37 protein-coding genes, 2 tRNA genes and 1 pseudogene are annotated in these 54,674 nt (G+C 43.3%); 29 read left to right on the forward strand and 11 right to left on the reverse strand.

Annotated features, from left to right (window positions below; all coding sequences use genetic code 11):
• Positions 1-339: 339 nt before the first annotated feature.
• The 6 genes from RDO37_RS06115 to RDO37_RS06140 form a co-directional block, all read right to left on the reverse strand.
• Positions 340-894, reverse strand: coding sequence for an ABC-type transport auxiliary lipoprotein family protein (locus tag RDO37_RS06115; RefSeq protein ID WP_308498454.1), 555 nt, complete (start codon positions 892-894; stop codon positions 340-342).
• Positions 895-986: 92 nt separating this feature from the next.
• A complete protein-coding gene (locus RDO37_RS06120) occupies positions 987-2,666 on the reverse strand; it encodes an MlaD family protein (RefSeq protein WP_308498455.1) in 1,680 nt (559 codons plus the stop codon).
• A 174-nt stretch (positions 2,667-2,840) separates the two neighbouring features.
• A complete protein-coding gene (locus RDO37_RS06125) occupies positions 2,841-4,502 on the reverse strand; it encodes a paraquat-inducible protein A (RefSeq protein WP_308498456.1) in 1,662 nt (553 codons plus the stop codon).
• A 541-nt stretch (positions 4,503-5,043) separates the two neighbouring features.
• Complete coding sequence (gene nrdG, locus RDO37_RS06130) at positions 5,044-5,571, reverse strand: anaerobic ribonucleoside-triphosphate reductase activating protein (protein WP_308498457.1); 528 nt, start codon at positions 5,569-5,571, stop codon at positions 5,044-5,046.
• Positions 5,572-5,749: 178 nt separating this feature from the next.
• A complete protein-coding gene (nrdD, locus tag RDO37_RS06135) occupies positions 5,750-5,914 on the reverse strand; it encodes an anaerobic ribonucleoside-triphosphate reductase (RefSeq protein WP_156907589.1) in 165 nt (54 codons plus the stop codon).
• A gap of 324 nt (positions 5,915-6,238) precedes the next feature.
• Positions 6,239-8,503, reverse strand: coding sequence for an anaerobic ribonucleoside triphosphate reductase (locus RDO37_RS06140; protein ID WP_308498458.1), 2,265 nt, complete (start codon positions 8,501-8,503; stop codon positions 6,239-6,241).
• A 747-nt stretch (positions 8,504-9,250) separates the two neighbouring features.
• On the opposite strand from RDO37_RS06140, the gene earP reads away from it, so the two are divergent.
• The 15 genes from earP to RDO37_RS06215 all read left to right on the forward strand — a co-directional run bounded on the left by earP (position 9,251) and on the right by RDO37_RS06215 (position 28,842).
• Entirely contained in the window at positions 9,251-10,507 is a 1,257-nt protein-coding gene (gene earP, locus RDO37_RS06145) for an elongation factor P maturation arginine rhamnosyltransferase EarP (protein WP_308498459.1), read from the forward strand.
• A 349-nt stretch (positions 10,508-10,856) separates the two neighbouring features.
• The gene (gene efp, locus RDO37_RS06150; protein WP_027939921.1) at positions 10,857-11,420 is read left to right on the forward strand and encodes an elongation factor P; all 564 of its coding nucleotides are present in this window, start codon (positions 10,857-10,859) and stop codon (positions 11,418-11,420) included.
• Between the two features lie 1,729 nt (positions 11,421-13,149).
• On the forward strand, positions 13,150-15,090 hold the full coding sequence (gene mnmG, locus RDO37_RS06155; protein ID WP_308498460.1) for a tRNA uridine-5-carboxymethylaminomethyl(34) synthesis enzyme MnmG: 1,941 nt from the start codon (positions 13,150-13,152) through the stop codon (positions 15,088-15,090).
• A 156-nt stretch (positions 15,091-15,246) separates the two neighbouring features.
• On the forward strand, positions 15,247-15,909 hold the full coding sequence (gene rsmG / locus RDO37_RS06160) for a 16S rRNA (guanine(527)-N(7))-methyltransferase RsmG (protein WP_052339009.1): 663 nt from the start codon (positions 15,247-15,249) through the stop codon (positions 15,907-15,909).
• 364 nt (positions 15,910-16,273) lie between these two features.
• Entirely contained in the window at positions 16,274-17,125 is an 852-nt protein-coding gene (locus RDO37_RS06165; protein ID WP_044121861.1) for a ParA family protein, read from the forward strand.
• A gap of 195 nt (positions 17,126-17,320) precedes the next feature.
• Entirely contained in the window at positions 17,321-18,694 is a 1,374-nt protein-coding gene (locus RDO37_RS06170) for a ParB/RepB/Spo0J family partition protein (protein ID WP_308498461.1), read from the forward strand.
• A gap of 331 nt (positions 18,695-19,025) precedes the next feature.
• Positions 19,026-19,832 carry an ATP synthase subunit I gene (locus RDO37_RS06175; protein WP_308498462.1) on the forward strand — a complete coding sequence of 269 codons (807 nt, stop codon included), beginning with the start codon at positions 19,026-19,028 and terminating at the stop codon, positions 19,830-19,832.
• Between the two features lie 2,188 nt (positions 19,833-22,020).
• On the forward strand, positions 22,021-22,977 hold the full coding sequence (gene atpB / locus RDO37_RS06180) for a F0F1 ATP synthase subunit A (protein ID WP_027939925.1): 957 nt from the start codon (positions 22,021-22,023) through the stop codon (positions 22,975-22,977).
• A gap of 279 nt (positions 22,978-23,256) precedes the next feature.
• A complete protein-coding gene (gene atpE / locus RDO37_RS06185; protein WP_027939926.1) occupies positions 23,257-23,478 on the forward strand; it encodes a F0F1 ATP synthase subunit C in 222 nt (73 codons plus the stop codon).
• A 33-nt stretch (positions 23,479-23,511) separates the two neighbouring features.
• Complete coding sequence (gene atpF, locus RDO37_RS06190) at positions 23,512-23,982, forward strand: F0F1 ATP synthase subunit B (protein WP_027939927.1); 471 nt, start codon at positions 23,512-23,514, stop codon at positions 23,980-23,982.
• Between the two features lie 17 nt (positions 23,983-23,999).
• Entirely contained in the window at positions 24,000-24,530 is a 531-nt protein-coding gene (locus RDO37_RS06195) for a F0F1 ATP synthase subunit delta (RefSeq protein ID WP_027939928.1), read from the forward strand.
• Positions 24,531-24,546: 16 nt separating this feature from the next.
• Positions 24,547-26,088 (forward strand): F0F1 ATP synthase subunit alpha, encoded by a 1,542-nt coding sequence (gene atpA, locus RDO37_RS06200; protein ID WP_027939929.1) that lies wholly within the window; start codon positions 24,547-24,549, stop codon positions 26,086-26,088.
• A gap of 11 nt (positions 26,089-26,099) precedes the next feature.
• Complete coding sequence (gene atpG / locus RDO37_RS06205; RefSeq protein WP_281710187.1) at positions 26,100-26,963, forward strand: F0F1 ATP synthase subunit gamma; 864 nt, start codon at positions 26,100-26,102, stop codon at positions 26,961-26,963.
• An 18-nt stretch (positions 26,964-26,981) separates the two neighbouring features.
• Entirely contained in the window at positions 26,982-28,397 is a 1,416-nt protein-coding gene (gene atpD, locus RDO37_RS06210; protein ID WP_281710188.1) for a F0F1 ATP synthase subunit beta, read from the forward strand.
• A 16-nt stretch (positions 28,398-28,413) separates the two neighbouring features.
• Positions 28,414-28,842, forward strand: a complete 429-nt coding sequence (locus RDO37_RS06215; RefSeq protein ID WP_281710189.1) for a F0F1 ATP synthase subunit epsilon — start codon at positions 28,414-28,416, stop codon at positions 28,840-28,842.
• Between the two features lie 69 nt (positions 28,843-28,911).
• Here the strand turns inward: RDO37_RS06215 and rsmD are convergent, their stop codons facing one another.
• Positions 28,912-29,484 carry a 16S rRNA (guanine(966)-N(2))-methyltransferase RsmD gene (gene rsmD, locus RDO37_RS06220; protein ID WP_027939933.1) on the reverse strand — a complete coding sequence of 191 codons (573 nt, stop codon included), beginning with the start codon at positions 29,482-29,484 and terminating at the stop codon, positions 28,912-28,914.
• A gap of 412 nt (positions 29,485-29,896) precedes the next feature.
• On the opposite strand from rsmD, the gene ftsY reads away from it, so the two are divergent.
• Together ftsY and RDO37_RS06230 are read left to right on the forward strand one after the other, a co-directional pair.
• Positions 29,897-31,981, forward strand: coding sequence for a signal recognition particle-docking protein FtsY (gene ftsY, locus RDO37_RS06225; RefSeq protein WP_308498463.1), 2,085 nt, complete (start codon positions 29,897-29,899; stop codon positions 31,979-31,981).
• A 537-nt stretch (positions 31,982-32,518) separates the two neighbouring features.
• The gene (locus RDO37_RS06230; protein ID WP_308498464.1) at positions 32,519-34,582 is read left to right on the forward strand and encodes a TonB-dependent receptor; all 2,064 of its coding nucleotides are present in this window, start codon (positions 32,519-32,521) and stop codon (positions 34,580-34,582) included.
• A 175-nt stretch (positions 34,583-34,757) separates the two neighbouring features.
• Here the strand turns inward: RDO37_RS06230 and RDO37_RS06235 are convergent, their stop codons facing one another.
• From RDO37_RS06235 to RDO37_RS06245, 3 genes are all read right to left on the reverse strand, one after another.
• Positions 34,758-35,588, reverse strand: a complete 831-nt coding sequence (locus RDO37_RS06235; protein ID WP_308498465.1) for an energy transducer TonB — start codon at positions 35,586-35,588, stop codon at positions 34,758-34,760.
• The gene (locus tag RDO37_RS06240; protein ID WP_308498466.1) at positions 35,589-36,089 is read right to left on the reverse strand and encodes a biopolymer transporter ExbD; all 501 of its coding nucleotides are present in this window, start codon (positions 36,087-36,089) and stop codon (positions 35,589-35,591) included. It lies immediately after the preceding gene.
• Between the two features lie 97 nt (positions 36,090-36,186).
• A complete protein-coding gene (locus RDO37_RS06245; RefSeq protein WP_052339034.1) occupies positions 36,187-36,726 on the reverse strand; it encodes a MotA/TolQ/ExbB proton channel family protein in 540 nt (179 codons plus the stop codon).
• Between the two features lie 559 nt (positions 36,727-37,285).
• Here RDO37_RS06245 and RDO37_RS06250 point away from each other — a divergent pair.
• From RDO37_RS06250 to rpoH, 6 genes and pseudogenes are all read left to right on the forward strand, one after another.
• Positions 37,286-38,020: a glycosyl hydrolase family 28-related protein gene (locus tag RDO37_RS06250; protein ID WP_308498467.1), complete on the forward strand. Its 735-nt coding sequence runs from the start codon at positions 37,286-37,288 to the stop codon at positions 38,018-38,020.
• A gap of 848 nt (positions 38,021-38,868) precedes the next feature.
• Positions 38,869-40,458: a cytochrome ubiquinol oxidase subunit I gene (locus RDO37_RS06255; RefSeq protein ID WP_308498468.1), complete on the forward strand. Its 1,590-nt coding sequence runs from the start codon at positions 38,869-38,871 to the stop codon at positions 40,456-40,458.
• A gap of 14 nt (positions 40,459-40,472) precedes the next feature.
• The gene (gene cydB / locus RDO37_RS06260; RefSeq protein ID WP_308498469.1) at positions 40,473-41,618 is read left to right on the forward strand and encodes a cytochrome d ubiquinol oxidase subunit II; all 1,146 of its coding nucleotides are present in this window, start codon (positions 40,473-40,475) and stop codon (positions 41,616-41,618) included.
• A 231-nt stretch (positions 41,619-41,849) separates the two neighbouring features.
• The gene (gene cydD / locus RDO37_RS06265; RefSeq protein WP_308498470.1) at positions 41,850-43,763 is read left to right on the forward strand and encodes a thiol reductant ABC exporter subunit CydD; all 1,914 of its coding nucleotides are present in this window, start codon (positions 41,850-41,852) and stop codon (positions 43,761-43,763) included.
• Positions 43,763-45,592: an ATP-binding cassette domain-containing protein gene (locus RDO37_RS06270; protein ID WP_308498471.1), complete on the forward strand. Its 1,830-nt coding sequence runs from the start codon at positions 43,763-43,765 to the stop codon at positions 45,590-45,592. The genes cydD and RDO37_RS06270 overlap by 1 nt, the downstream gene beginning before the upstream one ends.
• Positions 45,593-46,760: 1,168 nt before the next feature.
• Positions 46,761-47,582 (forward strand): annotated as a pseudogene (gene rpoH / locus RDO37_RS06275) (RNA polymerase sigma factor RpoH); the annotation flags it as partial.
• A 605-nt stretch (positions 47,583-48,187) separates the two neighbouring features.
• Here the strand turns inward: rpoH and RDO37_RS06280 are convergent.
• Entirely contained in the window at positions 48,188-49,408 is a 1,221-nt protein-coding gene (locus tag RDO37_RS06280; protein ID WP_281710221.1) for a hypothetical protein, read from the reverse strand.
• A 449-nt stretch (positions 49,409-49,857) separates the two neighbouring features.
• Between RDO37_RS06280 and RDO37_RS06285 the strand changes: the two genes are divergently transcribed.
• The 6 genes from RDO37_RS06285 (at position 49,858) to RDO37_RS06310 (ending at position 54,672) form a co-directional block, all read left to right on the forward strand.
• Positions 49,858-50,436, forward strand: a complete 579-nt coding sequence (locus tag RDO37_RS06285; protein ID WP_052339036.1) for a PTS sugar transporter subunit IIA — start codon at positions 49,858-49,860, stop codon at positions 50,434-50,436.
• Between the two features lie 554 nt (positions 50,437-50,990).
• Entirely contained in the window at positions 50,991-51,878 is an 888-nt protein-coding gene (gene rapZ, locus RDO37_RS06290; protein WP_044122263.1) for an RNase adapter RapZ, read from the forward strand.
• 133 nt (positions 51,879-52,011) lie between these two features.
• Positions 52,012-53,046 (forward strand): DNA (cytosine-5-)-methyltransferase, encoded by a 1,035-nt coding sequence (gene dcm / locus RDO37_RS06295; protein WP_308498472.1) that lies wholly within the window; start codon positions 52,012-52,014, stop codon positions 53,044-53,046.
• 1 nt (position 53,047) lies between these two features.
• Complete coding sequence (locus tag RDO37_RS06300) at positions 53,048-54,271, forward strand: type II restriction endonuclease (RefSeq protein WP_308498473.1); 1,224 nt, start codon at positions 53,048-53,050, stop codon at positions 54,269-54,271.
• 224 nt (positions 54,272-54,495) lie between these two features.
• Positions 54,496-54,571 (forward strand) — tRNA-Asn (locus RDO37_RS06305).
• A gap of 28 nt (positions 54,572-54,599) precedes the next feature.
• A tRNA-Asn gene (locus tag RDO37_RS06310) sits at positions 54,600-54,672 on the forward strand.
• Positions 54,673-54,674 lie beyond the last annotated feature (2 nt).

Raw genomic sequence — 54,674 nt, forward strand, 5'->3', positions numbered from 1 at the left:
ATCAGTGTGGTTTTGTTAAATCCTAGCAATTGCATGTTTCCTTAAAATTCGATAAACATGCGGTTTATAATATGTATGCTAGCTTTTAAATTTAACCCCCGTAAAATCGACCAAGTACTGGCTGCAGATAAGCTCATCGTGCTACGAAGAGCTGGGCATGAAAGAGTGTGGTTTTAGCTAGTGAGATCTTTAGATGCGATGATGCTTAGGAAGGATTTAATGCGCTCGATGAGGGGTGGCTTTTATTAGTTGTTGCCTATTAGTCCTATTAGTAAGTGTGACTGTTAGGTAGGCTTGCGAGCGCATTGAAGTGGGGTACAGAATGTAGTTTTGCGATAACTACTTTAGATTAAGCTTACGCATCTCATCTATAAGGTAGTTAACGCTCTTGATGTAATTAGCCTTTAAAGCTGTTACTAATGGGCCGTAACCATCTGCACTAATATCACTCTCAGATGAGTGAGAGCCTGTATAGATAACTTGATCGTTCTTAGGATCGATAATTTGCAAAGAGACACTTACGATACTTTTGCCATCAATAGTGCCTTGAAACTTTGGTACATAAAGCTTGTATTGGTAGTTCACAAACTTCTTATTTAATGAGGCCTTACTTAACTCATCAATAAAGATCACTCTTAGCTCATTGTCGAGATCCGCACTATAGCGATGATTCTTCGCAGGACGCAGTGATACGTCAGATATCTGCAGTACCACACCACCCTGATCAAGCACTGGAGCTAAATGCAGGCTCACATTGAGAGTAGATAAGTATGACTCAGGCTGCACATCCTGGGTTAAGGTATAGCGCTCAAAATTCACATCAGAGACATTGCCACAGGCAGTTAGCACAGTGCTTAAAAATGCACTAGTGAGTACAAGATTCAGTTTCTTCATAACGGGTTATAAGCCCCTTCTACTACCAATTGCTAAGAAGAAAGAGCTCTCTCCTTTTAACTTGTTAAGATAACACGATCCTATTTTAGGCACTACTTCTTTGGTGCGGTTGGAATAGGGTCATTTGGAGAGCCAAAGATAAGAGCCTTTGGACTCTGACCTGCCTCACTTACCACAGGTGAAATGTCTTGCAAGATCTGCTCAATGTTATGGAGGTTATGCTCAATAGACTTATAAAGATCAGTATCTGGACCATAGCCCTTTACTGACTTATTTAAATTCTCAAATGCCTCTGAGAGCTTCTCAATAACATTGGTACGCTTAACTGCAGTATTACTCTCAGTAAATGCATCCATAGCACCTGCAAAGGCCTTTAAGCTATTTTGCAGCTCGGTAGAGAAGCCAGCTACATCAAACTCATTGAGCTTCTCCATAAGCTGGTTGAGCTGATTATCAAGAGACTGCGATGGCTTGATAGGAATAACATTAATGCCTCTGTATGTCAGAAGTCCGTTCTTGCGCTCTACATACTGCATCTTCTTAAGATGGTCAGGCACAGTACACTTTTCCTTACCATTGGAGCTTAATTCAATCTGATTGTTAGCTATGATGAGATTGGCAGAACCGACGCCCGCACACAAATTATTTTTCTTGAGCAAGCCGTTTAAAGCCTCAGTAACATGATGACGGTTTAAAGAGTCGCTATCGATAGCGATCATTACAGGCAAGGCCTTAGCAGTAAAGACTTCTGAGTTATCATCAAACCATGGTGATTTAACAACCTCACCTACCTTCACTCCACGATAGTAAATCAATGAGCCTTGTTTAATGTTGTAAATTGAGTTCTCGAGCATCACAACGTACAAAAGTGAGCCGCCTAATGCTGAGATACGAGCATCCTCTCTCTTGTTATAAAGAGTAAAGACTGTATCGTTAGGAACTCTGACAGACTCTGATTGATTATCGATGAAGTTATCAAAAGAGATGCCGCCAGTTACTAAATTATCAATTGACTCAGTACGTACAGAAGCACCCGCAGGACTGAGCTCAAACTCAACGCCGGAGCTAATCCAGAACTTGGTATTGTGGTTAACTAAGGCATCATATGGCTCACGAATGAATGCACGGTAATGAATGCGCTGGCTATCAACATCGAGCTTACTTTCAGTAACAACACCGACATTAAAGCCTCTAAAGGAAACATTATCGCCTGATGAAATACGGAGTGGATCTTTAGAGAATAAAGAAACCAAAATGCCATTCTCTCCATCTTGTCTAACTGGAGGATCATCTAAGGCAACGAACTCAGAGGCATATTCAGCTGACTCTCCAATACTAAGCTGAATATATGCACCAGATAAAATTGTATCTAAGCCTGAAATACCAGCACTTTCAACACGAGGCTTAACGACCCAAAAGTCAGTATCTTTGCGCAAGAGGTCATCAGTGTTCTTATCCATCTGCACAGTCAAAATGGTCTTTTTGTAGTCAGGTGAGAGCACTACATCAGTCACCATACCTACGTTTACAGAACGCATCTTAACTAGAGTTTTACCCTCTTCAATACCAGATGCACTATTGGTTGTGATCTGAATAACTGGGCCCATATTGAGCATATGATTCCACAGCAGCAATGCCATTAGGATCATGGCAATAGCAGGCACAACCCAGACTAGAGAGATCTTCTTGCTCTTGTGCTCAATAGCTGAGCCTTTGCTCCCAACTTCCTGAGCCACTGCATTTTTCACAATGTTTTTCTGCGGTGTTGTCATAATCCTAATTAAGCGCTGATCCTCGATAACTTATCGAAGAGCTACAAGCGCCTACCTCCACCTAAAATCGGTTAAGAAAGTTATTCTTTTTTAAAGTAGCATCAGTCTTTAGAACATGCTGCACTGTGCAAGTCACAAAGTACTAGTTGCAGTGTTTCAATAAGACTTACTATGTTATTTGGTTTTAGCAGTTGTGATGCTCTCATCAGCTTTATCATCGCGTATAGCGATGGTAGCGCTGTTATGAGTACTCTTTGAGTTTGTAATTACATCAGAGCTGTCTCTGCTTGCACAATTGTTTTCTTTTGGTACAGAGTTATCGTTTGCTGATGCTGTTGTATTGCCATCTTGTAGCTTGTCTTTAGCACTCTCAAGATCTATAGATGCTTTTCTTGCATCTAAGCTTTGCTCAACTTGAGCTTCAGACTCATCAACAGCTACTTGGGATTGAGATTTCTCTGCAGCTTTAGCGTTAGATTTTTCAACTGCGTCTTGATAGGCCTTAGCTACATTTTCAATGCGAACTGGGCCTACTAGTGCTGCAGCAATTTCCTCTGCACGCTGCTCATATGTTTCCATATTGATCTTGGAGGTTTCATCTGTTTTATCGTCCTCCTCTTCAATATTGACCACGAGCTCGCCGTCTTTGTTAATAATGGAATCGCGATTTTTAGCAAGCGCAATATCCCATAACATACGCTCATCATATTCTTCTGCAGCTAGCATGGTCACTAATACGGTAAAGCAGAAGAACACTACTGCAATACCTGGACTGATAGTAAGCACACTCATGCGCACTACAGTAGCCATGATAATAACTACAAAGACGTCAATCATCGACCAACGTCCGATAAAAAGAATGATTCTGTACAGCTTGTTATAACGAGAAGGATAGCCTTTAAAGCCATACTTAGTGATATATAACAAGAGCAAGATACATAAGATCTTGGCAATTGGGATGCAGATAGAGGCAATCAAGATCACGCTTGCAACAAAGTATGAGCCCATGCCCCATAAAGAGATCACGCCATCAAGAATGTCTGAACCAACATTGGATCCCAAATAGTTGGTGAACATGATTGGATAGACATTACTAGGGATATATAAGATCACGGCTGCAATGAGTAGGGCAGCTGTCTTTTGATACATCATGACGGAGCGATTGTCATTAGAGTGTCCACAACGTGGGCATGTGTGCTCTCCACGATACAGATACTTATCATCAGCACATGAGATCTTACTTGACTCTAGCTCTTGATCAAGCTTATTTGACTTACGCCCTTTACGCTTATATACCATGCCACAGTGACGACACATAATCAGACCTTGATCAATGCCACGCATACCAACAGTAGCGTTACGCAGCTCTTCATCATGAGGTCTAATTAAGTTCCAGATCTTATAAGGACTGCCGTGGCTGTAGCACCAAACCATTAATACGGAAAAAACAATGGCAGAGGTGAAACCGGGGTGAAAGCTAATATCAGCTAAAGATACGAGCTTAATTAAACTCACCATAACACCTAATAAGAACACATCCACCATACAAAAGCGGTGGCAGAAAGTATAGGTATTAGCAATGAAGCGGTTAACTTTGAGCCCAAAGAACACTATACCTATAACTATCAAGTGCATGATAAGTGGGCAGCAAAAAGTAAAGAGCAAAAAGATTGCGACTAACAAAGACCAATTCTTATGCAGCACAAACACAATGGATGTAAGCGACATCGACTGTGAAATGCCCAAAGAGCTAATGGTCATGAATGGAAGCGTCACTGAGGTAAACAGCATAATGACAGATGCAATGGATACCACAGCTAAATTGTACAAAGACACGCGCGAGCCTGAACGCAATTCGCTCTTACATTGCGGACAAATGCAAGTAACTCCTTTTTTATAAGGAGGCACCTGAACCACTAGGTCACAGGCACGGCATAGCAGTTTTGACTTGTCTCTTTGCATCTTTGAAGCTCAGCAATAAGGACTCTTAAGACTCTGGAAAGCTTGCCCTACAGATCCCATGTATATAGGCACTAAAACCATAAAACAGCCATTATTCTACACAAAGAACAATCTACTCAACCAAAAATGTAATAAGTGACAGCTACACGAGAAAAAAAAGCCTATAACGCAATGCTGCAAAGAGCAGTTTAAAACGTGCATACACCATGAAATATCCTTAAAAACAATCATACCCAGATGCTTGAGCGCATCGACAATTGTCCTAAAAGGTGGAGCTGAGATGAGATGAGATGAGATGAGATGAGATGAGATGAGACAAGCTCCCAAAACTGCTCATTACTTAAGGAGCTCGAGGAGGGACTGCCCAAGGTTGTCTGATGCTATGTAGGTGCTCTTTGGGCAGGATGTTTATTCTTTAGACAAAGCCCTCAGCAAGCACCACCTGGCCTTCTTTAAGGCTCTTTTGAACATCAATGATGCGCTGATTAGTTGAGCCTCTAAAGTCGATATCCATAGATTGCTTAGACTCTACAAAAGGACCATCTACTAGTACATCTAAGAGCTCTAAGAGAGGCATATGTGACTTATCGGCAATGAGCTTATCGTAGGTATAGCCAGTATAGGTCCATAAAGAATAGCCTTCGCTTTTTAGTACCTTAGCTAAAACACTTAATGGCTCAGCTTGTAAAAAAGGCTCACCACCTGAGAAGGTAATGCCTGAGATCAAAGGATTTTGTTTGATCTCTTTGTAGAAGACTTTGAGTTTTACCTCAATACCGCCTTCAAGAGGCTGAGACTGTGGATTGTGACAGCCCTTACAGTGAAAAGGGCAGCCTTGAGTAAAGATGGTGTAACGAATGCCAGGGCCATCAACGATTGATTCGGCAACAGCGCCGGCAATACGAATGGTGGTGTTTTCTAAAGCTTTAAGTTGCTCGTCCATACCATGCCCCCATAAAATGACATTCTTTACCCATGATAATACACCTGCCAAAATAAATAGAGCTAGCTATCTATTTTCATGAGCAGTGTATTTCATAGAACAAAAAGAGGCTTTTAGCTACAGCCTCATGCTGTGTTAAAAGCCCCTCTTGATGCTAAACCTTGTTGGTAAGTCTTGCTTATGATCCTAGGTGTAGATGCTTAACGCGGTCGTTTACCTCAGCACGCTTGGCATCATTAAATCGATCTAGTGACCCCACTAAATATCCAGTCACTCGACGAATGCGCTCAAACTTAACACCTTTGCCCACAACTCCGTTGCAAGGTTGCATTCTGTTAACCATAAAGACTCCTGTTAATTCTCGCTTGTATGAGCCCATCTTAAAGAGCGAGGCTCGGTTACGAGACGGTGTCACTGACCTTAATTAGGTGCGATGGCCTGACTCAGATTGTAATAGTAGATCGCTTTTTGACGAGAGGATCACTTGCTGCGATCACAAAGCTGAATTTGTAATGTAGTACGCGTTTGTATCTTTTGATACTTGCAAAAGCAAAGCTTAATTTAAAGCACCACTGTATCTGACAAGATAAGCTCCCTTACCAGATGTCTTTTATATTTTAAGGTGGTGCTTAAGCTTAGGCTTTATACCATGCGATAAGCTTTAGCTTTAGCCTCGGCAGATGCAGTCGACGCCTAACTTGCTCAGACGCTCGATGGTTACGCCCTCACCGTCTTTACGTCCGCACTTAGGGCAAACATCATTAATCACACCAACATAGCCACATACTGGGCAGCGATCTACAGGGTGATTAATAGAGCCGTAGCCTACGCCACAGTCCTTCATGTAAAGCACGACACGCTCAAAAGCATCGATGTTCTTGTTTAAGTCACCATCCATCTCAATGTAGGAGATAGCGCCAGCATTGCATAGCTCATGGAATGGGCCCTCAATGCGAATCTTATCTGCAGCTGAGATGTTATGGTAAACAGGCACATGGAAGCTGTTGGTGTAGTAAGAACGATCGGTAACCCCCTTAATCTCACCGTAAATCTTACGGTCGATCTTCACAAAGCGACCTGAGAGACCTTCAGCTGGGGTTGAGAATAAGGAGAAGTTAAGACCGGTCTTTTGGGTTTGCTTATCAGTAAGCTCACGCATGTGCTTGATGATATCGAGACCGAGCTTATAAGCTTGCTCACTTTCACCATGATGCTGGCCAACTAAAGCCACTAAGCACTCAGCTAAGCCGATAAAGCCTACAGATAAAGAGCCATTCTTAATTACATCACGGATCTTGTCATCCCAGTGGAGACGATAAGAGTCAATCCAAACGCCCTGGCCCATTAAGAATGGGTAGTTGTACACATGCTTATCAGCAATAATCTCAAAACGATCTAAGAGCTGCTCAAAGACCATGTTGACCATGCGATCTAAAGACTCATAGAACTTGCTAATTGAGCCATGAGCCTCAATAGCTAAGCGAGGCAGGTTAATGGTGGTGAAGGATAAGTTACCACGGCCAGGAATAACTTGCTTTGTCTTATCGTAGTCATTACCAAAGACACGAGTACGGCAGCCCATAACTGCAACTTCAGTCTCAGGATGACCCTCAACATAGTACTGAGCATTGTATGGAGCATCTAGAAATGAGAAGTTAGGGAACAGACGCTTGGCGCTAACCTTACAAGCTAAACGGAACAGATCGTAGTTTGGATCGCCTGGCTTGGTATTGATTCCATCTTTAACTTTGAAGATCTGTACAGGGAAAATAGGAGTCTCGCCACCACCAAGACCAGCATCAGTCACTAAGAGTACATTTCTCATGATCATGCGCTGTTCTGGAGTGGTGCCAGTACCATAATTAATGGATGAGAATGGCACTTGAGCGCCAGCACGGCTTTGCATGGAGTTGAGGTTATGGATAACTGCTTCCATAGCCTGATAAGTCTCACGATTAGTAAGCTTATGCGCCTCCTCCATGGTGTATTTGAGGTTGTCCTCAAGATCCTCACCTGAGTACTTAATACCAAGGAGCTTCTTGACCTGCTGAGCTAGCTCATCTTGAGATTCATCGCAAAGAGCTGAGCCGTTCTTTTTATAAACGCTATCTACAAGCTCTTTAAGATCATCTAAATCAAGCTCGTCATTGCGCAGCACGATTTGAATAACCTTGCGTAAGTGCTTGTTATAGGACTTAACTACATATGGGGCTAAGTCATACTCAAACATTGGAATAGACTGGCCGCCATGCATATCGTTTTGGTTAGACTGAACAGCAATACATGATAAAGCGGCAGCTGACTGAATGGACTGTGGCTCACGTAAGAAACCATGGCCAGTGGAGAAACCACGGCTAAATAAGTCTGCAAGATTGATCTGACAGCAGTTAATGGTCAGTAAATAGAAATCTAAATCGTGAATGTGGATAGAGCCATTAGAGTGAGCAATGGAGTGCTCTGGCTTAAGCACGTAACGCTTAACAAAGTCCTTAGAACCCTCGGAGCCAAAACGCAGCATTAAGCCCATTGGAGCATTAGCATCGATATTGGCATTCTCTCTTTTTAAGTCCATATCAGCACTGGACTTAGAGGTCAGGTCACGATAGATCTTGGTAAGATCCGCATTGTAGGTACGAACATTAGTGCGCTGCTGACGGTACAAGATAAAATTCTTGGCCTCATCAGACAGATTGCGCTTAATGAGCACACGCTCAATGACGTCTTGGGTATTCTCAACGGTAGGTACTACATCATCGCGATCTTCAATTTGTAAGACCACTTCTTCAGTAAGACTATCAATGAGGTCTTGATCAACTACATAGCCTTGCTCTTCACTATGAGCGGATATCATCGACTTTTTGATGGCATTAGCAATCTTATTACGATTAAAGGCTACCTTGCGTCCGTCGCGCTTTACGATATATCCGATCATACCTACCTCTACTTGACACTAAACAAAGAACCCCAAAGTAGATGCACTTATCTAATAAAAGAGCGTATCTATCCACTCATTACTTAGATAACAGCTTTACACATAAAGCCTCGAGCGATTCCCCACAGACCTATGCACATGGCACATGTTTCCCACTACGCTTAGCTCTATAAGCTCACAGTAGTGTTTTTCACTAAACAGTTCTGCAAGAAAGCTTGATTAAGCACTAACTTTTGCCTGCTAGCTCATGGTAATTGTTGGATTAACAAGCTAGGTTAAATCATTAGATCCTTTGCTCACCTAAGTGCTTGAACATAAAGTTCATGACGCTTAAGTGCTAAAAACAAGCCACCCCATCAGTCACAACAACCATAGGCAAAAAGCGCTTAAATATGCGCTTTTAACCAATAAAAACAGGGCAAACCAAACTATTTATTTTGCGCTAATTGCGATTTTTTTTCAATAGAAATCGCACTAGCGTAGGGTATCAGTTTTTGACTTGCTCTTAGCTAACTATGACTGCTGTTGGCAACACCGCTATCGTACTCTTAATCAGAGTAGAAACACTCACGTCTGCAATAACATTGTGTAATCAGCATATTTATGCGCTTTATTGAGAGACATAGCTGTATAAGAAAGCCTAGATGACGTAGCTTAGGCAGACTTAGTTGTTTTTAGTTAGGCTGTGGGGTGCGTGCTAAACTGTTGGCAGTTTCAGGTGAAGGAGCTTAATAAGTAGGTTTGCTTATGATTAGTCTTGATATCTTTTGCGATGTAATCGACAACTATGGCGATGCTGGTGTTTGTCTGCACTTAGCTCGCACTATGAGTCACAAGGACTTTAAGGTACGTCTGTTTTGTAACAACATGAGTGTCCTAGAGCGCATTTGCAATGAGCACGACTATGAAAATGAGAATCTGAGCTTTGAAAACTGGGAGCAGCCGCTTGAACACTATGAAGCCGCGATGTGTGTTATCAATGCTTTTGGCTGCCATTTTGACAAGCAAACCCACGAGACACTATTAAATAAACCACAAGCACTCATCATCCATCTAGAGTACCTCAGTGCCGAAGATTGGGTTGAAGATTGCCACTCGCTGCCATCCTTTGTTGATGGTCTCACCACTCACTACTTCTTCCCTGGTTTTACCTCTAAAACAGGCGGTTTAAACATTGATAAGGACTTAACAAATAAGTGTATTCCACATCTTGCTAAACTCTACACTAAACTTACTTGCCCACAAGGTTGCGATGAGGCAAAGACTAAGTCTTTAAGTAGTAATGAGCTATGCTCAAAGCTTAACGCCAACGCCGAAGCAACAAGGGTTATTTCCTTGTTTGGCTATGAGAACAAAGCTGTGGGAAACATTGTTAAGAGCCTATCAGATTGTGGGAAAAACACACTTATTAAGGTCTTTGAGGGCTTGTGTCTAGATAATATCAATGCCCTGTATCAGTGGGATCTTAAAGTTGGCCAAATAAAAGAGGTGGGAAACAATCTAAGTATTGAAGCTATAGCCATGGTGGGACATGATGAGTATGACGACATCCTCGTAAGCTCCGACTTTAACTTAGTTAGAGGCGAGGATAGCATTGTCAGAGCCATGCATACAGGTAATCCTTTCTTGTGGCATATCTATCCTCAAGATGAAGGGGCACATATCATCAAGCTAAAATCTTTCCTTGAACGTATGCGTACTATCCTCAAAGTAGAAATCCCAACTCTTGAGTCAGAACCAAATAAGCTAGAGTTACTCCATCACGGTCTTAAATTTATCGCCATTGACGCACATACAGCTGATGCCATGGTAGATGAGATTAGTCAGGTGATGATTGCCTACAATGAGGCTGAACCATGGCCAGAGAGCTTTGATTTTAATGGCTTTGTTGAGCGCAATGCCGCTGCTTTTTATAACCTAGCTGTTTATCTCAATGGTAGAACCAATCTTTCTCAATCATTATGTGAGTTCATTATGAGCAAAATTGGCTCTAAGCTCGCTTAAGAATGCCCTTTCTTCTCAAATTGCTTTGAAAAGGATTAGGCAAATAGGGTATAATAGAGGGCTGTCACATTAACCTGTGGTAAGTACAGGACTTTGGGTGACAATGATTTTTAGCGCTCATATAGGTCTTGAAGAGATCTTCATGAGGGCCAGTGCTCAGATCATTTAGATCTCTGTGCACGTACCGACTTTAATTATGGCGATGCAGTTTTACACTTAACTGAATTGCTCATATAGTCAGTTACAGCTCCGCTTTGGCGGTCAGAAACACAACCCTGCAGCCTAGTTTAAGGCTCAGGTAGTAAGCATCCGACTCTTGACGGGCGGATCTCAAGTAGGAAGTAATTTCATGAAGATTGCACAAGAAATTCGTGCCGGTAACGTAATCATGCTCAACGGCAACCCAATGGTTGTTCAGAAGACTGAGTACAACAAGTCAGGTCGTAACGCCGCTGTTGTTAAGATGAAGCTCAAGAGCTTACTCTCTGATGCCGGTACCGAGACCGTTTTCCGTGCTGATGACCGTATCGATGACGTTATCTTAGAGCGCAAGGACTGCACCTACTCTTACTTCAACGATCCACTCTACGTATTCATGGACGAAGAGTTCAACCAGTACGACATCGAGAAGGACAACTTAGGTGATGTTTTAAACTACCTCGTTGACGGTATGGAAGACGTTTGCCAGGTTACCTTCTACAATGGCAAGGCTATCTCTGTTGAGTTACCTATCACCATCGTTCGTGAGGTTGAGTACACCGAGCCTGCAGTTCGTGGCGATACCTCTGGTAAGGTTACCAAGCCTGCTCGTTTAGCTGGCACTGGTTACGAGCTCTCAGTTCCTGAGTTCGTAAACATCGGCGACCGTATCGAAATCGATACCCGCACCAACGAGTTCAAGAAGCGCGTTTAATTAACTCGTCTTCACTCAAGCGTCTTGTATGAGACGAAAAGATACCCTGCTAGTCAGGGTATTTTTTTGCCCGCTCCACAGCTAAATCACTTCAACTTCAAATCAAACTCAGCCCCACAGCAGCACCATCATACCAATGCTGTTAATTGCTCTTAGATAAAACAACATCTAAGCAAAGCCAATAAATCTCAGAATCCCACAAGCTAACGCGCACGAAAGCTCACGTTTTAAACAAGCTAATCACCATAATTTGCCACACAACATCTGCACATATACAAGGGGGCATAACCAGCACTCATGTTTGCCACTCTAACAAAGTTATGATGCTAGCTACTACTTACTTAAAAGTGACTGCTTTAAACCCAAGCTCTGAGATCGCAAGTGACAAGTTCAGGCTCCCTTACCATATTGAAAAGCGATCACAAGAGAGCGATCTCACAAAAGCAACAATACTTATGATCTGTGGGCAAGTTGTTGTAATTTTTGTGATCTCACATGTGGTTTTTGCTGTTAATCAACAGTGGATTGACAGTGGGATCTTGCCCTAGTGGGAAAGGCTCATCAGGAAAGTCAGCACTATCCCGATCATAACTCACAACAATTTAACATTTGAGATCGTTGATTTAATGCGGCTTTAGCGCACTTTTCCACTGTTTTGAGGCCTAATAAGAAGAAGAGATCTATCTAATACAAAGATCTATATTATTTATAGATCTTAATAGTGATCCCCAAAATCTGTGAGATCTTAAAATCCCTAATTGAGATCGTGGCACACAAACATAAGATCTCAACTCTGATCTTTTTAAGATCTTACGATCTTAATCTTTTAGCCCACGATCTTAGATCTGAGATCTTATCTTTAAGATCTTATTTCAATGCGTCGGCAGTAGATCGCAAAGTAGATCCTTTTACGATCTTAGTATTACCAATCTATCAAAATCTTGTTTAGCTTCTATAGCCTAAAGGCATTACTTAAGCTAAGGATCATCTTTGAGATCTTAGCTTTGGCTTGTGTAGTAACTCTAATTAAGATCTTATCTACTGCTTGATTAGTTAGCTTTTGAAGCAGTGAGTAGTGATTAATGCTGTCTAGCTTGTTTTTGTTTTCTGTGGTTTTGTTTTTGTCTTATAGATCTGCAGCTTTGATTGTTCAGATGAATTTTATTTGCTACTACTCATAAAAGTGTCATGAGGTTAGTTTGCTACTTGAGCTTCTTTAGCTTATTTGCTGCAATTAAGATCTGGCCATTTACGTGTGGGGGCGGCTAAAATTTTTAGGCTGCAAATGGCTTGAGCATGGGTGTGGAGTAGGGCTTGTTTTTTTATGTGGCCATTGGCTACTTGATTACTTTAGTTTAAGGCTAGGCACTACTTAGAGTACTTAAGTTGCCGCGAGCACTTAGGATCGCAATTGAAGGGAAAAAGTTTTTGCTGATAAGGGTGTTAAAAATCTCATTTGCAAGCTAAATATGCGTTAAAATAGCGCCCGCTCATTGCGTACTTGGACTTTTATAAGTCTATTGGTGATTTTAGATAGCGTAGGGTATTTAAGAACAATAGTTTTCATTGGTCTTAAGTAAGTGCGTACGAGCAATGGATTCGCTGTACGGGCCGTGAAATAGGTCGTGCTTAGATTGCGTTAGGCGACTTACCGAAAGGCGACATGATTTAAACCCAAAATTCTACTTGCAAGCATAAGCTTGTGGGTTCTTACTAAAATGAGGTTGCCATGTCTTTTAGAGAGTTTGATGTCATTGTTGTTGGCGCTGGCCATGCTGGTATTGAAGCTGCTGGTGCTGCAGCTCGTATGGGCTGCAAGACTTTGCTGTTAACTCACAATCTAGAAACTGTCGGTGAGATGTCCTGCAATCCTGCTTTCGGTGGTATTGGCAAGGGCCACTTACTGCGTGAAATTGATGCTATGGGTGGCATTTGCCCACAGGCTATTGATAGAGCAGGTATTCAGTTTAGAACCTTAAACTCATCTAAGGGCCCTGCTGTTAGAGCTACTCGTGCTCAAACCGATCGTCACCTGTATAAGGATGTAATGCGTAAGACCTTAGCCTCTTACCAAAACCTTACCTTATTCCAACAGCCATGTACTAAGCTGCTCTTTGATGGTGATACTTTATGCGGTGTTAATACTGCAGCTGATATTGAGTTTTATGCCAAGGCTGTCATCATCTGTGCCGGCACCTTCTTGAATGGACTTATCCACATTGGACTCAATCACTATCAAGGTGGTCGTGCAGGTGATCCTGCCTCTATTTCTTTAGCAGAGAACTTAAAGGAAATCGGTCTTAAGCAGGGTCGTTTAAAGACTGGTACTCCAGCTCGCTTAGTCGCAGATACCATCGACTACTCCAAAATGCAGCGCCAAGAGCCTGAGCATCCGCTACCAGTATTCTCTTTCATGGATGACAACTCGGTTCTGCCAGAGCAGGTATGCTGCCATATTACTCATACTAATGAGCGTACCCATGACATCATTCGCTCAGGTTTAGATCGTAGCCCGCTGTACTCAGGTGTAATTCAGTCAACTGGTCCTCGCTACTGTCCTTCTATTGAAGATAAAATTGTCCGCTACCCAGATCGTAGCGCTCACCAGATCTTTGTTGAGCCAGAGGGATTAACCTCACCTCTTATTTATCCGAACGGTATTTCCACTTCTCTTCCATACGATATTCAAGAGAAGTTCATTCACTCTATTGAGGGCTTTGAGAACGCTATTATTGCGCGTCCAGGCTATGCAATTGAGTATGACTTCTATGACCCACGTGAACTGTCAGTTACCATGCAGTCTAAGAAGGTCAAGGGTCTGTTCTTAGCAGGTCAGATTAATGGTACTACTGGCTATGAAGAGGCTGCAGCTCAAGGTCTTTTAGCTGGTATCAATGCCGCACTCTTTGTACAAGGTAAGGAGTCTTGGTTCCCATCCCGCAATACAGCCTACATGGGCGTAATGATGGATGACCTGTGCACCTTAGGCACTAAAGAGCCATACCGCATGTTCACTTCACGTGCTGAGTACCGTCTGATTTTACGTGAGGACAATGCAGATATTCGTCTCACCCCAACTGCACGTGATTTAGGCATCATCTCTGATGAGCGCTATAAGGCATTTGAAGAGAAGCAAACTCAGATCGAGCGTGAAAAGGCTCGTCTGCGTGAGACCTTAGTAAAGCCAAGTTCTCAGATGGGCCAGAGCATCAACAAGATCTTAAATAACGCCCTGTCCAAAGAGCAGACTTTAGAGGTGCTGCTGCGTCGACCTGAGTCTCGCTTAAAGCCACTGTTAGAGGCAGCAGGCTTAGAGCCAATTGCTACCTTGCCTCAAGCAGAAGAGCAAGTTGAGATTCAGGTGCGCTATCAAGGTTATCTTGAGCATGAGCTTGAGGAGATTAAAAAGCGCGAGCTTAATGAAAAGACTCTGCTACCGCAGAAGTTTGACTACAGAACTATCTCTTCTTTATCAAACGAGGTTGCCCAAAAGCTCAATGAGTTTATGCCAGAGACCTTAGGTATGGCCTCACGTATTTCAGGTGTAACACCAGCTGCGATCTCTATCTTGCTCGTACACTTAAAGAAGCTCGGTCTGTTAAATCGTCAGCCTGATCCATCCTTGATGGCTACTTCAGAGGCAGTATCTGGCGCTATTATTAAAGAGTAGCGCTTAAGTGATTATCTTGGTCATAGCAGCTAAAGAGCAGTAGATGTAGCTATCCGTAAGAGTATGGATCTGAACATACTCACGCTGCTATGGCCATGTATAACTAATTAGCACAACGCTTAATATCTCACTTTATCGTTTGTACAAGGAATGCATATGGCCTCTAAGGTTGCTCCGTTTAATTTTGATGACACCAAAAGCTATCTGATGTCCTTGTTTGGACAAACATCTTTAAGTATTACTGATGAGCAACTTGAAAAGCTCACCATCATCTTAGAGATGCTCAACACTTGGAACTCAGCCTTAAACTTAACTGCTATTCGCGATGTTAAGCAGATGGCCGTATTGCACATTCTCGATAGTGCGGTAGCTGCGCCTGTAGTTGCTTCAGTTGAGGGGGTTAAGCATGTTGCAGATGTGGGAACTGGTGCAGGCTTCCCTGGATTAGTTCTGGCTGTGCTTCATCCTGAGCTTAACTTTACCCTGATTGATTCTGTAGGTAAGAAGCTTTCATTTGTTCGTCAGGTATCAGCTCGCTTAAAGCTGAGCAATGTTGAGATGATCAACAAGCGCTGTGAGGAAATTGAGCATGAGCCTTTTGATTGCATCGTGAGCCGTGCTTTTGCTCCAATTGAGCGTATGGTGTCATGGTGTCTGCCATTGTTAAAAGACGATGGTCGTTTCGTGGCGATGAAGGCTAACTTAGAGCAAGAAGAACTCGATGCTATTCCTAGCTCAGTAGAGATTGAGCGTATTGAAGAGCTCCACGTTCCTGAGTGTGATGCTAAGCGTCAGGCTGTTGTGCTCAAGAAAGTTTAAGCAAACATTTAGTGCTAAAGGCTAGTAACGTTTAACGTGGGTGCTAGCTGCTTAATGACATCTTGCCCACTTCAGTCTTTGGTGCATAGCGTCCTTGTGTACAGATGCTTGGTTCTTTTACAAAAAAGATAGGCTAAAGTGCACTAGATTTGATTGATGCTTTACAAATGTTTACAAGCGTCATGAGTATCACAGTGCGAATCTTTTAGATGTGCTAAAGTAGTATGTTGGTATGCAAGTATGCCTGTAAGACTTTGTTTACAAGCAAGAGCATACTTAAAGAGAGTATCTAAGTGTGCTGGGGTTGCCTCATGCTTATGGCAGTCTCAAGCAAGAGTTAACTTATCCGATCTCAGGTAATAATATGGCTAAAATCATTGCTATCGCTAATCAGAAAGGCGGTGTCGGCAAGACTACAACTTGTGTGAACTTAGCTGCCTCTTTGGCTGCTATGGAAAAGGCCGTTTTGGTTATTGACTCTGATCCTCAGGGTAATGCCACTATGGCTAGTGGTATTGATAAGTTCAACTTAGAATGCTCTATTTGCAATGTGCTGCTTGATGATGTGGATATCCGCGAGGCTCTCATTACTCACACCTCGGGCGGTTTCCATTTAATTCCAGCTGACGAGGACTTAACCGAGGCTGAGGTTAAGCTTATTGATAAGTACATGCGTGAAGTTCGTTTAAAGAACGCCATTGCACTTATCAAGGATAATTACGATTACATCCTCATTGACTGCCCTCCATCTTTAAACCTCTTAACTGTAAATGCCATGTGTGCAGCTGACTGTATCTTAGTTCCGCTGCAGTGTGAGTACTTTGCACTTGAGGGCTTAACTCTGCTTATCGACACTGTAGATCAGCTCGCTCGCGTAGCTAACCCACACTTAAGAATCGAGGGTATTTTACGTACCATGTACGATCCTCGTAATCGTCTTGCTGTGGATGTGTCACGTGATTTAGAAGTAAGCTTTGGCGATCTCGTTTACAAGACTATCATTCACCGTAATGTGCGCTTAGCTGAGGCCCCAAGCTTCGGTAAGCCAGTTATCTACTATGACAAGTCTTCTAAGGGCGCTACAAACTACATTCAGCTCGCCTCAGAGATCGTAGAGAAAGATAAGCTTGAGTCTGAGCGTATTGCTGCTAAGGTACGTAAAGAGGCAGCAAAGGTTAAAAAGCCAGCTGCACGACCTGCAGTTAAGACAAAGTAGCTCTTAGTAGTTACTTTTGCCTGATATCACTTGCCCTTTTAAAAACGTCAATGGCTGAGCTTGCTACTTTTAGTTCATACATTGGCGTTATATTTTCTTAGCGCACCCCATGGCCTTACGAGTAGCTTATACATCGGCCGTGGAGATCAACATCTTGCTACTATCTTTGCTATTTCGTTGCTATTGGAGTCAAACATGGCCGGTTTGGGAAGAGGTTTAAGCGCCTTGCTCAGTCAGAGCGCTGAAAAGTCTGCTCGTAATTCTGATGGTAAATCCACAAGGGTAAATCGACTTCTTCAACGCTCCTTAGCTCATGCTCAAGGCCAAGATGAGTATGATGAGAGCGCTCCTAGTGCTTTAAATACTCAAAAGCACCTGCCTCAAGATGCAATCAAGAGCGCTACAGCACAAGAAGATCCATCAAATAGTTTTGAGAAAATGCATGAAGCTGCAAAAGAGAGCCTCAATGCGGCTGATGATATCGCTAAAGGATCAAAGAACAAGGCTAAAAAGTCTTTAAAGCAAGGCAAAGATAAGCACAAATCAAATCTTAAGAGTGAGCGTAAAGACAATAAGAACAATGATCCTGAGAAGGTAGGTAGCTTTGGCGTAGGTGCCTTCGGTGCTGAGGCAATAGCAGATACTATGGATGCTCAAGATGCTTCTTTGAGTACTACGAGCAGTAGAACTGATGAGAGTATGAATAATGTGGTTCATGATCTCTCCATTGATAAGCTGCGTCCATCTCAGTATCAGCCACGTACCCATTTTGATGAAAAGGCTATCTTAGAGTTATCTGAGTCGATTGCTACACACGGTTTATTAGAGCCTTTGTTAGTCAAGAAGATTGGTGACGACATCTACGAAATCATCTGCGGTGAACGTCGTTTTAGAGCTGCTAAAGAAGCTAAGCTTGAGTCAGTACCTTGCCTCATTCGTGATGTCACTGATGATAAGGGCTATGCTATTGCTCTCATTGAGAACTTACAGCGCGAAGATCTCAATCCTGTAGAAATGGCTATTGCTATCGATCAGATGATGCAAGAGTGCAATATGACACAAGATGATGTAGCTAAGGATATCGGTAAGTCTCGTTCTACCGTAGCTAATCTCTTGCGTGTACTTAAATTAGAGGATGAGCCTCTTGCTTGTCTGCGTGCCAACAAGATCGACCTAGGTCATGCCAAGCTGTTATTGTCTTTATCAGGTCGCCATCAGGTTGAGGCATGCCGTACTATTATCAAGAAAGCTCTGTCAGTGCGTGGTACAGAGGCTTACATTAAAGAGCTGCAGCAAAAACAAGACAAGAAAGACAAATCGTCTCATTCAGATAAAGAAAAATCCAAAAAATCAGAAGATCTGTATTTGGAGCTGTTAAGCAAGCTCGAAAAGAGCGTATCAGACAGGCTTGGTGGCTGTAAGGCTAAGTTTAAGCATCAGCATGATGGCAAAGGCTCTTTAGTTTTAAGCTATTCTTCACAAGATGAGCTGAGCAAGATCATTAAGGCTTTAGGTCTGAGTGTAGTAAGTTCTCAAGCTGGTGATGTGATCGCTACAGATGATAAGTAGCAAGATCAGCTAGTGCAGATAAGGAGTGTCTGCATATAGCTGTACTTTGCGTGAAAGCCTTATAGAATCAAGATTTTATCCACAAAATTTTGAAATCATATCCACAGAATTTCAAAAAAGTATTTACACAAAATTAAATACACTTTTAGGCAGTTTCTAAGATAAACTCGGAGTTATACTACGTGAGTCGCTCAGATCTTTTGCCTAGTTTTTTATGGCCAAAGATCAAGCTGATGGGACTATCTTTGTATATGTGATAGTGACTTTCAACTTACATAGGAGAGTGTGGAAGCTTGGGCTTTTAGCTGCATGAGTTAGCCACTAAAAAGATATGAGAGATTCAAATCTGTATAACAGTGACGAGAACACTGTAGATAATAACGAGCACAACAGCCACGATGTTGCTAAGTCTGTTTTACGTGAACAATTAGACAGTAGCAATCAACATCCAATCGATCTCAAGAGTGGTAATAAAGATAGATCATATGATGCCTACGACGATGTAGAGGCAGATGATCAGTTTGTCTCTAAGATCTCAGCACAAGAGGCTCTTGAACTTAGCAAAAAGCAGCATGGCTTACCTAAAATGATCCGCCTTTTACAGGTGCTCATCTTATGTATGTTTGGTTCTGCATTTGTGGGTTTTTACAAAGGCTACAATCTTATCAAGGGGCTTGAGTCTTATTATGCGGGCGCTCAAGAACCAATTGATTACGCTCAATCCTTAGCTGCTATTGCTGGTCCATTAGCAGATCAAGGTGCCTTAGGTTGTGCCCTGTGGTTTATGATCTCTTCTATATGTGGTGGCTTAGGCGTAATTATTCCTTTTGCGGTATATAACTTTATTGCACGTCGTGGCGAGCAGAGCCGTTTTCCAGGTACTGCAGGTGTGATGTACGATGCGATCAAGGCAGAGGTCTATAAGTACTCCATCATGGTTCTGATCTTAGGAGCTGTGTTTAAGTTCACTGATCTTAATGACATGATCACCATTGCTACATTTGTAATCATGATGTGCGTGCAATTAGTTCTTTCTAGCTATAGCTTAGGCTTTGCCTCACAGAAGGCTGCTCAAGAGACTTATAAGTCCAGTTCACAAGGTGCTGCAAACTCAAGTGGTGATGCAGCAATTAAGTAGCAAAACACTTAGATTACAGATCATAAAAAGCTCGATTGATGTACCGCCTCTTTAAGATCAAGATGTGGTACATGGGATCGAGCTTTTTTCATTATTGCCCGTACAAGCATTTGACTAATACCAATACACAAGCCACGGCCTTAAGTAACGATGATTTGCCGATGTATATGGTGATGCTAAAGCTGCCTCACTCAAGACTAAAACAAAGACCAAGACAAAGACTAAGACCAAGACAAAGATCAGAAGTGGTGGCAATAGCAAGAGCAAGAGCAAGAGCAAGAGTAGCAGCAAGCGCAGGGGGCGGTGCTTTGGCAAGATCGTAAGTGTGGCCATAAGATCTTGAGAGTGCTATGCGTGCTGGTCGTGGCGGTGCGCGATATTTTGAGATCGCTAAGATCGCCGTTAGATTCATCGAAGCTGAGATCCCTTTTAAGTATGGTTTGAGCGTGGCGAGCTTAAGATTTAAGTGGTGAGAGATCATTAGTATTTGGTGCGGGCGCTCTGAGTGCAATTAACAGTAAATGGATGTTTTGATGGTTTATGGTTGCTAAAGCAAAATTTAGCTGCATCAGGTCATGAGCTACGCTGGAGTGCTCCCTTTTTGTGGGGTACTTAAAAGTCAATTTAGATGAGTGACTGCAAAAAGTTGCGGTGCAGGGTGCTTAGTAATGCACCGAATCGATGCAAGAATATTTTGCAAAGAGTCTAGAGTAGGGTTAGATAAAAGGTGTAATGCGCATCTTTAGTATCTTGTCAAAATGAGTGGGATCTGTATGTATACAAGTTAGCGTTTGTCTTTTGATCTAGCGCACACACCGCTGTTGGTTATGTTTGACTATAAATGCGCTTATACATAGTAAAAAAGAGAGTTCTGCATGAACTTGTATACCAGTTTGACCTGGGAATCTTACCTATTTTGATTGCCTGAGTTGGCAGAGAATTACGTATGCTTTTGCGCTTATTGATAGGCCTTTAAGAGTTTTGTGTGACTAAGCTCTCAATGGTCGCGTGACAATGCGCACACTTTAGTTAACACGTGATGATAACTAGCTTTGTAACTTGATAATTTTTTCCATATGTATATGTCACAAGATTGTGATTTCAATTTCTCATTTGAAAACAATCAGAGTATATTATCAAGCTGATAAAGGAACTGCTAAGCTCTGTCTAGCGGGCTTTTCATGGCTTATTGTTCTGAATTTTGACCCTTACAGGTCTTTATTTTTAGCACGGTAATGCCATCGATTTGTATCTGAGTGCATTGCACTACAAATGCACATCAAAGCCAGCCTATTACAGACTTGTAACGCACTTTATCTCCCCATGATGAACATGTTTATCATGGTGTTTTAGTTGTGACTCAAGGGCACTTCACCACTAGTCTTCAACATTCGTGCTTGCGACTTTAAGTTTGTAGCTTTTATAAGTTGTCAAACCTAAGTCTGTGTAGCATGGGTCTTGTTGACTATGAGAGTCATGGCGCTTTTGAGGGCTTTATCCTTTTGGTCAATGACTATTAAGTCATTAGATCAGGCTTATGAAAACGGGAATACCCATTTGCATAAGCTTAGGGTTAGTTCTCGTTTTGAGAGCTGTTTAGTTCTTAAATGCGCCATGTCTTTTACATTGAAGAGTTCAGAGAGCAGCTAAAAATCTCTTAGATACGCTACTTGCGCTAACTTCCTTACATGTACTTGTATATGTAGGCAAGGTAGTTAAAAGCAGCCTCTAAGATAGCTTTAGCGTTTCTATACTTCAGAGGACAGCCTCGTAGTTTTTGGCAGCCTATTGAGATGTTATAAAGCTACGACGTACATGACCTCCTATCTTGCTAAAGATAAGATGGCAGGTATTGCTTGCTAACTTACCTTTCAAGAGGCCAGGTTTAGGCTAGGCGGTAAGTACTAACGATTGCTCTTTGAGCTTGTTGTTGCTTGCTTACCTGTAATAAATTTTGGCTTGGGATGGAATGATTTAAAAGGCTTGATGAGATGGCTTGCCATAACATCTGCATTTGAATCAAAACTCTGAGGACAAGCAGTAATTTAGTCATCGAGCGCAACTATGCTATGTAAGGCGAGCATTTTTAAATGCTGCTCATTTCAGGCCTAAATCCTGAGTGCGGTAATTTCTTAGTGTTGCTTTAAAGAGCGTTTTTGCAAGTTCATCCAGGAATCAAAAGTATCTTATGTCTGGGACTTCATCTCAAGAATATATTGGACACCACCTTCATTTCTTGCAGGTTGATCTCCGCGATGGCAGTATCGTAGATAGTGTTATTCCTAGAGAGCCAGCAGCTTACGAAAAGTGCATGGAAGCAAGCGGATCTCAGTCTGATTGCTTAACCATCACTGGTTATGATCAGTGCTACTTTTCAGATTTAGCTCAAGGCTCCTGTATCTCCTATCACGCGCCTTCGGAGCATGAGGCTTCATTGATTAACTTCTACCACTTAAACCTAGATTCTCTAGGCTTTACAGTGCTCTTAGGTTTACTGTTCTTCTGGTTATTCAGAAGCGCTACTAAGAGAACTGCTACTGGAGTTCCAACCAAGCTTCAGTGCTTTGTAGAAATGATCTTTGAGTTCGTACAGGGATCTGTTTCCTCCATCTTCAAGCGCAAGAGCAATCTCATTGCTCCACTGTCGCTGACTGTGTTTATGTGGGTTTTCCTCATGAACCTGATGGATCTGCTCCCTATCGATCTGTTACCTCACTTTGCAAGCACAATCGGTGTTCCTTACTTAAGAGTAGTGCCATCAGCTGACGTAAACATCACCTTGTCTATGGCATGTGGTGTGTTCTTGCTGATCTTCTACTTTGCCTTCACCAATATTGGTGTTAAGGGCTTCGTTAAGGCTTATACCCTTCACCCATTCCATCACTGGGTTTTCGCACCTATTAACGTCATCTTGGAAGGTGTTTCACTCCTGGCCAAGCCTGTCTCATTAGGTCTGCGACTCTTCGGTAACATGTACGCCGGTGAGATGATCTTCATCCTTATCGCTCTGTTACCTCTCTGGTGGATTCAGTGGGTGCTGAACGTGCCTTGGGCATTGTTCCACATTCTGATTGTTACCTTGCAAGCATTCATCTTCATGGTTCTGACTATTGTTTATCTGTCAATGGCCAGTGAAGAGGACTAAGCGAGCAAACTAAGTTACAAAGTGCTAGTAGTCACAACAACTTTTTACGACGCTAATGTTTTGCAACTTAAAACTAATGTTCGCTTAGCTTCTTAGTGAAGTGAATGAAAAGTTCATAAACAGATGTACCAAGTAAGTTACTTATGGGCTACTTGGATGCATTCTGCAACGGGCCAAAGGGCGTGAGTTTTTCTTAACTTTACCCCTCACACTTTGGTTCTGATGATTTTAAAAAGCTATAAAAAAGCAAAGAAATTTGTACTTTTAAGGAGAATTTAAATGGATTTCAACATCCTCGCTGCCGGTATTATGATGGGCTTAGCTGCTATCGGTGCTGCAATCGGTATCGGTATCTTAGGCGGTAAATTCTTAGAGGGCTCTGCACGTCAGCCTGACTTACTTCCATTACTCCGTACTCAGTTCTTCATCGTAATGGGTCTTGTTGACGCTATTCCTATGATCGGTGTAGGCCTTGGCATGTACCTCATGTTTGCTGCTTAAGCTAAACGAGAGTTTTAGCAAGGAGCTAACACCTTGGAAATTAATGCTACATTTTTAGGACAGGCCGTAGCTTTCCTCATTTTCGTGGTCTTATGCATGAAATATGTTTGGCCACCTTTAATGGACGTTCTTGAGAAGCGTCAAAAGGAAATTGCTGACGGTTTATCCAACGCCGAAAAGGCTAAAAAGAACCTTGAGTTAGCTAAGTCCAATGCCTCAGACACTCTGCGTAATGCAAAGGAAGAGGCTCAGAAGATCATTGATGAGGCACAAAAGCAGCGCTCAATGATCCTGGACCGTGCTGCTGAAGAGGCTACTAACGAAAAGAACCGCATCATCGATTCTGCTAAGGCAGAAATCGAGGCAGAGCGTAACAAGGCTCGTGAAGAATTACGTGCTGAAGTTATCGCCTTAGCTGTTGCTGGTGCGGAGAAAATTCTTGATAAGAAAATGGACTCAAGCTCTGATCATCAAATGGTCAAGAAGATTGTTGATTCCTTGTAAAGAGTGGGGGCAAAGCATTGGCTGAGAACCTAACTATAGCAAGACCTTACGCCCAAGCAGTGTTTGAGATTGCTCAGAAAGACAAGACATTCGACAAGTGGTCAGTGTCACTGCAGGCTTTATCCTGCGCAGTGTCTAGCGAGCAGCTCCTCACTATGATCAAGAATGCAGCCACTCGCGATGAGGCTGCTAAGATTTTGATCGGGGTTGCAGGTGATCTTCTTGATGACAAAGCTCAGAACTTTGTTCGAGTTTTAGGTGAGAACGATCGTTTTGAAGTTCTCCCTGAAATCTGTCAAGAGTTTATCAGGTTAAGAGACGACTATCTGAAGGTAAAGGCTGTTGAGATTGTATCAGCCCGTCCACTTGCTAAAGAGGACGAGAAAGCAATCGTAGCCAAGCTTGAGCAAAAGTATCAGGCAACCGTAAGTCTTACACGTACAATTGACCCAAGCATCATGGGTGGTGTCATCATTCGCGTTGGCGATGAAGTTATTGATGGCAGTGTAAAGACCAACCTCGGTAGATTGTCCTCTACCCTCAAGTAAAGCAGGGGAAATTTAAATGCAATTAAACTCAACTGAAATTGCCGATCTCATCAAACAGCGCATCGAGCAATTTAAGGTTGTCACTGAGGCTCGCGACGAGGGTACTATCGTTTCCGTTAACGACGGTATCGTTCGTATTCACGGCCTCTCAAGCGTCATGCAAGGTGAAATGCTGGACTTCGGCGAAGGTCTTTATGGTCTGGCTTTAAACCTCGAGCGTGACTCTGTTGGTGCTATCGTTTTAGGCCCATACTCTCACTTATCTGAGGGTATGAAGGTTCGTAGCACTGGCCGTATTCTGGAAGTACCAGTTGGCAATGGCTTATTAGGTCGTGTTGTTAACACCTTAGGTGAGCCAATTGACGGCAAGGGCCCAATTGAGAAGGCAGCTTTCTACCCAGTAGAAAAGATTGCTCCAGGCGTTATTGCTCGTCAGGGCGTTGCTCAGCCTATCCAGACCGGCTATAAGGCAGTTGACGCTATGATTCCTATCGGTCGTGGCCAGCGTGAGCTGATCATTGGTGACCGTCAGGTAGGTAAGACTGCTTTAGCTATCGATACCATTATCAACCAGAAGAACTATGGTGTACGCTGCATCTACGTAGCTATCGGCCAGAAGGCCTCCACCATTGCTGGTGTAGTACGTAAGCTTGAAGAGCACGGTGCTTTAGAGAACACTATCGTTGTTGCAGCTTCTGCATCCGATACTGCTGCTCTGCAGTACATTGCTCCATACGCAGGCTGTGCTATGGGTGAGTACTTCATGGATCAGGGCGAAGACGCCTTAATCATCTATGACGACTTATCAAAGCACGCTGTTGCTTACCGTCAGATTTCTCTGCTGCTGCGTCGTCCTCCAGGGCGTGAAGCATTCCCAGGTGACGTTTTCTACTTACACTCACGTCTTCTCGAGCGTGCCTCACGTGTTAACGCTGAGTACTTAGAGGAGCTTAGTGGTGGTAAGGTCAAGGGTAAGACTGGTTCTTTAACCGCTCTGCCTATTATTGAGACCCAAGCAGGTGACGTTTCCGCGTTCATTCCTACCAACGTAATTTCTATTACCGATGGTCAGATCTTCTTAACTTCTTCTCTGTTCAACTCAGGTGTTCGTCCTGCTGTTGACCCAGGTATCTCCGTATCTCGTGTAGGTGGTGCCGCACAGACTAAGATTATTAAGAAGCTCTCAGGTGGTATTCGTACCGCTTTAGCTCAGTACCGCGAGCTTGCAGCTTTCGCTCAGTTCTCATCAGACCTTGATGATGCAACTCGTAAGCAGCTTGATCACGGTCAGAAGGTAACCGAGCTCATGAAGCAAAAGCAGTTTGCTCCATTAACTGTTGCTGAGCAGGCTCTCGTTATTTTCGCAGCTGAGCGTGGCTACCTTGAGGATGTTGAACTTTCCAAGATTCTGCCATTTGAGTCCGCCCTGTTAGAGTTTGCTCGTCAGAAGTACGGCGATTTGCTGAACAGCCTCGAGCAGAAGCCAGACTATAACGATGACATCGTTAAGAGCTTTGGCGATTTAATCTCTGAGTTCAAGTCAACTCAGACTTACTAGGAGCTCTAACAATGGCCGGAGCAAAAGAAATCCGCACTAAGATCGCTAGTGTTAAGAACACTCAGAAGATCACTAGTGCGATGCAAATGGTAGCCGCATCGAAGATGAGACGTGCTCAGGAGAAAATGTCTTCTTCACGTCCATATTCGCAGGCTCTCAGCCGCATCATCGGACACATTGCCGCTGGTCACACTGAGTACCACCATCCGTACATGGTTGAGCGAGAGGTTAAGAACATTGGTTATATCATTGTTTCTACCGATCGTGGCCTGTGCGGTGGTCTTAATATCAACCTCTTCCGTAAGGTTTTAGGCGAGATTAAAGGCGCCTTAGACAGCGGTAAAGGTGTTAAGACTGTACTGTTAGGTGGTAAGGCCCACTCATTCTTTGCCCGTGCTGGCGTTGAAATCATCGCTCAACACGCAGGCTTTGGTGATGAGCCTTCACCTGACAAGCTGGTCGGTGCCATTAAGGTGATGACTCAGGCTTTCTTAAACGGCGAAGTTGATCAGATCAATCTGTGCTTCAACGGCTTTAAGAATACGATGGTGCAGCTTCCAATGGTTGTTAAGCTTTTACCTCTCCCAATCACTGATGATGAGAACGTAAAGAGCCACCATTGGGATTACATCTACGAACCTGATCCAGCTATCATTTTGAATGTAGTTTTAGATCGTTATATTCAGCAGATGGTTTACCAGGCAGTTCTTGAGAACCTTGCCAGTGAGCAGGCTGCCCGAATGGTGGCTATGAAGGCCGCTACGGATAACGCCGAGACTCTTGTTAGCGATCTGCAACTTGAATATAACAAGGCACGTCAAGCAAGTATTACGATGGAACTTAATGACATCGTATCGGGTGCATCAGCGGTCTAAACAAGTAGAGGATAAAAAATGGCAGAAGCTAGAAAGCGTGCTGGTGAAAAGGGCACTATTGTGCAGATCATCGGCGCTGTTGTGGATGTGGAGTTTGCAGAAAACGCCATCCCAGAGCTTTATGACGCACTCGATATTAAGGGCGACGGCAAACAGCGTCCTGACATCGTTTTAGAAGTGCAACAACAAATCGGCGGCGGCGTTGTACGTTGTATCGCCATGGGTTCATCTGACGGTTTATGCCGTGGCTTAGAAGCTGTTAATACTGGTGATGGTATTAAGGTTCCTGTAGGCCATGCAACCTTAGGCCGTATTATGAACGTTCTGGGCCAGCCAGTGGACGAGCGCGGCCCTATCGGTGAGGAAGATCGCTGGGTTATTCACCGTGCTGCTCCTACTTACGCAGAGCAGAGCGCAACCACTGAGATCTTAGAAACCGGTATTAAGGTTATTGACCTTATCTGTCCTTTCGCTAAGGGTGGTAAGGTAGGCCTCTTCGGTGGTGCTGGTGTAGGTAAGACCGTTAACATGATGGAGCTTATCAACAACATCGCTAAGGCCCACTCAGGCTTATCCGTATTCACCGGTGTAGGCGAGCGTACCCGTGAGGGTAACGACTTCTACCACGAGATGGAAGAGTCTAAGGTTCTTGACAAGGTATCCATGGTTTACGGCCAGATGAATGAGCCACCAGGGAACCGTTTACGTGTAGCTTTAACTGGTCTGACCGTTGCTGAGAAGTTCCGTGACGAGGGTAAGGACGTGCTGTTGTTCATCGACAACATCTATCGTTATACCTTAGCCGGTACCGAAGTATCAGCTCTGCTCGGTCGTATGCCATCAGCTGTAGGTTATCAGCCAACCTTAGCTGAGGAAATGGGTGCACTTCAGGAGCGTATTGCTTCTACTAAGAAGGGTTCCATTACCTCTATTCAGGCTGTGTACGTGCCTGCTGACGACTTAACTGACCCATCCCCAGCTACTACCTTCGCTCACTTAGACGCAACCATCGTGCTTTCACGTCAGATTGCATCTTTAGGTATTTACCCAGCTGTGGATCCGCTTGACTCTACTTCACGTCAGCTTGATCCGCTCGTTGTTGGTCAGGAGCACTATGAGGTAGCTCGTGGCGTTCAGACTATTCTGCAGCGCTACAAGGAGCTCAAGGACATTATCGCCATCTTAGGTATGGACGAACTGTCAGAAGACGACAAGCTTACCGTAGCTCGTGCACGTAAGATTGAGCGTTTCTTATCTCAGCCATTCTCTGTTGCTGAAGTATTTACCGGCTCCCCTGGTAAGTATGTATCCTTAAAGGACACCATCCGTGGCTTCAAGGGCATCATCAACGGCGAATACGACAACTTACCTGAGCAGGCATTCTACATGGTAGGCTCTATTGATGAAGTTGTAGAGAAGGCCAAGAGCTTATAGTCAGGAGGTATGACGCATGGAAGATATTACTTTCCATCTTAACGTCGTAAGTGGTGTTGGCAGTATGTATTCAGGTCGCGTCAGAGCTATGTCTGTAACTGGCTCTGAGGGTGAACTGGGTATTCGCCATGGCCACACTCCTTTAATTACCACCATCAAGGCAGGTATGGTTACCTTAGTTGACGCTGAGGGTAAAGAAGATCAGATCTATCTTGCAGGCGGTATTTTAGAGGTTCAGCCTGAGGACGTAACTGTCCTTGCTGATACTGCTCTGCGTGCTGATGACATTGATGCAGCTAAGGCTGAAGAAGCAATGCGCGCAGCACGTGAGGCCATTTCTCATGCCAATGCTGGTGATAAGGACTACACTCAGGCCTTCATCAAGCTGTCCGAGGCAATGGCTCAGCTCAAGGTGGTCGAGCTCGCACGCTCACGCAGACGTTAATAGTTCTTCTATTAACTCGACAAAAAAAGGGACCAATTGGTCCCTTTTTTTATGCCTTTTGAGCCTGATTTAGATAAAGAAGCTACGTTCGTATAAACCGTAGTGACATTGACCAGCTTCGCCATCGCGAATCATAGTAAGACCAAAGAGTACTTTCTTCTTAGCCTTGTTCATTTCAATATAGACTACGCCACCGTCATTGAGTAAATCTTTTTGTACGATCAACTCTACTGCAGGCTCGAGTAGATCTGAGCTAAATGGTGGATCTAAGAAGATAAGATCAAAGGCTGGTTTACTTTCCAGGTTCTCAAGGAAGCTTAAAGCGTCCTGGTTGACTACACGAGCTTCACCTGCAGCATCAGGCAGGGTGGAGATATTGCTTTTAAGGATTGCTGCTGTATCTGCATCCTTTTCAACTAGGGTTAGAGATTTTGCTCCTCGTGATAAAGCCTCAAGGCCCAAAGCTCCAGAACCTGCAAATAAATCTAAAACTGCAGCGCCGCTAGTTCTTTCGCCAATCCAATTAAAAACGGTCTCACGAACGCGATCGGTGGTTGGACGTAGGCCATCCATGTCGATAACTTCTAACTTACGGCCCTTAAATAGGCCACCAATGATACGGATCTTGTTGTCGTAAGCCACTTATTTCCCCTGAAAGCCTTCGTTAATTTCTTATCTGCAAATCGTTTTAATACAGATTTCGGCTCCATTGTAAGGCTTTTCTCTCATTCTTGGGCATTTTCGCTATAATGTTTAGCGCTTTGCATTGATAATTGGTTTAATGCTAAGCCTCACTAAAGAGGCCAACTATCTTCTATCTTGATCAGGCCACACTTTATCTGTGACCACTTGGTCAATTTGAGCAATGTTGCTCTCAAGCAGCCAAACAAAGAATCGATAGCTTTGTACTTCACAACTATGCCTAAAATTTAGGGCTTTAACATCTTGTGGAAGTAAGCTGCAGCAAGCTGAATCATACAATTGTATGGTCTAGTTGTGTTTTGTCATATGCCTCTTCTGCACTGGCAGTCGAGCAGAATCGGAACTTATAAGCATGGGTTTTTTTTCAAAGTTATTCGGCAGAAAAAAGAAAGACGAAGCTGATGTTTCACAAGAGTCTCAACTAGAACAACAGTCTTTAAGCCGTGACGAACAGGATGACCAGCCGGTTGTTGATGCCATCGTTAAAGAAGAGAAGGCTGAACAGGGCCATTTGAGTCTACAAGATGACAATGAGGCTGTGTTTGCTGATGGCGACAAGGATAGTGACCTTAACTCTGAGATCATCGACGATATTGCAGCTCAAGTTGAGGAAGCCGAAAAAAAAGAGCCATCTTGCGACAGCGCCAAGCAGGGAACGAGCTCTGAGTCTCAGGATGATGCAACCGATGCGGTTGCTCCAGCTGTTGCAAGTAAAGAGACTGACAACGTAGACGCCGCTGCAGTTGCAGCCGCTCAGGCAGAAGCCGAAGCAAAGGCCAAAGCAGAGGCTGAGGCAAAGGCTAAGGCAGAAGCCGAAGCACAAGCAAAGGCTCAAGCAGAGGCCGAAGCAAAGGCCAAGGCAGAAGCCGAAGCAAAGGCCAAGGCAGAAGCTGAGGCAAAGGCCAAGGCAGAAGCTGAGGCAAAGGCCAAGGCAGAAGCTGAGGCAAAGGCCAAGGCAGAAGCTGAGGCAAAGGCTAAGGCAGAAGCCGAAGCAAAGGCCAAGGCAGAGGCCGAAGCAAAGGCCAAGGCAGAAGCTGAGGCAAAGGCTAAGGCAGAGGCCGAAGCAAAGGCCAAGGCAGAGGCAGAAGCAAAGGCCAAGGCAGAGGCTGAAGCAAAGGCCAAGGCAGAAGCCGAGGCAAAGGCCAAGGCAGAAGCTGAAGCAAAAGCTAAGGCAGAAGCCGAGGCAAAGGCTAAGGCAGAAGCCGAAGAAAAAGCTAAGGCAGAAGCCGAGGCAAAGGCTAAGGCAGAAGCCGAAGAAAAAGCTGAGGCACTGGCCAAGGCGGAAGCTGCACGTGAGGCTGTAGAATCAGAGGACGCAGAAAAGGCAGAGGCTGACGAGGCTGAGGGTGAGGTTGAGTCTGATGAAGATGGCAAACCTAAAACTAAGCGTCGTGGCAAGCGTGCTGCTAAGGCCGCTAAAGAAGCCAAAGAAGAAGCTGCTGCTGAGCAAGAAGACACCGAGTCTGAAGAGACTGAGGTTGCTGAACCTGTCGAAGTAGAACAGCAAGAAGAGATTAAGAAAGAGAAAGCCTCCTTCTTCAGCCGTTTAAAGAAGACTCGCGATAATCTTGCCTTTGGTGTGAGCTCTCTGATCTTTGGTCGAAAGATCGATGAAGAGTTATACGAGGACTTAGAGACTGCTCTTATTCAGGCTGACTTAGGTGTTGATACCACCATGAAAGTCATTGAGCAGTTACGCGATGAGTCTCGTATCCGTGATTTGCGTGATGCCGGTGCGCTGCGTAATAACTTAAACCGTATCCTGTCCAATATTCTCTATCCAGTGGAAAAACCACTGATGGTGATGGATCACACTCCATTTGTTATTCTGATGGTAGGTGTAAACGGTGCCGGTAAGACCACTACCATTGGTAAGCTTGCGAAGAAGTACCAGGATATGGGTCTTAAAGTCATGTTAGCAGCAGGTGATACTTTCCGTGCTGCTGCAGTTGAGCAATTACAAGAGTGGGGCCGTCGTGCAGATGTTCCGGTTATTGCTCAGGCTACAGGCTCTGATAGTGCATCAGTACTCTTTGATGCAGTTAACGCCGCAAAGGCACGTGATATCGACGTACTCATCTGTGATACTGCAGGTCGTCTGCAGAACAAAGACAATCTCATGGAAGAGCTGCGCAAGATTGTTCGTGTAATGCAGAAGATCGATCCAGCTGTTCCTCATGAGACTTTACTGGTACTTGATGCTGCAACTGGTCAGAATGCAGTATCTCAAACCAAACTCTTTACCGAGGCAGTGAATGTATCTGGTTTAGTGCTTACTAAGCTTGATGGCACAGCCAAGGGTGGTGTGGTTATTTCACTTGCTGATAAGTACGGCATCCCTATTCGCTATGTTGGTATTGGTGAGAAGGCTGAGGACTTACGTGAGTTCAAGGTAGAGCCTTACGTTGAAGCTTTATTAGGTGAAGACCTCAAATAGCAATCTATCTCTTTAGATTCATTAATAAGAGCCGGCTTTATGCCGGCTTTTTGATGTGTCAAAACAAATTTTTCACAACCAAATACGTATGTTTGGTAGTGCTTTAGGGCGATATTTGGATTTATTTTGGGGCTTGATACAGGCTTTTTATACACAAAATTGTTTATAAATATGCGCGTTAATTGAGTTTAAGGTTTCTACTCGATACAGATTGTTTTAGGAATATCGTCTTTGGTACAAAATGGGTGTTTTAGGCGCACTTTTGGTTCAAAAATGAGAGCTAACCGTCAAATTTTCTTAAATATCCAAACTAATTGCAAAAAACTATCAGTAAGTTTTTGCGAAATTTTTCTATAAGCTCATAATGCAAACTTTCTTTTAGCACTGAAAATCCCTCAAGTGGAGCCATTGTTAGTTGTTGTAATGGTGTTTGTCTGTATTCGATGCTAAAAATTTTGTATCACAAACAGAGAGTGTTTTTGAATAATGTCTTCTAAAAGTAAGTATAAGAAAAGCCTGTTAGCAGTGGCTTTATCTATGGTAACCGTTCCTAGTGTCTACGCAGCAGATCAGACTAAAGGTGCTAATTATGATCGCATTGCTGGCGAGACTGTAGTTATCACCGCTGCGCGTACTCAAAAGGCACTTCTCGATACTGATGCTTCTGTAGCTGTCGTTACAGGTAAAGAGACTCAGCTGTTAAACCGTGACAGCGTACCTGATCTGTTAAGCACCCAATCAAGCTTAAACATCGTTTCTGATGGTACTCCTGGTGCTAAGCGTGTTGCTATTCGTGGTGAGCACTCAAACCGTACCTTAGTAATGGTCAACGGTGATCGTATTTCCGATCAGAAGACCAAGTCAGGTGCACCTATGCTCATGAACCCATACTTCATTGATCGTATTGAAGTAGTAAAGGGCCCTGCATCTGTTTTATACGGCTCTGATGCTATTGGCGGTATTGTTAACGTTATTACCAAGCAAGCTTCTGCAAACCCAATCGATGTAGAGGCTGGCGTAGGTTACAACAGTGCCACCTCTTCATTTACTGAGTTTATGAATGCAACTGGTACTGTAGATCGCTTTAAGTATGCAGTAGGCGCATTTAATGATAATGCAGGTGATTTACGTATCGCTGATGGTCGTTATGTAGATAACACTGCCTACAGAGCACACGGCTTCAATGCTGACTTAAGCTATGACGTTACCGACAAGCTTACCTTAGGCTATAACGGTGAGCTGTACATTTCATCATCTGAAGTATCTACCACCACCGATTACCCTGCATATAAAAACTTCCGTGGTTCTATGCCTAAGTGGAACCGTATGAAGCATAAGCTCTACTTCAAGGCTGTAGACTTAAATGACTATGTAGCTGCTGTAGATGGTTCTTTCTACTATCAGACCAACGATAAGGATTATTTAAACACTCCATATGCTGGTGTAGATATCGACGTAGCTAACGAGCAAGAGAGCTTTGGTGCAAACCTCCAAGCTGAGTTCTCCTTATCCGACACTTTCTACCTCGTAACTGGCTACGAAGGTCGCCTAGATAAGGCAAAAGCCTACTCGGTGATGGATGTAGGAGGCAATTTGTTACCTCCAGCCATTCCTTGGATGCGCATGGTGCACACATTTGATGATGTTGGTTTTAAGCAGCAAAATCATGCAATTTACTCCATGCTCTCAACCTATATTACTGATGAGCTGACCTTAAATACTGGTATTCGATATAACTACGTAAAGAATGATGCTGGAACAACTACAATGGGCGGCACTTACTATACTCGTCCTCAACAGCCGGGCCAGCCAAGCATTGGTGTAGTTCAGCCAGATCAAATTACTGCTATGGATGATAGAACAGAAAGCAAGCTCTTAGGTTCTGTTGGTCTTGTTTATCGTCCTTTTGAAAATGGTGCTTTCCGTGCAAATTGGTCTCAGGGATTTAGATCTCCAACCTTGCAGGAGTTGTTCATCACCACCTCAACTGGTGAAATGCAGAAGGGCAACCCTGATCTAAAGCCTGAAGAGTCTGATAACTTTGAGCTTGGTTTCCGTTGGGATGATGGTGCTTTAGCTGCTGATTTTGCAGTGTTCTACACTATTGCTGATAACTACATTGAAACCCAAAAGGTCAAACCGAAAGAGTTTACCTTCCAGAACATTGCTCAGGCTACCACTTATGGATCTGACCTGTCACTTGCATACCTCATCGATGGTACCTACGAGCCTTATGTAAACTTAACTTACCTGGTGCGTGAGTATGAAATTGAGGGTAAGTCATCTAAGAACAATGGTACCCCACGTTGGTCAGGTAATGCAGGTTTACGCTACTACGGCTCTACTTTCAATGTAGATGGCTATGCTAAGTTTGCTGACAACTCTAAGAACGACGACATTGCTGAAAGCTCATACATTGGTCAGTACAACTTAGCAGGCTTCGTAACTTGGAACTTAGCCGTATCAGCTCACTTCGGTTCAAATGATCAGTTCACTGCATACGCAGCTTTAGAGAACATCTTTGATAAGAAGTACATGACTAATGAGCTGATTCACGATGCTGGCCGCAGCTTCTCATTAGGCGTTCGTGGCAAGTTCTAAGATCGTACAGTTCTTGTGACTAAGGGCTTAGTCCCTTAGTCCTAGACTAAGCTCGTACTCATGCAATTGAGCTTACTTTTAGTCAATACTAAAAAAGCAGCGCTATGGCGCTGCTTTTTGCTGATGACAAAAGAAAAGGCAGTTTCCTTTGTGGTTACTGCCTTTTCTTTTACCCTTAGATAAGTTCGTACTTGATTGGGATTAGTACTCGATTATTCATTGAAGATAGTTTGGTATTGAATTTGAGCATGCTCTTGGCAAGTTTGCCTGCAGCCTCATCTAAGATCTTATGGCCAGAGCTTTTATTGATGGTGTATGAGATCACCACGCCACGTTCAATTACAAACTCAACCATCACAGTGCCTTCAAGTCTGCGTCTTACGGCATTACGAGGGTAACGCAGCTTGCTTTTGATCTCTTTTACGAGCAGAGATGACAGCTCAGCTGTGATCTTGCGGCTTTGCTGCTCGCTAGCTTGTGGAGTTGGTTGTGTAGTTGGCTTTGCCTGTGTATCAGGTTTTACTGATGTTTGATGTCTCGTGCTTGTGGTTTGAGCCTCTCGCTTTGGTTGTGGCTTAGGCTCAACTTTTGGCTTAGGTTCGGCTTTTGGTTGAGGTTTTGGCTCCGCCTTAGGCTTAGGCTGGGGCTTGCTTTCAGACTTTGGCTCAACCTTTGGTTCTACTTTAGGCTCTACCTTAGGCTCAGGCTTAATTTCTTGTTTGAGCTCAGGTTTAGGCTCTTCTTTAGTTGCAACCTTCTCTGGCTCAACTTCTTTTGGAGCTGCTTGAATAGGCTCATGATCCTCAAGAGTTTTTTCTTGTGGCTCTATCTTTTCGGCTGCAGCAACATTTAAAGAGAGGATTACAGATTCAAAGTTTTGCTGTGGAGTAATTATGAACTTTGGATTGTCCAAGACTCCTATAGCCACGAGGGAACCTAGCACTCCAATGAAGCCACAGGTGCGTGCAACTAAGTCAGGATCCATAGAGAAACACTTATGAATCATCTATTTTGATCCTGCACTGTATGTAGTGCTGCTATTTGTTGGAGCAGTACTCTCGCTTGCTCGAGTACCAACAGCAGAGCCTGGGGCACCTGGGGCGTTATCGTTTTTCTCAGCAACAACTAAAAGGCGACCATGGGTATAGGTACGAGCCAGATCAGCAACAGTGATTAAGTGTTGAGTAGGAGTGTCACTAGAGATCACAAGCTCAATGCTTAGCTCTTCGTTATTGTCGTTGCACTCAACCATGCGCTTTTCGATGATAGTTTCAAGCTCATCTACAGTACATGAAGTCTCACCTGCACTAAAGTTACCGTGAGCGTCTACACTGACACGAATAGTGGCAGTACGGCTTTCACTTTGAGCAGTGCCTGACTGAGGTAAGTTAAAGTCAATCACCGGCAGGGTAAAGCTCATGGTCATGATGAAGAAGATCACGAGCATAAAGATCACGTCAATCAGTGGTGTTAGATCGACATTTAAGTCATCATCATGCTCGTTCATGGAAAATGTCTCCTGACATTGAAACTTGGTGGCCGCAAGGTAGCTATGGGCTAACTTGTTGATATGGCCAAAGGGTTGTTTGGGTTTGTGCTGTGCGTTAGTGAAGCTTAATGTTGCTAATTGCAAGGTTGATTTGGTTTCTAAATGCTCTGAGGTTCATGAGCAAGTAGTAATGAACAATCAGCGCAGGGATCGCAAGAGTCAGACCCATCACAGTGGTTAATAATGCTTCCCAGATACCGCCAGCAAGCATAGATGGATCAGGCATAGAGCGCGCTGAGAGGTTGGCAAATACATCTACCATACCTAAAACAGTGCCTAACAGGCCTAATAAAGGGCCGATAGCAGCACATAGCTTTAAGAAGTACATGGATGAATAGATGCCTTTCATCTGAACTTGCATCAGAGTGTTAATGATGAGCTCACGATTAGGCTTATTACCCTCGTCTTGACTCTTATTGGCTTCAGCCTCATTAACTGAGGTAATGATGCTGCTCGCAATGCCATTGGCTGATAAACCTTGTTTCTTAACGAGGATTACCAAGACGGTGCCACGAATAGCCATGAAAAGACCGATGATGCCGATTAAGAAGATAAAGGCACCTGAATAGCCGACTTGGTAGAAGAAATTGATCATGATTGTTTAAACACAAAATGCAATTATGGTTGATGCTGTTCGCTTGTTCACGCAGGAGTGACATTTACATACAAGTATGTACTGCTGCTCAATGACCCAAGATCTTGGCACAGTCATCGACCATTTTGATTGACTTAAGATCCTAATGATTTGCCCGACATTGCTACTTGTGCATGACTCTTAATCCCTAAGAGATGTTCATTGTACTTAATGTAACAAGATATGATCTTGTAATGTAAGAACTTTTAACATGCGTTGATGGCACATTTGTCTGCTTTAGCAAGCTGCAAAATCTCATCATTTTATCTGTTTTGTAAGCTGCATTCTATATTCATTTGTCACAAGTTGAATGCTGCACGATAGATGAGAGCGATTACCCAATTATAATTACAATCTTAATATAGATTGTGAGATACAACACATGCGTATGGCTTTTTATCCAATGGATATTCGCTTGTAAGGTAAATTGCTTAATCATATGAGATTTGGGTATCGATTGCCTTTGTTCTGCATAGTTATCGCTACTCGTGGATTGTCTTTGGTGTGATTAGGTAGCGCTATGATCTTTGATAAGCTAAATATTTTTGCAAACTCAGATTACAAGCATAAAGCCGGTCGTGGCTGTATCGGTACTTTCGACGACAGATGTTCAAGACAGTGGACCCCGCTTGATTATAGTGGCAAGGCAGATGGTAAGACCGATAATACTCAAGCATTGCAAAAGACCATTGATACTTGCTCACAAAAAGGCGGTACCGTCTTTTTAGGTGCAGGTGTTTGGTTGACTGGGCCTTTAAAGATCCCAGCTAATGTGCGTATTCGTTTGGAAAGAGGTGCGATCTTAAAGGCAGATATGCAAGCCTGCGCTAGAGCTATGAATGATGTGTTGGCATCAGATGAGGGCAAGCTCAACGTTAATAGCTCCTTTATTTTGGTAAATGGCGTTAATAACGTGCACTTTGAGGGCAATGGAGTGATTGATGGCAGCTTTATGAACTTAAGTTCTAAAGAGGCTAAAGAGTTAGCTCGTGCAGTATTAAACGACGATCTCAAGGCTTTTGAGGGACTGAGCCTTTCTTCTTCAGATAGTGCGCCTTTTGAGAATCTTATTTGCCTGAATAATGTTACAAATGCTTCAGTAAAGGGACTTACGATTATTACTGCCTCTAAAAATGGCTTAGTAATGGAAGGTTCACACAAGATCCTGCTTGAGGATATCCGCACGGCGAAGACTGTTACTGATGATGACAATAAAGTCTTATCCATTAACTGTGCTACAGCAGCCGATGCTTAGGGCCGAGAGATAGATAACTCTACTAGCAGCGTGCTGTATTAAAGTCATTAAGTTAATCGCTGCTAGTCTCTTTTATCTCATATCAGCAAAGCTAGATTGATTAAAAGATGTGTCCTTAAGGACGTGATCTTTTGTGATCAATCTTCTGCAGGTTTGGATCCGTAATGCCGCTAAAGTGGCTAATACATTTGCAAATGCCAGTTAAAGAACATGACTCATTGATTAGATCTTTGGTAGTTGAGCCATAGGAAGGTGGGGGAGGTCTGCAAAAGCTGCAATCTTTTGCAAATGGTGTGTAAATGGTGTTTGTAAGCGATCTGTTGGGTGAGCTTGTAGATGGGGAAAGGCTCTTGTGTAAGGATGGTAATTTAGGGTTTTTTGGGTTAAATAATGCTCAACTTTGAGAAGAAGTGCTCAATTTTTGCAAAAAAGTGTCAATTTGTTAAATATCTTTATTAAATCTTAGTCTTAGACAGAATGGGCGATCGTGACATTTTTGCATAAAGTTTTGCATCAAAATAATGCAAACGATAAAGTGATAAGTTTTTGCGAAAAGACGGGCGTTGTTTTTACAAACTTGCTTACGAATATGCGCATAAACAAGATAAATAAGGGCTTTAGCCATAGTTTTTGACATCTATGTCCTTATATGACACTGATCGCAATGTTCACACAAGATAAGAAAGTTAGTGACATGAATAGCATATAATGCGGCCTCAACTTAACAAGTAAGGAACGCAAGTTTACTATTTGTTCTAGATACGCCTTGAGCATTTATGCCCTTTTAGCACACTTGCTGAGTATTAGACGTATCGGTAATCCTGCGGGTACTTTCATAGGGGTCTTCCATGGTCAACGAACTAATGGTGGAATTATCACGTTGGCAATTCGCTGCCACGTCTTTATACCACTTTCTCTTCGTTCCGCTTACATTAGGCATTTCATGGCTGGTCTTCGTAATGGAGCTGGTCTATGTTGCAACAGGACGTGTCATTTACCGCGATATGGCAAAGTTCTGGGGTAAGCTGTTCGCTATTAACTTCGCGATTGGTGTAGCTACCGGTATTACTCTTGAGTTTGAGTTCGGTACTAACTGGTCTAACTACTCTCACTATGTAGGTGACATCTTCGGTGCTCCATTAGCTATTGAAGGCTTAATGGCATTCTTCTTAGAGTCCACCTTCATCGGTCTGATGTTTACTGGTTGGAACCGCTTCTCTAAGAAGACTCACCTGGTCATCACCTTCTTAACTGCACTGGGCTCTAACTTATCAGCCATGTGGATTCTTATCGCTAACGGCTGGATGCAGTACCCAGAGTTCTCAGAGTTCTCTCCAGAGAGAATGCGTATGGAAATGACCGACTTCTGGGGTCTCATCTTCTCAGAGGTTGCACAGGTCAAGTTCTTACACACCGTAGTAGCTGGTTACACCACTGCTTCATTCTTCGTAATCGGTGTAAGTGCATTCTTAATGCTGAAGGGCAAGAACTTCCAGTTCGCCAAGCGTTCTATGACCATTGGTCTCGTATTTGGTTTCTGCGCTATGGGTGCATCAGGTTTAACTGGTGACTTATCCGCTTTAGCTGTAACCAAGCATCAGCCATCCAAGCTTGCTGCTATGGAAGCTGAGTTTGAGACCCAGACTCCACCTGCTGCATGGTCAGTATTTGCTATTCCTAACCAGGATAAGATGGAAAATGTTGTTTCTATCAAGATCCCTGCTCTGTTAGGTCTGATTGCTACTCACTCTTTTGATACAGAGGTTAAGGGTTTACGTCAAATCGTTGCTGAGAACGAGGAGCGTATCCGCAGTGGCCTTATCGCTAACCGCACTTTAACCAAGATGCGTGCTGGCGAAGCAACTGAAGAGAACATGGCCTTATTTAAGGCTCATCAGCGTGACTTAGGTTTCGGCTTACTCTTAGTTGAGCATGCTGCTGATCCTCTCAACCCAACTGAGGATGAGATTAAGCTTGCAGCCCACAACTCCGTACCTCCAGTATGGATTAACTACTATGCCTTCCGTATCATGATTGGCCTGGTTGGTCTGTTAGGTCTGGTTGCTGCAGTTGCTGCATACTTACTGTTATACAAGAACGATCTGCATAACCGTCCACGTATGCTCAAGATCCTCATCGCTTGTATCCCTCTGCCATTCATCTGCTGTGAGGCAGGCTGGATTGTGGCTGAGGTAGGTCGCCAGCCATGGGCTATTAATGAGATTCTGCCAACTTATCTGGCAACCTCAAGCCTTTCACCTCTTGACGTAGGCTTATCATTACTGTTCTTCATCGGTATCTACACTGCCCTCTTAATCATCGAAATGAAGTTGATGGTTAAGGCTATTAAGCAAGGTCCTGAGATCACTGATGAGAAGGAACTGGCCCCAAAGGCCGATGAGCCAACTTCATCAACTGAGCCAAACACCGCTGTTTAATGGAGGAGTAAGAGATGATTTTTGATTACGATACCCTCCAGGTCTTATGGTGGATTTTAGTAGGTGTACTGTTAATCGGCTTTGCGCTGACTAACGGTATGGATATGGCAGTTTCTGCACTGCTGTTCAAGGTTACCAAGAACTCAAAAGAGCGTGGCGCTATTATCAGCACTATCTCTCCACACTGGGACGGTAACCAGGTTTGGTTAATCACTGCTGGTGGTGCTGTATTCGCAGCTTGGCCAGAAGTTTACGCTGCATCTTTCTCAGGCCTGTACTGGGGTATGCTGTTAGTCTTAGCTGCCATTTGGTTACGTCCACTGGCATTTGACTACCGTAACCACAACCAGGACGAGACTTGGCTTAAGCGTTGGGACATTGCTTTAACTGTAGGTTCTTTCTTACCAATCTTACTGTTCGGCGTAGTATTCGGTAACCTTTTACAGGGCTTACCATTCTGGGCTGACGAGAATGTCCGCTGGCACTATGACGGTGTATTCTTAACTGCATTACTCCCACTGCTCGATCCATTCTCAATCCTCTGTGGTTTAATTAGCGTAACCATGCTTCTGACCCAGGGCTGCTTATGGATTCAGTTACGTACTGTTGATGAGATTAGCACCCGTGTTCGTGGCTTAACTTTCAAGCTCGCATTCTTAACCTTAATCCTTTACATCATTGCTGGCATCTGGGCTTACACCTTTGATGGCTACAGACTCGTTTCTTTAGCTCCAGAAGGTTCATTCCACATGATCACTGGCAAGACTGTTGAGGTTGTTGAGAACGGTCTGTTTGAAAACTATAAGAACTCATATGGCATCCTGTTAATCATCCCTATTGCAGCTATGTTCTGCATGTTAAAGGCTGGTTTATTAGGTGCTAAGGGTGAGGCTGGCAAGGGCATCATCTACAACTCACTGGCTATCGCTTGCGTGATCTGCACAGCTGCTGTTGCAATGTTCCCATTCGTGCTCCCATCAAGCATGGATCCAAACTCATCACTGACCATTTGGGATGCTTCTTCTTCTCACTTCACTTTACAGTGCATGCTGTATGTAACTATCATCTTTGTTCCTATCTCCCTGGCCTACACTTTCTGGGCTTACAAGAGAATGTGGAACAAGGTATCTGAAGAAGACGGCAATACCGGTCACTACTAATAGACTAAAAGCGCTACCCCTTACTCTTAGTCTGGAGAGCTTTAAATAGCTCTCCACTCAGGGGAGTAAAATCCCCTGTACCTTGCTTGCATCAAGCTGCATCGTAAGGTGCAGCTTTGTAAGAGGTAACGGTTAAGGGTACAAAAGTTTTAGGAGTAACAATGCTTTATCTTGCATGGATAATTGGATTACTCGGCGTTTGTGGTTTATGCCTCGCCGTAAGTTATTTATTTGATCTTTGGGACTGGTTCTAAAATCGATACTTCAGTTCAAACAAACGATGCTCCAGCGCAGTTAAAAAGCTGGGGCCGTCGCGCCAAAGGTACCTTGCATCTGCTGATGTTCCTAGCATTCACAGATGCAATTTTTTTGTGCGCTTTCTACGGAATCATCTGTCTTGCTTTTGCCGACTTTGTCGTTAAGCAAGATACCGCTTCTTTACACCTCGCCCCATACTGCCTCATCCCATTGGCAGGTCGCTTTGTTATGCGATTCTTCATTGCTAAGGCCATAGCTAAGGTCTCATACTTAGTTGAAGGTGCCGTACGTGAAGAGCTCATCGCTAAACTATTGCGTGTGGGTCCACTTTCCTTTGCGGTTAAGTCATCTTTGAGCACCATGTTTACTGATGCTCTAGACGACATCATGCCGTATTTCAGCTCATTCTTAGTGACCTTGCGTTATGCTATGGTCATTCCTGTAGTCTGTCTTATCGCTGTAGCCTTAGTTTCTCCAGGTTCTGCCCTGATTCTCTTTTTAATGGCTCCAATGATTCCTGTCTTTATGATCTTAATTGGCAAGGGTGCCGAAAGATTAAATCGTAGACAGTGGAAGCAGATTACTCGCCTTTCAGTACGCTTTGCTGAGGCTTTAGATAAGCTGTCATTATTAAAGCTCTTTAACATCGAGCGTCAGGAAATCACCAAGATTGCACGACTTACCAAACGCTGGCGTGTCGAGACTATGCAGGTTTTACGTATTGCGTTCTTATCTGCTTTAGTACTCGAGTTCTTTGCCACCTGCGGTATTGCAATCTGTGCTGTGACTTTAGGCTTTGCTGTGTATCAGCATGGATTTGATTACACCAGAGCGCTCTTTGTACTGTTGCTTGCCCCTGAATTCTTCTTGCCATTGCGCCAGTTAGGTGCCACCTATCATGCCAAGATGCGTGCTTTAGGTGCTATGTCAGGACTTATGGATTTACTCTCTGAACGCAATATCTTCCCAGATCCAAAGCTGCGTTCTGGTGCTGAACTTAATTGTTTAGCTGCTCAAAGAGAGGAAAATGAATCTTGTGAGGCTAACGACAATCAGCTCTCATCACTTAATGCTAATGTGCCCAATGAGGCAGCTTTGGCAGAAGGCGATAATAGCGATACATCGTGGCTCAAGGCCCCATTTGTTATTGAATTTGCTAAGGTGGATGCAACCTATCCAAACGGTAGAGTAGGTTTAAAAAACTTCTCTAGCATGTTTGAGCCAGGTGTTATCACAGCCTTGGTAGGACCTTCGGGTGCCGGTAAATCTACCGTACTGCAGACAGTAGCTGGCTTTACTGATGTTTCTGCCGGTGTGTTAAAGGTAAACGGTCATGAGTGCGATCGTGAAGATCTCATTAAGTTCATGTCATGTATTACCTACATTCCTCAGCTGCCAAATCTACTCTTTGGAACCCTGCGCGATAATCTACGCTTAGGTGCTAAAGACGCGACTGACGAGGATTTACTAGCAGCTTTAACCTCAGTTGGTGCTGATCATTTGCTCAAGCGTTTTGCTGATGGTTTAGATCATCATGTGGGTGATCAAAACCGTGGTATTTCAGGCGGTGAGACTCGTTTGATTGCGCTTGCTCGCGCTATGTTACGTGATTCACCAGTGCTGCTTCTTGATGAGCCTACTGCATCGCTTGATCGTGATAGCGAAAACCGCTTCTTACAGGCGCTGCGTGTGCTCGGTCAGGATAAGACTGTGATTGTGGTTGCCCATCGACAGGAGCTTATTGACTTTTCTGACAAGGTCATTGAGGTAGTCCCTCAAAGTACCGTTGACAAGGAAAGTGATTTGCACGAGGCAGATGTTGAGCGTGAGGCTTCAGCCGCATCGGTTGTGGTCGCTGCAGATAAGGCCGAAGAGGAGTTGCTGTAATGGCAGAGTATCTGCGTTTTGTCGGTCTTATTAAGAAAGAGATGTATGGTGCTATTTTCGGCATCTTCATGTCTTTTATTGCCACGTTGTCATCCATTGGTTTGATGGCCTCTGCCACCTGGTTCTTAAGCGCCATGGCGGTGTACGGTTTTTATGACATCGTATTAAACATCTTTATTCCATCAGCTCTGATTCGTCTTTTGGCAGTAACGCGTACCTTATTGAGATATGGTGAGCGCTACTACACCCACGACGCTACATTCCGTCTTATTGCTTATTTAAGAGTATTCTTATTTGAGCGAGCATTAGATCTTAAGCTTGAAGATGCTCTCAAGCTCAAGAGCTCAGACATTCAGCGTCGTATGCAATCAGATGTGGAGCGTTTAGAACTTATCTACATCAAGCAGTTTGTACCTTTTGTCTGTGCCGTATTAATGGGCATGGTTGTAGGTGGATTCTTGCTGTATTTTTCAGCACTAATGGCATTTGTTGCTTTAGCTTTGATGATCCTTGCTGGCGTAATCATTCCAATTTTGATGACTATGCTTGCTCGTGAGCACTCCTTAAAGCAAGGCTCTATGGCTGTTCGTCTGAATGATGAGATGAGCGATTTCATTCGAGGCTTCTTCGATCTGATGCTGCTTGGTATGCATAAGCAAAGAGCTGAAAGCTTCCTTGCAACTGCAGACAAGCTTGCTTATGCTCGTTCCCGCATCATCTTCTTAGATCAGCTTGCTCAAGTGTTCTTGATGACTTTATCTGAGATCACTTTGTTCTTGCTGCTCGTCATGTCTGTGCCATTAGTGATTGCAGGTCAGATGAGTCCATCTATGATGATGATGCTATCTGTAGGCACCATGGCTTCATATGAAGTTTTAGTACCCCTTAGCGGTGCGTTCTTAAATCTTCCATATGTACGTCATGCTGCAGGGCGTGTCAGCACCTTGCTTAAGATTACTGATGAGAATGCCGATCTCAATCCGCGTTCTGTTAGTGAAGTGGATCGAGATGAAGAAGAGTACAGCTCTTTGGCAGCTCAAGCTGCATCTGGTGGCAAGCTTTCAAAGTTTAGTAGCTTTGATATAAGCAAAGCTGATAGCACTGCATCTAATAGTGAAAGCAGTGCAAGCGCAGCTAATGCAGAGCTTGATGTGCATACTGTTGAGTTCAAGGATGTGTCCTTTAGCTATCAGATTGCCCAAGATCAGTCTTTAACTGTGCTTAATCGAGCCTCACTGTCTTTTAGAACTGATCGCAACTATGTGATCAAGGCTCCATCAGGACGCGGTAAGTCCACCATGGTTATGCTTATGACCGGACTTTTGTATCCACAAGATGGTGAGTTGTTCTTAGACGGTAAAGCCTATTCAGACTTAAAGTCACGTGATATCAGAGCTTCTTTCTCTGTAGCATTGCAGGACATTACCCTGTTCTCAGGTACTGTGTTTGAGACGTTTAAGCAGATCAAACCAAAGATCACTCGTGATGAGGTTATGAGTGCTCTTGCAATTGTAGAGCTTACAGATCTGATTGCTCAGTTGCCTGCAGGACTCGATGAGTGGCTTGGCTCAACTGGTCTTACTATTTCAGGTGGTCAGGCCCGTCGACTGTGTCTTGCTCGAGCTTTAGTTGCCGCAAACGCTGTCCCGGTTGGCGGTGCTGCTGTGGATAACAGCAAGTTTATCGTGCTTGATGAGCCTGGTGAGGGTCTTGATGAGGTTCAGGAACTGCGTATTATTGAGCGCATTCAGAACTTAAGAAAAGGCATCATCATTATTACTCATAAGCAGGCTGGTTGCCGTCTTGCGGACGAAACTATCAATCTTTAGTTTCGCAATGATAACTTGCAGCCTATAGCTTGCACTATGTTGACTGCACTCTGTAGGCAGTTGCCAAGCCTTTATAAAGCTTAGTATTATTAATTAATTGGCCGTTGGTGCATTAGCATTGACGGCCTTTTTCGTTTTTTATCTTGCAATCTTAGCTATGCAAGCCGTGTCTTGTACTGTGTGCTATCATTACACGGTTGTATTAATGAGCTGTGTGAGAATGTCTAAGTCAGATTCATCATCACAACGCCATTACAGTGGGAATACCACAGAAAATGGCGCTATGCCTTTAGGTAAATATAATGAGGTAAGTGGCCTTAAGAGTAAGGACGCCGCGCTTGTGAATGCCCCAAATTTAACCTCACATGATTTAAGCCCTACTCCAGAGAGTAGTTCTGACAATGCATTTGCACACGCTAAGTCAGTCAATCCCCACGATGATGGCTTTGTCGAGGCTGTTGCTCATGATCCTGAGGATAGTTCATTTACAAGTTATGTTCATGCTAAGCCTCTGCATCAGCAGGACAGTAAGCTCATTAAAGATGTTGAGCCAGAATATATCGATGCAGATGTCATTGAGGATGATGAGTTAGCTAAACTTGAAGAGCACTTCAAATCAAGCTTTGAAAATGAGTTTACAGATGCTGAGGCAATTGAGCCTCAAGAGGCAAGTGTAACTCAAGTAGGAGCTGTGGAGTCTCAAAGCCATGACAAGATAGCAGGATCATCTCATGCTGTTGCTATTGCCTCATCTAAATCAACGGCTCTAGTAAAGCATCAGTCAACTGATCTAGTTAATCAACCACTAGCGGTAGCTAGCAAAGCTTCTAGTGAGCTTGATGATGGCGAACACAAGCATGATAGCTTTGATGTTTTTAATAAGGTCAAAGAACTTACTCATGAGCATGATGGCTATGATCTTGATGATAGCGATCATGAAGAGGAACTCGATTTAGAGTCTAGCAGTTACGGTAACTTTGAGGATGAAGACGACTCAGAGGCCGAACACGATGATTTTGCATCTAATGAAAGCGGTATGCATGTCTTTGAGCATGATGGCCAAGACTCTTTAGATGATGACGGCGATGGTGAGCAAGATTATTCATCGACTACTACAAATCTTCCTGTAACTCATGGTGATGGGCATAAGAAGCCATCCACAGCTTTAGTGAAAGCCTCTTCAACTGCAGGTATTGGTGCTTTTATCAAAGCTGCCAATATGGTGCCGATGCTTAGTGAGGAAGAGGAAGAAGAATTAGCACGTCGTTTTAGAGAGGATGGTGATTTATCCGCTGCACGTCGCTTAGTAGAGTCACACTTGCGCTTAGTAATCAAAGAGGCACGCGGTTTTGCCGGATATGGCTTACCGCTGTCTGATTTGATTCAAGAGGGCAATATTGGACTTATGAAAGCGGTTAAACGTTTTGAGCCAGAAAAGGGCGCAAGACTTTCAACCTTCTCAAGAACCTATATTCTCTCAGAGATCTACGAATACATCATTTGCAATTGGCGTATGGTGAAAGTGGCCACGACCAAGGCGCAGCGTAAGATCTTATTCAACCTCAACAAGTTTAAAAATGAATTACGTCGCTTTACCGCAAGTGAGCGTAATGATGTTGCTGCAAGTTTAGGTGTATCTGCTAGTGACGTAGCAGAAATGGAAAAGCGTCTTTCAGGATCGGATATTGGTTTTGATCTTGATGAGGCAGACAGCTCAGAAAAGGGTGTCGCCGTAGCTATGTCTCCTTCAGCCTATCTTGAAGACGATACCTCTGATTTTGCTAAAACTTACGAGCAGAGCAATTACGCTGCTTGGGAGATGAAGAAGCTGCGCGAGGCCCTTGACTCGCTTGATGATCGTTCACGTTATATCATTAAGCGCCGTTGGCTTGATGAACAAAAGGCTACGCTGCAAGAGCTGTCTAACGAATTTAATATCTCCATTGAGCGAGTGCGACAAGTGGAGTCTAATGCCATGGCCAAAGTTAAGGCCATCTTGCTCAATGAAGGTGTACAGTCAGATGAGCATTCAGATACTCCGGCCCTTGCTGATAAAAGCAGCAAACGTAAGGGCAAAAAAGCTGTATCCGTACGTCGTAATCAGACTGAGCGTTCAGCATCGACTCAGCTTAAACGTCATGCCATAGCAGGTAGTGGTGTTAAGGCCTTACCGAACAAAAAGTCAGTACGCTCTCAAAAGGGTGAGGAGCTTGCATCTAAGATCGCAGCATCGTCAGAGCCGTTAAAGAAGAGACGTGGACGCAAAAAGGCTTCTACTAGCGCATCTGAAGCGGTTCGTTCTACCTCAACTGCACTAGTAACAAATGAGAGCACAGCCTTGCTGCCTGCTCCTAAATCTAGCTAACGTGGTGAATAGGGCACTCAAAGTGAGCATGATGCTCAGGGCAATCCTTACCCAATCCCATCGATGCGTCTTGTGAAATAATTGCTCTTGATTCGTAGCTATCTAATGCTTGGATATGACTAATGGACAAGAGCTAGGGGGCGCACTAAAGAAGTTTTAGATGGAGTGGGACAAAAAATACGCCCAAAGTGCGCCCAAAGCGCACCGTGTAAGGTGCGCAGACAATGCATTTAGGCTAATTCAAGGCGGGAGCCAAAGCGCAGATCGAAGTCGTTGCTGAGCTTAAACATGCCGTTTAACAGCTCAGTTCTAATTGCTGTGCAAACAAATTCTTTTTCGCTCACAGCGAACATTACTGTTAATGCCTTAAAGTCGTGTGCAATAGTCTCTGCTTTACAGAGCATGGCATTAAGGCATTCTGGGCGTCTAAACTCTTTTTCTATTGGATGCAGACCTTGATCATTAGTAGAGATAGCTACTGGCAGAACATTTAAGTCGCAGTCTGCAAAAGTAAGTGCACCATTTGGTCCTGTAATGAGCATGAACTGAGCTTTGCCATTGAAGCATACTACCTGCACCATGCGGTGAGCTTTATTGCTAAAGATTGGATTGTCAAAGACTACAAAGTCAGGACTTACTTTAGCTACAGGATGGAGTTTGTCGACAATATTCTCTCCCAAAGCATTGGCCTGAATAGCGTCGAGAACACGCACGTTGTCTTGGATCTTAAGATCTTCCTTGTTGCCAGCTGAAATAACAGTGCCTTGCATGCCATTGCAGATCATAGAGATCGAAGTAGGCAGATCTTTTAATGCCTTTAAAAGCTCATCAGTGTCCTTACAAATGGCCTTAACATTGATAACTTCATCTTTGTTGAAGCCATACTTGTTAATTAAGGTTTCAGGCATGGTCTTAGCGTCAAGCAGAGGAATAGCCTCATTGATCATGTCTGCGCCAAAAGCCTTAATGGAGAAGAACTTTTCAGTAAGAGTTGCTGGCACTGCACACAGATCAAGCTCTAAGTTAAATTTCTCTTTGTACAGTAATTCGTAAATGTAGGCTCGTTCTGATACTAAAAAGTCAGTCTGATCTTGGTTGTAGCGATCAACAATGTTTTTGCCAAACTCATATGAGCGGTAACGACCAGGGCAGCCTGAGGCAATATAATGCACAAGCGGATTGTAGTCGCTCAGGTTGTGATAATCGCTATAACGATTGCCATCAAACAGCGGGCTAGGCAGCTTGCCTTCTTTATAGCCGTAGTTAGCGTAGTGGAATGCTGCATCTGGGCAGCCATCATCGTGGTACTCAATGCCAGGGTACTGTCTTTCGTACCACTGAGCATCAAAGTAAGGGCTTGTGCGTACAAAAGAAGCAAGCTCGTGTGGAGCATAGCCATTAGTTACAAGCCTCTGAAAGTCGATACAAGTAGGCTTTGCATTGGTAACCATGAGAATACCTCAGTTAATAAGGAATCGTTAAGATAGAACTAGCCATCATTTAATTAAGCGACACACTTAGCTAAAGCCTTGCTATGCCGTGTGAAGCATTGTTTTGCTAATAGTTAAAACTAACATTTAGCTTACTAATCTCTACTCTACAGTAAAATACGTAGATACAACTTATGAACGGCTCACAAAAACTTAATGGTGCAGACAAATAAGTTGAAGCATTACAAAGATTAGAGCAGTGTTTGCTGTGTAAGCTTAAGAGAAGGCTAATGCTTGCTAGATCCTGATCAGATCGCTTAAGTAGCGCTTATAATACAGCAAGTTCTTAATAAGTACTGCACACCCGCGACGTTTTAGCCTAAAAATAAGATGTACGTCGCTACCCATAGCACAAGTAAGCTTTAAGCTTGTATAGCTTAGTTGCTTAAGTTTGTTAAAGAGAGCATTTCATGGCACAGTTTAAGATTCTACCTAATACTTACATCCTGTCGCCTCTAACATGCTTTAGTAAAAAGCGTTTGTTTGAGGAGATTTGCGCTGTTGCCTCAGAAGTATCTGGACTTGATAAGTTAGATCTGCTCCTAGCGCTAAATGAGCGCGAGTCTTGTGGCTCAACTGTGTGTGCTAAGGGTATTGGACTTCCTCATGCGCTTATTCATGGCCTTGATAAAAGCATTTGTATTTTGTGCATTTTACAAGATGAAGTGGCTTATAACAGTGTCGATACTGACTATCACGGCGTTGATATGGCTATGGCTTTCTTCATTTCCTCTGAAGATCAGTACGAAGATGTTGCACAGATGCTGCGTCTAGTAAGCTCGAATCTAAATAACACTGAGCTAGCCAACTCCTTTAGACGCATTCGACAAGATAACAATAAGCTCTTGATGCTTTTGCAAAAACTCGACTCACTACTCTCCTTAGAGGCAAAACCAACGATCGCCGCTACAGAGCAAAGCGCAACAGCAACTAACACCATTATGCAGTTCATTAGTGATGCTATACCTGATAGCCTCAAAAGCTCCTAGTTCTTAAGTTCTATGAGATCTTAAAAGCTCCTAGTTCTTAAGTTCTATGAGATCTTAAAAGCTCTTAGTTATGAAGCTCCATGAGGTTCTTTAAAGATCATGGCTCTGAAATTGTGCAAGATCTTTTAAAGAACATGGTTCTGAATTTGTCTGAGATCTTAAACGATCATGGGTATTAGGTTATCTGAGATCTTCAAAGATCATGGGCACTATGTATAAGTTTAGAAAACTTATGGCGATCTTAAGATCTTAGATGAAATGAGCTAGTTAGATTTAGAAATTTTGTTGAGGATCATGGCCACAACAGAGCATCTAAATTTCTCTTTGTTAAGATTTTATATAATGAGCATAATTAAGTAGTACACTTGCAAGAGACATTAAGCTTGAGATCACTTGTGCAATACTACTTAGCATATGTGATGGCCAGTGTTTTTAAGATAAAAGACCTTAGTGACTAAACTTAGGTCATTGAAAGTGTGGTAAAGATCGCAGCGTTGGCTAGGTCATAAAATACTAAACTTGCCTATAGCAACATGTTTTCACGAGGTCTGAAAATGGGCGATGCATCAGTTCAGTTGGTAATCATCTCAGGTCGTTCAGGATCAGGTAAGACCGTAGCTTTGCGTGCTCTTGAGGATCTAGGCTATTACTGCATTGATAATTTGCCTGTAATGTTCTTAAAAGAGCTTACTGAGATAGCTCCGCAGCGTTATCCTCGTTTAGCTGTTTCTATTGATATCCGTAATATCCCTGAGGATGACTCCTACCTTGAGTCTATCTTCAATAATATCAAGTCAGATGCTTCCATTCACTCTACTCTGATCTTCTGTGATGCTGATGATCAGGTGTTAGTAAAACGTTATTCAGAGACAAGACGCCTTCATCCATTATCCAAAAACAATCTCTCACTTGAAGAGGCGATCTTACTTGAGCGTACTAAGCTTGCAGGAATCTCAGGTTTTGCTGATCTACGTATTGATACCTCTGAGCTATCTGTTCATAGCCTCTCTAATGAGATCGTCACAGCTATTATTGGCACTCCAGAAAAGCGCTTGGTAATGGTATTTGAGTCTTTTGGCTTTAAGAATGGTATTGCCAAGGATGCAGACTTTGTATTCGATGCTCGTTTCTTACCAAATCCATTCTGGGAAAAGGAGCTGCGCTCCTTTACTGGCCTAGATCAGCCTGTTAAAGATTTCTTTGCACGTTATCCTGAAGTTGATGCTTACGTAGATCAGATCGATAACTTGCTAAGCTCATGGCTGCATGCAATTGAGTCAAGTAATCGCAGCTATCTTACAGTGTCTGTAGGTTGTACTGGCGGCTGCCATCGCTCCGTGTATATTGCACAGAAGCTTGCTGATCTGTACCACTCTCGCGGTCTTAATGTGCAGGTTCGTCACCGCTCATTAAACATCAATTCGCGCCTGTCAAACTCTTAAACAGTTTCGCATCTTATCTTATGTAAGCTATATAATTTTATTAAACCATCTTAGAGCTTATTTTTAATATTACATCTACGGTTTGTTGATTTGTTTGCTAATGACTCATTTTTATTGAGTCATCGAGGTTTTCATGTCTGATTTTACTTTCATTGATTTGTTTGCAGGAATAGGCGGAATTCGTCTTGGATTTGAGTCCATCGGCGGCTACTGCGTATTTACAAGTGAGTGGAATAAATGGTCAGAGAAGACTTACAAAGCTAACTTTGGTGATCGTGAGATGTTTGTCGGCGATATTACCCAGATGCATGAGGATGATGTGCCTGATCATGATGTGCTCTTGGCCGGCTTCCCTTGTCAACCGTTTTCTATCGCTGGTGTTTCGAAGAATAATTCTTTAGGCAGAGACCATGGTTTTTCCCATGCAACCCAAGGAACTTTGTTCTTCGATGTTGCAAGAATTATTGCAGCTAAGCGTCCAAAAGCGTTCTTGTTAGAGAATGTTAAAAACCTTGTATCGCATGATAAAGGTAGAACATTTAAGGTCATTAAAGAAACATTAGAACAAGAGCTCGGTTATCAAGTGTTCTATAAGGTCATTGATGGCATTCATTGGGTTCCACAGCACAGAGAACGTATCATTATTGTAGGTTTTAGAGAGGAAACAGACTTCTCTTGGGATAAATTAAAGGTACCAAGCTTTAAGCAAGCTCTAAGCAATATCCTTCACCCAGAAGACGGAACTGAAAAGGGGGATGGTATCTATACACAAGAGGGGAGTGGAGCAGTTCTTCCTAAATACACTCTTTCAGATGGGTTATGGAGCTATCTGCAAGACTATGCTGCAAAGCACAAAGCCAAGGGAAATGGTTTTGGCTATGGCTTAGTAACACCCGATATGACTTCAAGAACTCTATCAGCCCGTTATTATAAAGATGGATCTGAGATTCTAATTAGTAGAGGAGCAGGTAACAATCCCCGTAGGCTGACTCCAAGAGAGTGCGCTAGGCTTATGGGATTTCCTGATAGCTTTAAGATTGTTGTTTCTGATACGCAAGCTTACAAGCAGTTTGGAAATTCTGTTGTTGTTCCTGTAATTAGCGCTGTCGCCAAGATTATGGAACCATATATTGCAGAAGAGCCTATTCTAGTTCCACAGGCGCTTTAAAATGAACAAGTTTGATCTTTCAACATATTTTGTTGGGGCTGGGGGTAAGATTCTAAGTCGCGTTGAGGTAGAGGAAAATCTCAGCAATCAGCATGAGTTTAATGGCGTTTCATCATTGAAGCACCTTTTGGGAGAACAAAGAACAACATTTTCTTCTGTCTTCCTCTATATGAGTGATGACTCTTTTAGCGAACCTATTATTAGGGATACAGGCACGTTAACATGGTATGACGCTAGAGAAGCTCATCCTACTCGATCAGAGTTTAGATTGTATTTCTCATCGAATAAGGTAATGGATGAGGCTTGTGCTGGAGACTATCTCGTTATTGCCTTAAGAACTGATGGAACTCTGGTGACGATTCTAACTCCATCAGAATCAGACATTTGTTCATACATTAGTACATTGTTTGATCTTAAGATTGACAATAAATTCAGCATTTCAAGCCATAAGTACAATAAGATTTTAACTTACTCAAAGAAGCTAATATTAGATGCATTGGGTATTGAGGTTTATAACAATGAATCCAAATACCTAACTGAGATGTTGAGAATATTTAATGGAGATTTTCCTTCAACAAAAGTATTTTCAGAATACGCAAGATCTACATTAAACGAGATTGATGGTAAAAGTAATGCCGACAGTGCGGTATTAAAGTGGATGGAGCGAGAAGAGGGCCTCTTTAGGACTCTTGAACGTTTTTTTGTAGATGACCGTATTAAAGATGGATTTAGTAGTACAGATGAGTTTCTGTCTTATGCACTTTCAATTCTAAATAGACGTAAAAGCAGAGTAGGTCACGCTTTAGAAAATCACCTTGAACAGATATTCATTTCTAGAGACTTAAAATACGTCAGAACATGTGTAACAGAGAACAAATCTAGACCTGACTTTCTTTTTCCTAGTGCTTCTGCATACCATGACCAAAACTTAGACGCAGAATTTCTTACTATGTTAGGCGTTAAAACTACTTGTAAAGATAGATGGAGACAGGTCATATCTGAAGCTGCAAGGATTAAATCTAAGCACTTACTTACTTTAGAAGAAGGTATTAGTGAAGGTCAGACAGATGAGATGATTAGTCATAATATACAACTAGTTGTGCCTGAGCCGTTGCATGATACATACACTGCTAAACAGCAGAAGTGGTTAATGACTTTAGAGCAGTTCATTGAGCTAGTTCAAGACAAGCAAGATCGTTTTATTGTGCTATATCCGCATTACTAGACCTTTTTGCTTTTTATACTTTGATAGTCTTTATACCGTCATAAGCCAAGTCTTAACGTAAGATCTTGCCTTGGCAAAAGCCTATATATATCAACTTTATGCGCTGAAGTGCATCCTTTTGTTAAACTTTTTTAATATGGGTGTTGACAGCTAGGGCTTTGCTTTGTAAAATGTGCATCGCTTTGATACACCACGGTGTTTTAAAGCAGTTTTGTTTGATGAGTTCCTCCTTAGTTCAGTCGGTAGAACGGCGGACTGTTAATCCGTATGTCGCTGGTTCAAGTCCAGTAGGAGGAGCCACAAACAAAAGACAATCTGTTTTTGGAGTTCCTCCTTAGTTCAGTCGGTAGAACGGCGGACTGTTAATCCGTATGTCGCTGGTTCAAGTCCAGTAGGAGGAGCC

It is taken from the genome of uncultured Anaerobiospirillum sp. (assembly GCF_902485895.1).
Taxonomy (GTDB): domain Bacteria; phylum Pseudomonadota; class Gammaproteobacteria; order Enterobacterales; family Succinivibrionaceae; genus Anaerobiospirillum; species Anaerobiospirillum succiniciproducens.

Excerpts from the sequence above, each read along its gene's own strand:
- RDO37_RS06285 (WP_052339036.1), top strand. The coding sequence starts at position 49,858 with ATGGCACAGTTTAAGATTCTACCTAATACTTACATCCTGTCGCCTCTA.
- RDO37_RS06140 (WP_308498458.1), bottom strand. The coding sequence starts at position 8,503 with ATGATCGGATATATCGTAAAGCGCGACGGACGCAAGGTAGCCTTTAAT.
- ftsY (WP_308498463.1), top strand. The coding sequence starts at position 29,897 with ATGGGTTTTTTTTCAAAGTTATTCGGCAGAAAAAAGAAAGACGAAGCT.
- RDO37_RS06170 (WP_308498461.1), top strand. The coding sequence starts at position 17,321 with ATGGCCGGTTTGGGAAGAGGTTTAAGCGCCTTGCTCAGTCAGAGCGCT.
- RDO37_RS06120 (WP_308498455.1), bottom strand. The coding sequence starts at position 2,666 with ATGACAACACCGCAGAAAAACATTGTGAAAAATGCAGTGGCTCAGGAA.
- atpA (WP_027939929.1), top strand. The coding sequence starts at position 24,547 with ATGCAATTAAACTCAACTGAAATTGCCGATCTCATCAAACAGCGCATC.
- RDO37_RS06250 (WP_308498467.1), top strand. The coding sequence starts at position 37,286 with ATGATCTTTGATAAGCTAAATATTTTTGCAAACTCAGATTACAAGCAT.
- efp (WP_027939921.1), top strand. The coding sequence starts at position 10,857 with ATGAAGATTGCACAAGAAATTCGTGCCGGTAACGTAATCATGCTCAAC.
- atpD (WP_281710188.1), top strand. The coding sequence starts at position 26,982 with ATGGCAGAAGCTAGAAAGCGTGCTGGTGAAAAGGGCACTATTGTGCAG.
- RDO37_RS06165 (WP_044121861.1), top strand. The coding sequence starts at position 16,274 with ATGGCTAAAATCATTGCTATCGCTAATCAGAAAGGCGGTGTCGGCAAG.
- RDO37_RS06240 (WP_308498466.1), bottom strand. The coding sequence starts at position 36,089 with ATGAACGAGCATGATGATGACTTAAATGTCGATCTAACACCACTGATT.
- mnmG (WP_308498460.1), top strand. The coding sequence starts at position 13,150 with ATGTCTTTTAGAGAGTTTGATGTCATTGTTGTTGGCGCTGGCCATGCT.
- nrdD (WP_156907589.1), bottom strand. The coding sequence starts at position 5,914 with ATGGTTAACAGAATGCAACCTTGCAACGGAGTTGTGGGCAAAGGTGTT.
- atpB (WP_027939925.1), top strand. The coding sequence starts at position 22,021 with ATGTCTGGGACTTCATCTCAAGAATATATTGGACACCACCTTCATTTC.
- RDO37_RS06255 (WP_308498468.1), top strand. The coding sequence starts at position 38,869 with ATGGTCAACGAACTAATGGTGGAATTATCACGTTGGCAATTCGCTGCC.
- atpG (WP_281710187.1), top strand. The coding sequence starts at position 26,100 with ATGGCCGGAGCAAAAGAAATCCGCACTAAGATCGCTAGTGTTAAGAAC.
- RDO37_RS06115 (WP_308498454.1), bottom strand. The coding sequence starts at position 894 with ATGAAGAAACTGAATCTTGTACTCACTAGTGCATTTTTAAGCACTGTG.
- RDO37_RS06280 (WP_281710221.1), bottom strand. The coding sequence starts at position 49,408 with ATGGTTACCAATGCAAAGCCTACTTGTATCGACTTTCAGAGGCTTGTA.
- cydB (WP_308498469.1), top strand. The coding sequence starts at position 40,473 with ATGATTTTTGATTACGATACCCTCCAGGTCTTATGGTGGATTTTAGTA.
- RDO37_RS06230 (WP_308498464.1), top strand. The coding sequence starts at position 32,519 with ATGGTAACCGTTCCTAGTGTCTACGCAGCAGATCAGACTAAAGGTGCT.
- nrdG (WP_308498457.1), bottom strand. The coding sequence starts at position 5,571 with ATGGACGAGCAACTTAAAGCTTTAGAAAACACCACCATTCGTATTGCC.
- rapZ (WP_044122263.1), top strand. The coding sequence starts at position 50,991 with ATGGGCGATGCATCAGTTCAGTTGGTAATCATCTCAGGTCGTTCAGGA.
- earP (WP_308498459.1), top strand. The coding sequence starts at position 9,251 with ATGATTAGTCTTGATATCTTTTGCGATGTAATCGACAACTATGGCGAT.
- RDO37_RS06235 (WP_308498465.1), bottom strand. The coding sequence starts at position 35,588 with ATGATTCATAAGTGTTTCTCTATGGATCCTGACTTAGTTGCACGCACC.
- RDO37_RS06215 (WP_281710189.1), top strand. The coding sequence starts at position 28,414 with ATGGAAGATATTACTTTCCATCTTAACGTCGTAAGTGGTGTTGGCAGT.
- dcm (WP_308498472.1), top strand. The coding sequence starts at position 52,012 with ATGTCTGATTTTACTTTCATTGATTTGTTTGCAGGAATAGGCGGAATT.
- atpE (WP_027939926.1), top strand. The coding sequence starts at position 23,257 with ATGGATTTCAACATCCTCGCTGCCGGTATTATGATGGGCTTAGCTGCT.
- RDO37_RS06175 (WP_308498462.1), top strand. The coding sequence starts at position 19,026 with ATGAGAGATTCAAATCTGTATAACAGTGACGAGAACACTGTAGATAAT.
- RDO37_RS06245 (WP_052339034.1), bottom strand. The coding sequence starts at position 36,726 with ATGATCAATTTCTTCTACCAAGTCGGCTATTCAGGTGCCTTTATCTTC.
- RDO37_RS06270 (WP_308498471.1), top strand. The coding sequence starts at position 43,763 with ATGGCAGAGTATCTGCGTTTTGTCGGTCTTATTAAGAAAGAGATGTAT.
- rsmG (WP_052339009.1), top strand. The coding sequence starts at position 15,247 with ATGGCCTCTAAGGTTGCTCCGTTTAATTTTGATGACACCAAAAGCTAT.
- RDO37_RS06300 (WP_308498473.1), top strand. The coding sequence starts at position 53,048 with ATGAACAAGTTTGATCTTTCAACATATTTTGTTGGGGCTGGGGGTAAG.